This is a genomic window from Paenibacillus etheri, assembly GCF_001012825.1.
Lineage (GTDB): Bacteria > Bacillota > Bacilli > Paenibacillales > Paenibacillaceae > Paenibacillus_AQ > Paenibacillus_AQ etheri.
On the sequence record NZ_LCZJ02000018.1, the window covers coordinates 811545 to 869215 of the forward strand.

The 57671-nt window shown below is 42.6% G+C and carries 48 protein-coding genes and 1 other annotated feature (2 of these 49 cut by a window edge); of the genes, 35 read left to right on the top strand and 13 right to left on the bottom strand.

Annotated features, from left to right (window positions below):
* The 6 genes from rny to UQ64_RS09275 form a co-directional block, all read left to right on the top strand.
* On the top strand, positions 1-680 hold the end of the coding sequence (rny, locus tag UQ64_RS09250) for a ribonuclease Y (RefSeq protein WP_060623120.1). Its footprint begins 862 nt before the window's first position; the window shows 680 of its 1542 coding nt (coding positions 863-1542); its start codon lies off the left edge, out of view; its stop codon occupies positions 678-680.
* A 142-nt stretch (positions 681-822) separates the two neighbouring features.
* Positions 823-1617 (top strand): TIGR00282 family metallophosphoesterase, encoded by a 795-nt coding sequence (locus UQ64_RS09255; RefSeq protein WP_042128805.1) that lies wholly within the window; start codon positions 823-825, stop codon positions 1615-1617.
* Positions 1618-1818: 201 nt separating this feature from the next.
* The gene (locus UQ64_RS09260) at positions 1819-2079 is read left to right on the top strand and encodes a stage V sporulation protein S (protein ID WP_019910496.1); all 261 of its coding nucleotides are present in this window, start codon (positions 1819-1821) and stop codon (positions 2077-2079) included.
* Positions 2080-2227: 148 nt separating this feature from the next.
* Entirely contained in the window at positions 2228-3193 is a 966-nt protein-coding gene (locus UQ64_RS09265) for a dipeptidase (RefSeq protein ID WP_060623121.1), read from the top strand.
* Positions 3194-3331: 138 nt separating this feature from the next.
* Positions 3332-3904: a phosphate propanoyltransferase gene (pduL, locus tag UQ64_RS09270; protein ID WP_042128797.1), complete on the top strand. Its 573-nt coding sequence runs from the start codon at positions 3332-3334 to the stop codon at positions 3902-3904.
* 452 nt (positions 3905-4356) lie between these two features.
* A complete protein-coding gene (locus UQ64_RS09275; protein ID WP_060623123.1) occupies positions 4357-5712 on the top strand; it encodes a DEAD/DEAH box helicase in 1356 nt (451 codons plus the stop codon).
* A gap of 143 nt (positions 5713-5855) precedes the next feature.
* Here UQ64_RS09275 and dapA read toward each other — a convergent pair whose 3' ends face one another.
* A complete protein-coding gene (gene dapA, locus UQ64_RS09280; RefSeq protein WP_060623125.1) occupies positions 5856-6752 on the bottom strand; it encodes a 4-hydroxy-tetrahydrodipicolinate synthase in 897 nt (298 codons plus the stop codon).
* Between the two features lie 121 nt (positions 6753-6873).
* On the opposite strand from dapA, the gene UQ64_RS09285 reads away from it, so the two are divergent.
* Positions 6874-7749, top strand: coding sequence for a LysR family transcriptional regulator (locus tag UQ64_RS09285; RefSeq protein ID WP_060623126.1), 876 nt, complete (start codon positions 6874-6876; stop codon positions 7747-7749).
* Here UQ64_RS09285 and UQ64_RS09290 read toward each other — a convergent pair.
* Positions 7732-8142 carry a VOC family protein gene (locus UQ64_RS09290; RefSeq protein ID WP_060623128.1) on the bottom strand — a complete coding sequence of 137 codons (411 nt, stop codon included), beginning with the start codon at positions 8140-8142 and terminating at the stop codon, positions 7732-7734. The two genes, UQ64_RS09285 and UQ64_RS09290, sit on opposite strands and share 18 nt — an antisense overlap.
* A gap of 284 nt (positions 8143-8426) precedes the next feature.
* On the opposite strand from UQ64_RS09290, the gene htpG reads away from it, so the two are divergent.
* Complete coding sequence (gene htpG, locus UQ64_RS09295) at positions 8427-10307, top strand: molecular chaperone HtpG (protein WP_060623129.1); 1881 nt, start codon at positions 8427-8429, stop codon at positions 10305-10307.
* Between the two features lie 61 nt (positions 10308-10368).
* On the opposite strand, the gene UQ64_RS09300 is transcribed toward htpG, so the two are convergent.
* Positions 10369-10833: a DUF4362 domain-containing protein gene (locus tag UQ64_RS09300; protein ID WP_060623131.1), complete on the bottom strand. Its 465-nt coding sequence runs from the start codon at positions 10831-10833 to the stop codon at positions 10369-10371.
* 126 nt (positions 10834-10959) lie between these two features.
* Positions 10960-11223: a binding site (T-box leader), on the top strand.
* 43 nt (positions 11224-11266) lie between these two features.
* On the opposite strand from UQ64_RS09300, the gene metG reads away from it, so the two are divergent.
* Positions 11267-12913, top strand: coding sequence for a methionine--tRNA ligase (gene metG, locus UQ64_RS09305; RefSeq protein WP_060623132.1), 1647 nt, complete (start codon positions 11267-11269; stop codon positions 12911-12913).
* Positions 12914-12922: 9 nt separating this feature from the next.
* Here metG and UQ64_RS09310 read toward each other — a convergent pair whose 3' ends face one another.
* Complete coding sequence (locus tag UQ64_RS09310) at positions 12923-13792, bottom strand: LysR family transcriptional regulator (RefSeq protein ID WP_060623134.1); 870 nt, start codon at positions 13790-13792, stop codon at positions 12923-12925.
* 150 nt (positions 13793-13942) lie between these two features.
* On the opposite strand from UQ64_RS09310, the gene UQ64_RS09315 reads away from it, so the two are divergent.
* The 9 genes from UQ64_RS09315 (at position 13943) to UQ64_RS09355 (ending at position 27542) form a co-directional block, all read left to right on the top strand.
* On the top strand, positions 13943-15679 hold the full coding sequence (locus UQ64_RS09315; protein ID WP_060623136.1) for an ABC transporter ATP-binding protein: 1737 nt from the start codon (positions 13943-13945) through the stop codon (positions 15677-15679).
* Positions 15676-17415, top strand: coding sequence for an ABC transporter ATP-binding protein (locus UQ64_RS09320; protein WP_060623137.1), 1740 nt, complete (start codon positions 15676-15678; stop codon positions 17413-17415). Before UQ64_RS09315 ends, UQ64_RS09320 begins: the two co-directional genes overlap by 4 nt.
* A gap of 157 nt (positions 17416-17572) precedes the next feature.
* The gene (locus tag UQ64_RS09325; RefSeq protein ID WP_060623139.1) at positions 17573-18352 is read left to right on the top strand and encodes a sporulation protein; all 780 of its coding nucleotides are present in this window, start codon (positions 17573-17575) and stop codon (positions 18350-18352) included.
* Between the two features lie 198 nt (positions 18353-18550).
* Complete coding sequence (locus UQ64_RS09330) at positions 18551-19264, top strand: ABC transporter ATP-binding protein (protein WP_060623141.1); 714 nt, start codon at positions 18551-18553, stop codon at positions 19262-19264.
* On the top strand, positions 19257-20858 hold the full coding sequence (locus tag UQ64_RS09335; protein WP_060623143.1) for an ABC transporter permease: 1602 nt from the start codon (positions 19257-19259) through the stop codon (positions 20856-20858). The genes UQ64_RS09330 and UQ64_RS09335 overlap by 8 nt, the downstream gene beginning before the upstream one ends.
* A gap of 216 nt (positions 20859-21074) precedes the next feature.
* Complete coding sequence (locus tag UQ64_RS09340; protein WP_060623145.1) at positions 21075-21596, top strand: YfiT family bacillithiol transferase; 522 nt, start codon at positions 21075-21077, stop codon at positions 21594-21596.
* A gap of 81 nt (positions 21597-21677) precedes the next feature.
* Positions 21678-24245 carry a diadenylate cyclase gene (locus tag UQ64_RS09345; protein WP_060623147.1) on the top strand — a complete coding sequence of 856 codons (2568 nt, stop codon included), beginning with the start codon at positions 21678-21680 and terminating at the stop codon, positions 24243-24245.
* 152 nt (positions 24246-24397) lie between these two features.
* Positions 24398-26005: an S-layer homology domain-containing protein gene (locus UQ64_RS09350; RefSeq protein WP_060623149.1), complete on the top strand. Its 1608-nt coding sequence runs from the start codon at positions 24398-24400 to the stop codon at positions 26003-26005.
* A gap of 244 nt (positions 26006-26249) precedes the next feature.
* Positions 26250-27542, top strand: coding sequence for a galactokinase (locus UQ64_RS09355; RefSeq protein WP_060623150.1), 1293 nt, complete (start codon positions 26250-26252; stop codon positions 27540-27542).
* A gap of 118 nt (positions 27543-27660) precedes the next feature.
* Here the strand turns inward: UQ64_RS09355 and UQ64_RS09360 are convergent, their stop codons facing one another.
* From UQ64_RS09360 to UQ64_RS09370, 3 genes are all read right to left on the bottom strand, one after another.
* Positions 27661-28083: a MarR family winged helix-turn-helix transcriptional regulator gene (locus UQ64_RS09360; RefSeq protein WP_156417498.1), complete on the bottom strand. Its 423-nt coding sequence runs from the start codon at positions 28081-28083 to the stop codon at positions 27661-27663.
* A 233-nt stretch (positions 28084-28316) separates the two neighbouring features.
* Positions 28317-29033 carry a glycosyltransferase family 2 protein gene (locus UQ64_RS09365; protein WP_060623152.1) on the bottom strand — a complete coding sequence of 239 codons (717 nt, stop codon included), beginning with the start codon at positions 29031-29033 and terminating at the stop codon, positions 28317-28319.
* Complete coding sequence (locus UQ64_RS09370) at positions 29030-29737, bottom strand: glycosyltransferase family 2 protein (RefSeq protein ID WP_060623154.1); 708 nt, start codon at positions 29735-29737, stop codon at positions 29030-29032. Before UQ64_RS09370 ends, UQ64_RS09365 begins: the two co-directional genes overlap by 4 nt.
* Before the next feature lie 338 nt (positions 29738-30075).
* On the opposite strand from UQ64_RS09370, the gene UQ64_RS09375 reads away from it, so the two are divergent.
* The 7 genes from UQ64_RS09375 (at position 30076) to UQ64_RS09405 (ending at position 35047) form a co-directional block, all read left to right on the top strand.
* Entirely contained in the window at positions 30076-30648 is a 573-nt protein-coding gene (locus tag UQ64_RS09375; protein ID WP_060623156.1) for a hypothetical protein, read from the top strand.
* Between the two features lie 68 nt (positions 30649-30716).
* A complete protein-coding gene (locus UQ64_RS09380) occupies positions 30717-31385 on the top strand; it encodes a hypothetical protein (protein WP_060623158.1) in 669 nt (222 codons plus the stop codon).
* The gene (locus tag UQ64_RS09385; protein WP_060623160.1) at positions 31348-32358 is read left to right on the top strand and encodes a leucine-rich repeat domain-containing protein; all 1011 of its coding nucleotides are present in this window, start codon (positions 31348-31350) and stop codon (positions 32356-32358) included. Before UQ64_RS09380 ends, UQ64_RS09385 begins: the two co-directional genes overlap by 38 nt.
* A 337-nt stretch (positions 32359-32695) precedes the next feature.
* Positions 32696-33328 carry a hypothetical protein gene (locus tag UQ64_RS09390; RefSeq protein WP_245237899.1) on the top strand — a complete coding sequence of 211 codons (633 nt, stop codon included), beginning with the start codon at positions 32696-32698 and terminating at the stop codon, positions 33326-33328.
* Between the two features lie 52 nt (positions 33329-33380).
* Positions 33381-33938: a hypothetical protein gene (locus UQ64_RS09395; protein ID WP_060623163.1), complete on the top strand. Its 558-nt coding sequence runs from the start codon at positions 33381-33383 to the stop codon at positions 33936-33938.
* Between the two features lie 47 nt (positions 33939-33985).
* Positions 33986-34444, top strand: a complete 459-nt coding sequence (locus UQ64_RS09400) for an SMI1/KNR4 family protein (RefSeq protein WP_060623165.1) — start codon at positions 33986-33988, stop codon at positions 34442-34444.
* 42 nt (positions 34445-34486) lie between these two features.
* A complete protein-coding gene (locus UQ64_RS09405) occupies positions 34487-35047 on the top strand; it encodes a DUF4303 domain-containing protein (protein WP_060623166.1) in 561 nt (186 codons plus the stop codon).
* Between the two features lie 151 nt (positions 35048-35198).
* Here UQ64_RS09405 and UQ64_RS09410 read toward each other — a convergent pair whose 3' ends face one another.
* Positions 35199-35774: a hypothetical protein gene (locus tag UQ64_RS09410; protein ID WP_060623168.1), complete on the bottom strand. Its 576-nt coding sequence runs from the start codon at positions 35772-35774 to the stop codon at positions 35199-35201.
* A 508-nt stretch (positions 35775-36282) separates the two neighbouring features.
* On the opposite strand from UQ64_RS09410, the gene UQ64_RS09415 reads away from it, so the two are divergent.
* Positions 36283-36789 carry a DL-endopeptidase inhibitor IseA family protein gene (locus UQ64_RS09415; RefSeq protein ID WP_060623169.1) on the top strand — a complete coding sequence of 169 codons (507 nt, stop codon included), beginning with the start codon at positions 36283-36285 and terminating at the stop codon, positions 36787-36789.
* A 271-nt stretch (positions 36790-37060) separates the two neighbouring features.
* Here the strand turns inward: UQ64_RS09415 and UQ64_RS09420 are convergent, their stop codons facing one another.
* The 3 genes from UQ64_RS09420 to UQ64_RS09430 form a co-directional block, all read right to left on the bottom strand.
* A complete protein-coding gene (locus UQ64_RS09420; protein ID WP_060623171.1) occupies positions 37061-37891 on the bottom strand; it encodes a carbohydrate ABC transporter permease in 831 nt (276 codons plus the stop codon).
* Between the two features lie 2 nt (positions 37892-37893).
* Positions 37894-38781, bottom strand: coding sequence for a carbohydrate ABC transporter permease (locus UQ64_RS09425; protein ID WP_060623172.1), 888 nt, complete (start codon positions 38779-38781; stop codon positions 37894-37896).
* 67 nt (positions 38782-38848) lie between these two features.
* Positions 38849-40168: an ABC transporter substrate-binding protein gene (locus UQ64_RS09430; RefSeq protein WP_060623174.1), complete on the bottom strand. Its 1320-nt coding sequence runs from the start codon at positions 40166-40168 to the stop codon at positions 38849-38851.
* Positions 40169-40412: 244 nt separating this feature from the next.
* Here UQ64_RS09430 and UQ64_RS09435 point away from each other — a divergent pair, with 244 nt between their 5' ends.
* From UQ64_RS09435 to UQ64_RS09470, 8 genes are all read left to right on the top strand, one after another.
* A complete protein-coding gene (locus UQ64_RS09435; protein WP_060623176.1) occupies positions 40413-41984 on the top strand; it encodes a response regulator transcription factor in 1572 nt (523 codons plus the stop codon).
* The gene (locus tag UQ64_RS09440; protein ID WP_060623177.1) at positions 41981-43696 is read left to right on the top strand and encodes a cache domain-containing sensor histidine kinase; all 1716 of its coding nucleotides are present in this window, start codon (positions 41981-41983) and stop codon (positions 43694-43696) included. Before UQ64_RS09435 ends, UQ64_RS09440 begins: the two co-directional genes overlap by 4 nt.
* 175 nt (positions 43697-43871) lie before the next feature.
* Positions 43872-49316 (top strand): glycoside hydrolase domain-containing protein, encoded by a 5445-nt coding sequence (locus UQ64_RS09445; protein ID WP_060623179.1) that lies wholly within the window; start codon positions 43872-43874, stop codon positions 49314-49316.
* 87 nt (positions 49317-49403) lie between these two features.
* Positions 49404-50819 carry an alpha-L-fucosidase gene (locus UQ64_RS09450; RefSeq protein WP_060623181.1) on the top strand — a complete coding sequence of 472 codons (1416 nt, stop codon included), beginning with the start codon at positions 49404-49406 and terminating at the stop codon, positions 50817-50819.
* A 397-nt stretch (positions 50820-51216) separates the two neighbouring features.
* Positions 51217-51894: a nicotinamide riboside transporter PnuC gene (pnuC, locus tag UQ64_RS09455; RefSeq protein WP_245237900.1), complete on the top strand. Its 678-nt coding sequence runs from the start codon at positions 51217-51219 to the stop codon at positions 51892-51894.
* Entirely contained in the window at positions 51891-52901 is a 1011-nt protein-coding gene (locus UQ64_RS09460) for an AAA family ATPase (protein WP_060623185.1), read from the top strand. The genes pnuC and UQ64_RS09460 overlap by 4 nt, the downstream gene beginning before the upstream one ends.
* 27 nt (positions 52902-52928) lie before the next feature.
* A complete protein-coding gene (locus UQ64_RS09465) occupies positions 52929-53822 on the top strand; it encodes an NUDIX hydrolase (RefSeq protein WP_060623186.1) in 894 nt (297 codons plus the stop codon).
* Positions 53819-54370 (top strand): riboflavin biosynthesis intermediates N-glycosidase, encoded by a 552-nt coding sequence (locus UQ64_RS09470; RefSeq protein ID WP_060623188.1) that lies wholly within the window; start codon positions 53819-53821, stop codon positions 54368-54370. The genes UQ64_RS09465 and UQ64_RS09470 overlap by 4 nt, the downstream gene beginning before the upstream one ends.
* A 119-nt stretch (positions 54371-54489) precedes the next feature.
* On the opposite strand, the gene UQ64_RS09475 is transcribed toward UQ64_RS09470, so the two are convergent.
* Positions 54490-55269, bottom strand: a complete 780-nt coding sequence (locus tag UQ64_RS09475) for an AraC family transcriptional regulator (protein WP_245237901.1) — start codon at positions 55267-55269, stop codon at positions 54490-54492.
* 282 nt (positions 55270-55551) lie between these two features.
* Here UQ64_RS09475 and UQ64_RS09480 point away from each other — a divergent pair, with 282 nt between their 5' ends.
* Positions 55552-57624, top strand: coding sequence for a beta-galactosidase (locus tag UQ64_RS09480; protein ID WP_060623192.1), 2073 nt, complete (start codon positions 55552-55554; stop codon positions 57622-57624).
* A 43-nt stretch (positions 57625-57667) separates the two neighbouring features.
* Here the strand turns inward: UQ64_RS09480 and UQ64_RS30750 are convergent, their stop codons facing one another.
* A protein-coding gene (locus UQ64_RS30750; protein ID WP_060623194.1) for a GNAT family N-acetyltransferase crosses the window boundary here: on the bottom strand, positions 57668-57671 show its 3' portion. It continues 515 nt past the right edge of the window; the window shows 4 of its 519 coding nt (coding positions 516-519); its start codon lies beyond the right edge, outside the window — the gene reads right to left on this strand; the stop codon is at positions 57668-57670.

The following is a 57671-nucleotide window of genomic DNA, read 5'->3' on the forward strand; positions in this document are numbered from 1 at the left end:
TGGACGAACGAATTCGCGAATATGGTGAACAAGCTACTTTCGAAGTGGGTGTTCACGGATTGCATCCAGATTTGATCAAGATTCTGGGTCGTCTGAAATTCCGTACAAGCTATGGTCAAAATGTATTGAAGCACTCCATGGAGGTTGCTTATTTAACTGGACTGATGGCCGGTGAGCTTGGGGAAGACATCGTGCTTGCAAAACGTGCAGGATTGCTCCATGATATCGGCAAAGCGCTGGATCATGAAGTAGAAGGATCGCATGTTGAGATCGGCGTTGAACTAGCGAAGAAATATAAGGAACATCCGGTTGTTATCAACAGTATCGCGTCTCATCATGGAGATTGCGAAGCTACCTCGGTTATTGCGATGTTGGTTGGTGCAGCTGATGCATTGTCCGCAGCAAGACCTGGCGCTCGCCGTGAAACACTGGAAACGTATATTAAACGTCTAGAAAAACTGGAAGAAATCTCAGAGTCCTTCGAAGGCGTTGAGAAATCATTTGCTATTCAGGCGGGCCGTGAGGTACGCGTGATGGTACAGCCAGAGAAGATTGACGATGCAGAGGCATTCCGTCTTGCTCGCGATATTACGAAGATGATTGAAAGTGAACTGGATTATCCAGGACACATCAAAGTTACCGTTATTCGTGAGACACGGGCTGTTGAATACGCTAAATAGGTGGAATATAAGGTTAAGGAATAAGATGTAACTTATACTTTCTTATATTTGTTGAGAATTGGCCCCTAAGCGGGGCCTTTTTTCTTTTAAATATGAGGACTTATCCATTAGATATAGCGGTTAAGATTAGGGGGAGAGAATCATTAAAGTACTATTTATTGGAGATATCGTTGGAAATGTTGGCAGAAAGGCTCTTCGTGAGATGTTACCCTCTTTAAAAAGTAAATATCAGCCACATATCATTATTGTTAATGGTGAAAATTCTGCTGCCGGTAGAGGGATCACCAAGGCGATCGCTAATGAATTTTTTAACTGGGGCGTTCACGGTATAACTATGGGAAATCACACATGGGACAACAAAGATATTTTTGAGTTCATCGATGACGAGGCTCGGATTATTCGCCCTGCTAATTTTCCGCCAGGAACACCAGGAAGAGGTTATACAGTTGTTAAAGGTAACGGTAAAGAACTGGCCATAGTAAATTTGCAAGGCCGGACATTTTTACCTGCTATTGATTGTCCTTTCCGTGTTGGGGAAGAAATTGTGGAAGAGCTTCGTAGAGATCATAAATGTATTCTTGTCGATTTCCATGCAGAGGTAACCTCTGAGAAAATCGCTATGGGGTATTTCATGGATGGTCGTGCATCGATTGTTGTGGGGACACATACTCATGTCCAGACGAATGATGATGTGATTTTACCAGGAGGAACTGCGTATTTGACCGATGCGGGCATGGTTGGTTCAAGCGAAGGAATTCTGGGTATGGAAAGAGATGCAGTACTTTATAAGTTCACAACTCAGCTTCCAGCACGATTTGTTGTCGATGAAGGCAAGTGGCAGCTTCACGGTTTATTTGCAGAATTAGATGAAACTACTGGTGCGGCGACTCGTCTAGAGAAGATACGACTGCGTGAAGATGAATGGGTTATGAGCTAAGCGAAGAGCAAAGTGATAGTTTAATCCGGGTAATTTCGCCGAGTTAGGGTAAAGTGTGATATTTTTCATATCGTAAAAGAGTATCTTTTAATCCGTTTTTGGAAGACGTGGTCCGTAAAAAGAAGGAATTATTTCTTCTCTCGCGAATAACATCTAAAGTAGTGGAAGAACACCATTATTTTCCCAGGGGAGGTACTTACTATGGATGTATTAAAAGTATCAGCTAAATCCAATCCAAATTCCGTCGCCGGCGCTTTAGCAGGTGTTCTTCGTGAACGTGGATCGGCTGAATTACAAGCTATTGGAGCTGGAGCACTGAATCAAGCAGTCAAAGCAGTTGCCATTGCCCGGGGATTTGTTGCACCAAGCGGAGTAGATTTGATCTGCATTCCTGCGTTCACTGATATAGTGATTGATGGAGAAGATCGGACCGCGATTAAACTGATTGTTGAACCCAGATAATAGACCTATAGAATGAATGAACCTGTTTACTTATGTAAACAGGTTTTTTGCTTTTGATTTATAGTCTGGCGTTTTTTTGCATAGTATCAGAAATAGGCATTTGGAAATGAAATGTACGGCTGGAACTGCGAGAAAGTGAGGTTGTGGAATGAGGATTGATAAGCTTAAGGTAGCGGATTTCCACTGTGATGTGCTAAGCAAAATGCAAGCTTCTCCGGATATAAATTTTCACAATGATCCTCGATTAGATGTTACTGCAGAGCGGCTGGCTTCTGGTGGAGTGGAGCTGCAATGTTTTGCAATATATCTTTCAGCAACCAGAGGTAAACCTAGCTTTGAACATGTTCTAGGGCAAATTGATCTCTTTAGGCAAAAGATAGTGAACACAGATGGGCTTCAGTGGTTACGGTGGAAGGAGCAAGTGGGGAATCGATTAGTAGGCGCACCTCCACAAGCAATGCTCTCTCTGGAGGGCGTAGACGGCTTAGAAGGGAACTTGTTTTATGCTCAGCTCTGTTTCGAACTTGGAGTACGGTTTCTTGGTGTGACTTGGAATTATGCGAACTGGGCAGCAGATGGTGTGCTAGAGAAGCGTAATGGTGGATTTACGGAGAAAGGGAGAAAGCTGGTAGAATGGTGCAACCACAGTGGAATGCTGCTGGATGTGTCGCATTTGTCACAAGCGGGGTTCTGGGAGTTGGCTGATTTAAGCAATCGTCCGTTTATTGCCTCCCATTCGAACGCTGCAGCTATATGTGGGCATGTTAGAAATTTAAATGATGAACAGATTAAAGCTTTAATTGCAATGGATGGAAGAATGGGCCTGACCTTTTATCCGTGGTTTGTATGTGATGAAGGGAAGGCTCGCATAGATGATTTGTTAAAGCACATTGAACATGTATGTAGTCTCGGCGGAGAGAAATATATGATGTTTGGCTCTGATTTTGACGGCATTGATACTTGGGTAGAGCAGTTGGAGCATCCGGGAAAATACCCTGATCTTATAGAGCAGCTGCTTCGTTATTATCCAGAGGATACTGTGAAAGGTTGGATGTATGACAATGCAACCACTTTTTTAAGCGCAAACTTGCCCTCTCAGGTGTCTAAACCATGACAATCTTGTGCAAAAAACATAAATTGTCGAAAAAAGGGGCTTCGTTATGATGAAGCCCTTTTTATTTTTGGGTAAGAAGATGTATAATGGTTAATGGCTTGTACAGATACTAGAGAAAATACAAGGAGTGACTTTACAATGAGTAAGACTGTACCCGTAGGTGTGTCGGCTAGACATATTCACCTTACGCAAGAGCACGTGGAGGCTCTGTTTGGCCCAGGATATCAATTAACTGAGTTCAAACCACTCTCCCAACCAGGACAATTTGCAGCAAATGAACAAGTAGCAGTTATCGGTAGCAAAGGTAAATTTGATAAGGTAAGAATTTTGGGACCTGCTCGTCCGGCTTCCCAATTAGAAATTTCCCGTACTGACTCCTTCGCACTTGGCGTGAAAGCTCCAGTTCGCGAATCTGGAAATATTGAAGGAACACCTGGTATTACACTTAAGGGACCTGCTGGTGAAGTTGAATTAGAACAAGGCGTTATCATCGCAGCTCGTCACATTCACTTTCACACTTCCGAAGCTGAAGCTTGGGGCATTGCAGATAAGCAATTGCTTAAAGTTCGTCTTGGTGGCGACCGCGGTCTTGTATTGGAGAACGTAATTGCTCGTGTATCCGACAGCTTCAAACTTGATATGCATATTGATACAGACGAAGCTAATGCTGCTGGTGCCAACAATGGCGACACTGCAGAAATCGTAGACTAGTCTTCATAATTACCAATGATAAGAAGCGGGGGAGAAATCCTCCGTTTTTTTGTTTGTTTTCTGTGCAAAAGAAACGTTATATGGCTGATACGCCTACTTAAACATTTTTCGGATTGTAATGTAGCTATTTCAGTTTTTGATGTGTTTTTCTAAGGTATCGGACTGTATAGCTCTTATTAACTATTATTTGTACTGATTTGGGTTTCATTTTCATGAATAGCTGCAACTGAGTCAGATTGCTCATCAAAAAGTACGCTCAGTAAAATTGCAGAAGTTAATTGTACATGCAAGAGTAAAATGGATCGTATCCTGAAATGGATTTTTAATGAAAATTGGTGTGATGATAAAGAATATCTATTATTATGTGACTAATTGTGTTATGATTATTGTTTATGACGTGAGAAAAGGATTTAATGTTAAGAATATATGTATTAGAAATTAAGGAGACTAGAATGACATTTAACGAACTGAATATTATGCCTGCGATTTTAAAGGCTTTAACCAAAGAAAACTATACATCACCTACACCTATACAGGAGCAATCGATCCCAGCTGTATTAGCAGGTAGAGATTTACTTGGATGTGCTCAAACGGGAACAGGAAAGACAGCTGCATTTTCTGTACCTATTATTCAATTATTAAGCGAACAAATAAGTCCAAGCAAATCAAACAATGTGCGACGCATTCGCTCATTAATCTTAACACCGACAAGAGAACTAGCGATTCAAATTGCTGACAACATAAAAGCGTATAGCCAATACACAGATATCCGTTCAGCTGCCATCGTTGGTGGTGTATCACAGAAAGTGCAAGAACGTGCCCTGAATCAAGGTGCTGATATTCTTATTGCTACACCAGGTAGACTTATCGACCTGATCAATCAAAAACGTGTGGATTTGCAGTATGTCCAAATTCTTGTCTTGGATGAAGCTGACCGTATGCTAGATATGGGCTTTATCCATGATGTGAAACGAATTATCGCCAAAATGCCTACGAAGAAACAAACACTGTTCTTCTCGGCAACGATGCCTACTGAGATCTCTAAATTGATTAAAACCTTGCTTGTGAATCCAGTGAAAGTAGAAATCACACCCGTGTCATCTACTGCGGATAGAATTGATCAATCGATCTATTTATTGGAGAACGGAAATAAGCAAAATCAATTAAATCTTCTGTTACAGGATAAATCGATTATTTCTGCTCTGGTGTTTACGCGTACAAAACGTGGTGCAGACCGTGTTACACGTGACCTAGCAAAAGTGAATATTTCTGCTCAAGCCATTCATGGCAATAAATCGCAAAATGATCGTCAGAATGCATTGCGGAATTTTAAAAGTGGTGCAACCCGCGTTCTTGTAGCTACGGATATCGCCGCGCGAGGAATTGATATTGATGAGCTGTCTCATGTAATCAACTTCAACTTGCCAAATATTCCAGAAACCTATGTGCACCGGATCGGTCGTACGGGTAGAGCTGGGTTAAGTGGAACGGCAATATCTTTTTGCGAATCTGAAGAGCTTCCGTTCCTTAAAGATATCGAGAAATTGATCGGAAAATCGATTCCAGAAGTGAAGGATCACCCGTATCCGATGTCTCGTAAAACGCAAATGAAGACAGAAAGATCTTCGAAACCATCTGCTTCTAGGTCTGCTTCTTCTAAACCATCGACTTCCAGACCAGCAGCAGCTAAACCATCAGCATCAAAATCAGTGGCAACTAAACCAGCCAAAGCAAAGTCTAAGTCTAATCCTCCACTAAAGCCAAAGTCCGAGTGGTTCACAAAAGGAAGACAAACGAGCAGCAGATAAGTTAGTTTGAACGCTGAACGTTTTTTATAGTAAGATCTCAAAACCGTCAGAGAAATCTGATGGTTTTTTTGTTTTCTGATGATTAACAATAAAAAACAACCGCTAAACAGTTCCTCACTGTATAACGGCTGTTGTATTTTCTCTTATGCGGTCGCTTCAATGGAACTGTCCTGAACATAAGAACTAAGCTCTTGCTGAAGCGCTGTGCTGATGGAAGTCATAGGAAGGCGAAGCGTATCCGAATGGATTAGGCCATTCTGGCTAAGCATCCATTTGATTGGAGCGGGATTCGATTCCTTGAACAAGAGACGGATGATCGGCAGTAGTTGTTCAAAGTTTTCTTTTGCCAAGTCTAATTGACCCGATTTGAAGGCTTCGTATATACGGATACATTCTGCTGGATAAACGTTCGCAGTAGCAAGCATACCTCCAGATGCTCCGCAGCTAAGCATTTCATAAAAGAGTGAATCGTCGCCGCCAAGCACAGGTTTAGTACCTGTACGAACTAGCTCAGTAACCATTTTGGTGCTGCCCGAGCAGTCTTTTAATCCGACAACATTATTCATTTCTAGGATTGTACGTGCAGTATCTAAGGTCATAGCAGTACCAGTACGACTTGGAATGTCATAAGCCATGATCGGAATGCCTACTTCTGCTGCTTTGCGGAAATGGGCAATGATGCCCTCTTGCGAAGGACGACTATAATAAGGGACGACTACTAGCGCGCAATCAGCACCAAGGTTAGCTGCGATCTCTGTGCGTGCTACCGTAGAAGCTGTGTCATTGGTTCCTGTACCGACTACTAAGGGGATAGATGTTGATTGTAAAAGCTCACGAGAAGTGTTTACTAGAAGCTGCATTTCATTTACGGTTACAGTTGGCGATTCACCGGTGGTTCCATTAACGACCAGACCTTGTATGCTGTTGTTAATAATGTTCTTTACGTAACGCTGATACGAATCCAAATCGACTTCACCAGCAGCATTGAACGGGGTGACCACGGGGACATAAATTCCATAAATCTGTTGTTCTGTAAGCATAAATTATCGGCCTCCAAAATATTTTAATTCCTCTACATATACTTTACCATGGAATATTGCATCGACGTTAGCTATAATAAATGATGTGTATCATCAAATATATTGATGTTAGGGTGAGGTTATGGATTTAACCTATTTACGAACATTCCGCGAGGTGGCTAAACGTCAGAGCTTTACGCGGGCTGCTGAAGAGCTAGGTTACGCGCAGTCGAGTGTTACGATGCAAATACAGAAGATAGAGAAGGAATACGGAGTGCCTTTAATAGAAAGGCATGGTCGACAGCTGCGTCTTACCCCGCCTGGAGAAGAGCTGTTGAAGCTTTTCGTGGAGATTTTGGATCTTTATGATCGTTCTAAAGAAACCATCGCCCAGCAAATAGGAGGCACGCTAACGATTGGGACGATTGATTCATTAGCTGCATTCTACTTACCACCTTACTTACAGCAGTTGAGGACGAAATTCCCGAAACTTGATATTCATCTGCAAACGATGCAGGAAGCTAACCTTGTGGCCAAAATAAAAGATGGGGAAGTAGACATCGGTTTGATGCTCGATCGTACCACTACGGATTCTTTGCTTGATCGTACGATCATTAGAGATGAACCGCTCGTGTTGATAGCCCCCATTAATCATCCCCTTGCCCAGATGGATACAGTAACACTACAGGATCTAAATAACTGCGAATTAATTGTTTCTGAAGAGAGCTGTATATACCGGAGTCTGTTCGAGAATTTGTTAAAAGAGCACGGGATTATATTCCGCATAGGTTTTGAGCTATCGAATCTAGAGGCAATTAAACGTTGTGTCATGAATGGTCTTGGGATTGCATTATTACCGAAAATTGTTGCAGAGGAAGAAATTGAACGGGGGAACTTGGCCGAGCTTCCCTTTGCGCATTCAGAAATTCACTTTGATCTGCAGCTTCTGATGCACCCTAAAAAATGGAAGTCCCAGCCGTTACAATATCTAACGCAAATGTTACTTGCAAATCATTAGTTTATTTCCATCAGGGTCTTTGACCACAAACCATTGTTGATCTTGAATTTCGGTTACTATCTCTACGCCGAGATCCTTCATATAATGAAAAGAGGCTAGCAATTCATCGGTTATAAACATAAAAGCAGGTGTTGTAATTGGTGGAGCTCCTTCAGGTTCTAAACCTCCCCACATGGGCATGGTGTCCAGAATGATCCCAGTACTTCCTTGCATAGTTAGCGGGCATAAATGATCGTTCATAATCGGATGATCTGCTTCCTGGAGTCCTAGGACATGGCAATACCAGCTACGGGCTTTTTCAATATCATGTACGGGAATGAATACACTGCTAATAAGGTTCTTTACGGGGCTTTTTTCTATGGAATTTACAATGGACTGCGCTTGTTCATTCATTCGAATTCCTCCTAGGGCTGATAATGATAATCCTTTATTTGGAATTTATGCATCTAGTCTATTTAAAACATAGAATCAGCCTACGCGCAAGTGGGTCATTAATGATCAATAAAATCTTAAGTTTGTATGCAAAAGATAGCATTCTTTAATGAAAATCGCTGTAAATATTGACATTCAAAATCACTTTATGTTATATAAAAAGAAGAATTAGCACTCATCTAACAAGAGTGCTAATCACGGAGTGTTGAACAAGATGTTTATTTTGAAAGGAGATCTACTTATTCATGGCCAAGAAAGAGTTTAAAGCAGAATCGAAAAGATTGCTGGAAATGATGATTAACTCCATTTATACACAACGGGAAATTTTCCTGCGTGAGCTGATTTCCAATGCAAGTGATGCAATTGATAAGATCTATTACAAAGCATTAGCTGATGAAGGCCTGGTCTTCAATAAAGAGGATTATTATATTAAAGTGACCGCCGATAAGGCGAACAGAACCTTGACGATTTCCGATACAGGTATCGGAATGACACAAGAGGAGCTGGAGAATAACTTAGGAACAATTGCGAAGAGTGGATCCCTTGCTTTTAAGAAAGAGAACGAAGCCAAAGATGGCCATAACATCATCGGGCAGTTCGGGGTTGGCTTCTACGCTTCGTTTATGGTGGCTGATGACGTTATAGTGATCAGTAAGGCATTAGGCAGCGACGAGGCCTTTAAATGGGAGTCTAAGGGCGCTGACGGCTATACCATCGAGACTGTCGAGAAGGATTCTGTCGGTACTGATGTGATTTTGAAGATTAAAGAGAATACTGAAGAAGATCAATATGATGAATATTTGGAAGAATACCGCCTGAAATCCATCATTAAAAAATACTCCGACTTCATCCGTTTCCCAATCAAAATGGACGTGAAGGAGCAAAAGCCAAAAGAAGGCACGGAGAATGAGTTCGAAGAAGTTGTTCAAGAACAAACGGTGAACAGTATGGTGCCAATCTGGCGCAAGAACAAAAGCGAGCTGACTACAGAAGATTACGATAACTTCTATGCAGAGAAACGTTATGGCTTCGACAAGCCGCTTAAACATATTCATATCAGTGCTGATGGTGCTGTAGTGTACAATGCGATTTTGTTTATCCCTGAAAATACACCGTTTGATTATTACACAAAGGAATATGAAAAAGGTCTTGAGCTCTATTCCAACGGTGTGTTGATCATGAACAAATGTGCGGATCTGCTGCCTGACTATTTCAGTTTTGTAAAAGGTATGGTAGATTCAGAGGATCTTTCCCTGAACATCTCCAGAGAGATGCTGCAGCATGACCGTCAGTTGACTCTGATCGCTAAGAACATTAAGAATAAAGTGAAGAGCCAACTGCAAAGCTTGCTGAAGGATGAAAGAGAGAAATATGAGCAGTTCTACAATGCTTTTGGCAGACAGCTTAAGTTCGGTGTGTATAATGATTATGGTATGCACAAAGATACCCTTCAAGATTTGCTAATGTTCTACTCCTCCAAGGAGAAGAAGCTGGTAACGCTGGACGAATACGTGTCTAGAATGCCAGAAGATCAGAAGTACATCTACTATGCTTCTGGAGAGTCGATCGACAGAATTGAAAAACTCCCTCAAACCGAGCTTGTATCGGATAAAGGGTATGAGATTCTTTACTTCACTGATGATATTGATGAATTTGCGATCAAGATGATTCAGTCTTATAAGGAAAAAGAATTTAAATCCGTATCCAGTGGTGATCTAGGAATCGAAGCCGACGAAGCGGACAAGCCTACGGAAGCTGAAGAGAACGAAAACAAGGAGCTTTTTGAAGCGATGAAGGACATCTTGTCCGGCAAAGTGAAAAATGTTAAAGCTTCCAAACGTTTGAAGACTCATCCGGTATGTCTATCCGCTGAAGGCGAACTGACAATCGAGATGGAAAAAATCCTGAAATCGATGCCGAATGGCCAAGAGGTGCAAGCAGACAAGGTACTTGAAATCAACATCCATCATGAAGTATTCCAGTCCTTGAAAGCAGCAGCTGAGAACGATAAAGAAAAGCTCGGTTTATACACGAACTTGCTGTACAATCAAGCTCTGCTGATCGAAGGATTACAAGTTAGTGATCCTGTCCAATTCACCAATGATATTTGCAAAATCATGAAATAATTTAAAGTTTTGAGACCATCCAATTGTATTACGATTGGGTGGTCTTTTTTATAAAACCCATTTATTTTATTGTACGCAGAAGGTAGTAATCTATTTCAGGATTTTTATTTGTACAACCACTGATCGAATAAACAATCTCACCTTGTGCATTTTTTTCACTCGTTATATCAGAGCAAGTATCGATTCTAACTCCTATGCTCCCCCCACCAAATTCATCATTAGAAGTATCGTAGCTATAGCTAATTACACTGCCATCAAACTTCAAATCCTTAAAAATGGGGTCGCCCTCATCTGTGTAACTTGTAACTCTTATACTGTCTGCTTTTTTGCTGGAGAGATTCGTTATGAATTGCTCGAATTTATCGAGGTTGTACACTTTTTCAATAGAAACAATATCCCCTCTACTGATGGCTTCTTCGGAAGTATAGGGCTTACTTTTGGGCACGGAATGGACCTCATTACCGGAGCAGCCCCATATCCCTGTTAGTATTAGGAACGATAGTATAAGAATGCTTATTTTTTTCATCGATGGCCTCCTTGTATCTTATCTATATAAAACAGACGGGAATTATTAAAAAATGTTACTAAGCGCTTGATGTTTCGCATTGACTTTACACGGCAAATTTAGTACTATTTCCAGTAACTTGAATATTGAAAAGCAAAGAAGAGAAAGAGTACCACGGCAATTCTTTCAACAGAGAGCTCCGGTCGCTGAAAAGGAGTAAAGAAAACCCTTGGGAATATGGTCTCAGAGCTGCGCATCGAAACCCCTTTTGGGTTGTAGGCTGCGCCGGAACCTGCATCCGTTACAGTGCTAGGGTATAAACGTTTATTAATGTCGTACCTGAAGAGGTAAATGTCATGAGGCATTTATAAAATTAGGTGGTAACACGTGAGTAGAACTCTCGTCCTTTGTGGATGGGAGTTTTTTTGTTGTCTAAAAAAGGAGGAGAAGGTTAATGAGTAATGTATTTATAGGTGGTGCTTGGCCGTATGCGAATGGATCTTTACATCTTGGTAGATTATCAAGTGTGTTGCCTGGGGATGTACTGGCACGCTATTTTCGCAGCAAGGGGGATAATGTTTTATATGTGTCAGGCAGCGATTGTCATGGCACTCCTGTAGCGGTTCAGGCTGCTAATGAAGGGATCACACCTGAAGCTTTTGCAAGCGGATATCATGAGGAGTTTCTAAAGTGTTTTAAACAGCTGGGATTTAGTTATGATCTGTATACTCGAACGGATCAACAGCAGCATCATAAGGTCGTGAAAGAGTTGTTTATCGAATGGCTAAAGAATGGACATTTATATAAAAAAACTATTGCGCAATGTTACTGCGAGGTAGATCAGCGGTTTTTGCCAGACAGATATGTGGAAGGGACTTGTCCGGTATGTGGCCAGCTGGCGCGGGGAGATCAATGCGATTATTGTTCTACGATCCTAGATCCATCTGATTTATTAAATAGAACATGCAAGCTATGTGGGAATACACCAACAGAACGGCTGACAGAACATTATTATCTTAGCTTATCTAAATTTCAATCTGTATTAACGGAGTATGTAGACGAAGCAGTACACTGGAGAGAAAATGCTATAAAACTGACCAAACGTTATTTAAAAGAAGAGCTGCAGGACCGCGCGGTAACTAGAGACTTGTCCTGGGGTGTAGACGTTCCTGTGGCTGGATTTGAAGATAAAAAGATTTATGTTTGGATTGAGGCGGTAAGTGGGTATTTATCAGCCAGCAAGCAGTGGGCTGTACAGTCGGGAGGAAGCTGGGAGGACTTTTGGTTAAAGGAGAAAGGGGAGATTACCGCTTATTATGTGCATGGTAAAGACAATATTCCTTTTCACACCTTAATATGGCCTGCTGTGTTATTAGGAGCTGGAGGTCTGCATTTACCGGACAGGATTATATCCAGCGAATATTTAACCCTTGAAGGTCAGAAGTTCTCCACTAGCCGAAATTGGGCGGTCTGGGTACCTTATATTCTAGCGCGGTATCATCCTGACTCTATACGTTATTTCTTAATTGCCAACGGTCCTGAGAAGCGGGATACGGATTTTTCCTGGAGGGAGTTTATTTATAGTCATAATGGTGAGCTGCTAGGAGCATTTGGTAACTTTGTGAATCGCTCATTGGCTTTTGTAGAGAAGTTTTATGAAGGGATCGTGCCAAGTGGAAAGTCAGATAAGGTGTGGAGCGATAACATTGACCTCTTGTATCTGGAGTCAGGACGCCTCATTGAGGTCGGAGATTTGAAGGATGCACTCGAGTATATTTTCTCTTATGTACGTAAGGCAAATCAGTATTTTGATCGGCAAAAGCCTTGGATTCAGGTAAAAGAGGATCGGGATGCCTGTGATAATACAATATTTACTTGCGTGCAGATTATCGCTAATTTGGCGAATTTGCTGCATCCGTTTCTACCGTTTTCTTGTGAGAAGATCAGAGGGTTCCTATCGCTTGAACTACCGAAGTGGCAGCCCTGCTCAGTTCCCCCTTATCAACAAGTTACTGAGTTACAATTGTTGTTTGAACGGATTGATATTAGTCGTATTAAAGAAGAAGAGGATAGGCTCGTTCAACAACAAGTGAATAAATAGCGATGGTTCTTAACCATTCTTAAAGTTTTCAATAAACTTGGAAGCTAATGATGACAAGTATTTATCCTTGATCCAGACGGCGGCGACCCGCGTGCGAAGCGATTCACTGCTGATTTCTTTATAGATCAAATTACGATTACTCGTTAATTCGAAAGCGGATTTGGGGATGATTCCAATGCCAAGACCAGCGTTTGCCCAGAGCAGTGTTGTTCTAGCATCGTCATTCATGCAGAAAATCAGCGGATCAAAGCCGTTCTCAAGACAAGTTTCCCGGATAAGCTGCTCAAAACGTCGGTAGATAATGAGCGGCTTATCTTTTAACTCACCAATCTCAACGAAGTTTTTATCTGTTTTCCAGTCATGCTCTGGAGTCATTACGGCAATCATAGGCTCAGCTTGTGTGTAAAGACATTCTAAATTTGTAGCATTAAAGGGTGTCCGAACAATGCCAACCTCGACAATGCCCTTGTTCAATAGGTCAATGATTCTAAAGGTATTTCCTTCATGAATCTCAAATTTCACACCTTTATACGTTTTGTGGAACTCACATAGCCGATCTTGAAGCAACGTAGCTCCAGAGGAAGAAACCGTACCAATGGCTAGGGTTCCTTTTAAACCTTTGACAAAATCATTGAGCTCACGGGCAGTGGAATCTGCCAGCTCCAGAATTTGTTGGGCACGGTCCCGTAAAATTGCTCCAGCTTCAGTGAGCTGCACGCTGCGTGGACCTCGATCCACTAGCTTTACACCGAGTTCTTCCTCCAGGAGCTTAAGCTGCTGGCTCAGTGGAGGCTGGGCCATTTGCAGCTTTCGGGCTGCGGAAGTAATCTGTCCTTCCTCAGCGATAGCCATAAAATATTTAAGTTGTCTAATATCCATATATTAATCCTCCGAACTTGAGATATGTTAATCGTATGGGAGCGATACGAATCCAATATTATTAATATGTGAGTAGATATGCCATAATCATAACTGTTATTATACATATTTCAAGTGCTTAAATACTTCTTATGTTGGGTGTGGATGACGTTGTTCAAAATCGCAGTATATTTAAAACCGTACAAAAAAGAAGCCATCATCGGTCCAATCTTTAAACTGATGGAAGCGATTCTGGAGCTGATTTTGCCTACCATTGTCGCATTAATCATCAATAATGGGGTTGGAAATCATGACAGTGCTTATGTATACCGAATGGGTGGCCTAATGGTGCTGATGTCTCTGCTTGGATTCGGCTGCTCCATGGTATGCCAATACTATGCGGCACGAGCATCACAGGGGTTCGGAACGACGCTTCGTAATAAAATGTTCAAACATATTACATCCTTATCGTACGCCGAGCTGGATACGTTCGGTACGCCTACGCTGATTAACCGGATCACTAATGACGTAAATCAGCTGCAGATTGCTGTTGCCATGCTGATTCGCCTGGTTATTAGGGCGCCGTTTATCTGCATCGGGGCTATCATAATGTCCATGATTTTGGATTTTAGATTATCGTTGATTCTAATAGCGGCAACGCCGATTTTTGGCATTATTTTATATTTTATTATCACTCGAAGTGCGCCTTTGTATCGAAAATATCAGCAGAAGCTGGATGCCCTTGCGCTCGTTCTTAGTGAGAATTTGTCGGGGATTCGAGTCATTCGTGCTTTTGCCAAAAGACGTACGGAAAAAGAACGTTTTGATGCCTCTTCTGAGGATTTAACCTCTACAGCGATCCGGGTCTCACGGATTTCTGCTTTACTTGGTCCGATGACTACACTTGTAGTAAACGCAGCGATCATAGCAATTTTATGGGGAGGTGGAATTCATATCGATGGGGGTCGATTGTCTCAGGGTGAGATTATTGCCTTCATTAATTACGTCACTCAAATCTTGTTGGCGCTTGTAGTGGTTTCTAACTTGGTCATTATTTTTACAAAAGCCTCATCCTCTGCCAATCGTGTGAATGAAGTGCTGAGTGTCAAAGCATCCGTGTCTGAGGAAGCGAATGTTGTGATGGCTGAACCTGATCATACCGCTTCTGCTATATCATTCGATCATGTATCGTTTGGTTATAATACAACAGGTGAATCGGCATTAGAGGATATTTCGGTAGTCATTAACCGCGGAGAGACTGTGGGTCTGATTGGCAGTACGGGTTCTGGTAAATCTACTTTTGTGAACCTGATTCCACGTTTATATGATGCAGTGCAAGGTGAAGTTAAAGTGGATGGAGTGAATGTTAGCGATTATAAGCTACATCAGCTTCGTGAGAAAATAGGGATTGTGCCACAAAAAGCAGTGTTGTTTACAGGAACAATCGCTGAGAATATTCGTTGGGGCAAGGAAGACGCAACCGAGGAAGAAATCATGCAAGCAGCCTCAGTTGCTCAAGCGGAGGAGTTTATTCGTAAATTGCCTGAAGGATTGAATACGCAGGTATCACGTGGTGGACTTAATTTATCCGGGGGGCAAAAGCAGCGCTTGACCATAGCTCGTGCAGTGGTAGGTAAGCCGTCGATTCTTATTCTGGATGACTCCTCCAGTGCGCTGGATTTCGCTACTGATGCGGCTCTACGTAAAGCGCTCAAAGAGAGCAGCCAGCAAATGACCGTACTCGTTGTCTCGCAGAGGGTAAGCACTGTAAGGCAAGCGGATAAAATTATGGTATTTGAGGAAGGGCGGATTGCCGGTGTCGGTACCCATGAGGAGCTGATGCGTGGTTGTGAAGAGTATAAAGAAATCTGCCTGTCCCAGTTATCGAGTGAGGAGTCGGGCCAATGAACAAAAATAACATTTGGAAAAGACTAATTGTGTACACAGGGCAGTATAAAAAAATAGCTATAGGCGCGGTAATATGCGCATTACTTAGTGTGATTGCCAGTCTAATCGGGCCGCTGCTCATCGGTAAAGCCATCGACTTTATGATCGGACCGGGAGAGGTTGATTTTGACACCGTACTAAGACTGCTTATGATTCTGGCAGTTGTGTATATTGTCGGCAGCTTTTTTGGATGGCTTCTTACTTATTTAACGAACCGAATTGCATACCGAACGGTATATGACTTACGGCGGGAGCTTTTTGATAAGTTAAATGTTTTGCCGTTAAAGTTTCATGACAACCACCCGCAAGGGGACAGTATCAGCCGGTTTGTGAACGATATGGATGCGGTCTCTGATGGATTGCTGCAAGGCTTCTCTACATTGCTTACAGGGATCATCACCATTGTGGGGGCAATTGTACTTATGCTGTACATAAGTCCTCTGATGACCATAGTAGTTCTTCTGTCGGCACCCGCTACCTTTTTTGTGGCAAGGTTTATTACGACGCGCTCGCAAAAGATGTTTAAAGAGCAAGCCAAGATTCTGGGTGGTCTTAATGGGTATGTGGAGGAAATGATCGGCGGGCAAAAAGTAGTCACTGCTTATCATTATGAAGAACGTGCAATGTCTCAGTTTGAAGAACAAAACGAGACGTTATATCAGACCGGTGTAAAGTCACAATTTTATGGTTCTTTGTCGAATCCGACAACGCGTCTGGTAAATAACATTACGTTCTCAGTCATAGCTATGATCGGTAGTGTTATGGTAATTCGGGGTCATTTTACGGTAGGGGACCTGTCCAGTTTCTTGATCTTCTCCAACTTGTTCGCTAAGCCTTTTAATGAAATAACAGGTGTGATTACACAGCTTCAATCGGCAACTGCTTCTGCGCAGCGGATCTTCGCCATTCTCGACCTAACGCCAGAACAACCCGATAATACAGATGCGAAGGTTATGCAAACGAGCCAAGGTACCATTACCTTCGAAAAAGTATCCTTTGCTTATACTCCAGAACGTCCTTTGATTAACGATTTCAGTCTAGAAGTGAAGCCGGGGACCCGAGTTGCAATTGTAGGGCAGACCGGTGCCGGTAAGACAACGCTGGTAAATCTGCTTATGCGTTTCTACGATCTGGACCGTGGGTCCATTAAAATAGATGGTGTGGATATCAAGACGATTACGCGTGACAGTTTGCGACGGAATTTTGGGATGGTGCTGCAGGATACTTGGCTCTTTGGGGGCACCATCAGAGATAATATTGCTTACGGAAAAGCAGGTGCGACAGAGGAAGAGACCATCGCCGCTGCTAAGGCTGCTAATGCTCATGGATTTATTAAACGCCTGCCTGAGGGGTATGACACGAAGATCAGCGGTTCAGGGGATAATCTCTCCCAAGGACAGAAACAACTGCTTACCATAGCAAGAGTTATGCTCGTAGATCCGCCAATGCTCATTTTGGATGAAGCCACCAGTAGTATTGATACGCTGACTGAGGTACGGATTCAGAAGGCTTTTCTAAAAATGATCGCGGGTCGGACCAGCTTTGTGATTGCCCACCGATTGTCGACAATTCGAGAGTCGGATCTCATTCTTTTTATGAAGGATGGCGACATTGTGGAGAGCGGTACACATGATCAGCTCCTAGCCAGCGGTGGATATTATGCCAGATTATATAACAGTCAGTTCGCGACAGCGTAGACTTTGTGATTCTTAAATAAGAAGTATTCAAACCGAGTTTTAGGGGCGAATACTTTTTTGTTGTCAGTAGCAAGGCATTTCTGTCCTGAAAATGAAACCTCAGGTAGTTCTCTTCGTATCCTTAAATATGCAAATATTAGGGAGGGAATTCATTACAATGTCAATGTTTAAACGAATGCTCGCGAGTGCCGGAATTGGAGCGGCCAAGGTAGATCTCATGCTCCATCAAGATTTCGTGAACGCAGGTGATACAATCAGTGGTACCGTCCAAATTCAAGGTGGCCGAGTGGATCAGGAGGTCGATGACGTCTATGCATTCGTTAAGACGCGTTACTTGAAAGAGCTGAACGATAAGAAGATGGAAGTGGAAGCGACGGTATCCAAATTCCTGTTAGCAAGTAAATTTAAAGTAGTGGCGGAGCAGGTTTATGAATTTCCCGTCTCATTCCAGCTTCCGGCGATAACGCCAGTGACGTTAGGTAGATCGCCGGTTTGGATTCAAACCGGACTTGATATTAAAGAGGCAATTGATCCGAAGGATCAGGATTATCTTCAAGTAGGCCCTCATCCATATTGTGCTGTAATTTTGGATGCGATGAATCAGCTCGGGTTCCGTATTCGTGAAGTGACTTGTGAATATTCACCACGTTATGGCAGGATCAATGGCTTAGATTTCGTTCAAGAATTTGAATTCGTTCCCCCCTCACAGTTCCGAAATCAACTAGACGAATTAGAAATCGTTTTTTTTCCAAATGAGGATGGCATTGAATTGCTCCTACAGATTGATCGCAAGGCACGTGGTTTAGCAGGTTTGTTCGCCGATGCGCTTGATACAGATGAGAGTTTTGTGAAAATACGCTTCGATCACAATCAACTTGCTTACGGAGTTGACTATGTAGCTGATCAACTGCTCGCAACGATTCGGAAGTACGTATAAATGAATGGAATAGGATTATATAAGAGAGGGGGAGAACCCCTCTTTTTTCGTTTTTTTATAAAGGAAAATTTATTTATATAAAGGAATGAACTAAATAGACAGGATAAACGTACTATAGTAAAACTATCTTAACAACGTATGGAACGGTAGGCATGGCATGATGAAAGTTACGAATACGAACGGAGAGGGAGTGCCAAGATGTTGATAATAAAGCATTTTACCAAGAGTTATAAGGGTGGTAAGAAGGCAGTGAGTGACTTGAATCTAGTGGTCGAGAAAGGTGATATTTATGGTTTTATTGGTCATAACGGTGCGGGGAAAACAACGACGATTCGGGCAGTAGTAGGTGTTCTTGATTTTGAGGAGGGGGACATCGAGATTGGTGGGTATTCCATTAAAAAAGATCCATTAGCCTGCAAAGCGATTACGGCGTATATCCCGGATAATCCGGATCTATATGATCATCTCACTGGCATTCAGTACTTGAATTTTATTGGTGATCTTTTTAGCGTATCGAAAGCCGATCGGGAGTTATTGGTTAAGAAATATGGCGATGAATTTGAGATTACATCTCATTTGGGGGATTTAATCTCCTCGTATTCTCATGGAATGAAGCAGAAACTGGCTATCATATCTGCGCTAATACATAAACCGAAGCTGTTAGTGCTGGATGAGCCCTTTGTGGGACTTGATCCAAAAGCGGCACACACGCTTAAAAGAATCATGACGGAGATTTGCAGTCAAGGCAGTGCGATCTTTTTTTCAACGCATGTACTGGATGTGGCCGAGAAGCTCTGCAATAAGATTGCGATTATCAAAGCGGGGGAATTAATTACTCATGGGAAAACAGAAGAGGTGAAAGGTGACAGTAGCCTTGAAGATGTATTTTTGGAGTTGATTAAGCATGATTAATATCTGGAGATTGACGAAGATTCAGCTGATCTCTTCCTTTGGGTTAAATAAAGCTTTGCATACACGTGATGTGAAAGAAAGACGCAAAATGCTTTGGCTGAGCATCGGTATCTTAATAGGCATTGTCATGATGGCAGTTGTTTCATTTGGATATAGCTTTATGATAGCAGAGACCCTTGAACAGATAGGTCGGCCAGAACTGCTGCTTGCAATAATGATGGCTGTTACATGCTTAATTGGTTTTTTTACAACGATCTATAAGGCAAGTGGTGTATTATTTGGTTCCAAAGACTACGATCTCGTAATGTCCTTGCCAATCAAAACGAGTCATATTGTTGCAAGTCGAGTGGTTCAACTCTATGTGTTAAACCTGTTCTTTTCTTTGATGGTGATGGTACCTGCAGGCATTGTTTATGCTATAAAGGTGAATCCCGGAGCTTTATATTATTTGTATTTCATGATCACATTGTTATTTATTCCGTTAGTGCCGATTATTGCTGCAACGATTATTGGTGCCCTGATCAGTTGGATTTCCTCAAGATTTAAAGGAAGCCGTATAATAACGCTCATCCTAACTTTTGTAGTAATTATTGCTATAATTGTTGGTTCAGGCCAAATAAATGGTAACAATCCACAATTACTTGCGGATATGAGCGCTCAAATCGCAGATCAAATATACAACTTGTATCCTATGACGCTTATGTATGTAAATGCGGTTTGCTCGTTTCAAATGGATGCTTTAGTATTGTTTATTGGGCTTTCGCTGATTTCTTTTATGCTCTTTACCATGGTGCTTGGTAGTAAATATAAAGCGATCCACACAGGCCTTACGACTTCTTTTTCAACAAATAAATATCAAATGAAATCACTTGCAGTATCCTCACCGCTTTATACATTGTACAAAAAAGAGCTGCGCCGCTATTTTAGTTCTTCTATATATGTACTTAACACGAGTATAGGCATGGTTATGTTACTTGTGATGGCGGTCGCCTTGCTGTTCATTAACGCAGAGCAACTAGGACAGCTTGTTGAGATACCAGAGCTTTCAAATTATCTAAATCGACTGGCTCCACTGTTTGTTTCGGTTTTTGTAACTTTAAGCTGTACGACATCCAGTTCCATATCGCTCGAAGGTAATAATATTTGGATTTTAAAAAGCGCACCTGTGCCGACATTAACGATATTGTTAAGTAAAATTGCAGTGAATCTTACGATTACCGTACCGATTGTAGTTGTAAGTAGTGTGCTCCTCATGATATCCCTAGGTACGGGATGGATGGAAAGCTTTCTATTACTAGTTATTCCAGTTTTATATGCTTGTCTTACAGCAATGATAGGTGTGCTCGTCAACTTGAAGCTGCCTAAACTGGAGTGGACAAATGAAGTCTCGGTGGTCAAACAAAGTGCATCTGTTTTAGTAGCGATGTTGATAGGCTTTATAAGCTTACTGATTCCAGTTGGTTCGAGTCTTCTTCTAGCCGATCTGAACGGTAATCTCGTATTGTTAGGTATTGGATTGTTGATATTAGTGGTGTGTGGTGCGATGTATCGATACATTCAGTCCAAAGGGGAGCTTTTATTTCGGGCGCTTTAAATAGTTAGAGTACTATATTGTGATTGAATTGGAACGTAATTCATTAATATGAATATTGAATCTCATAACTATTATCGGACACTCCTTTTGGGGTGTCTTTCGTTATAAATTGGGACTTATACTTTGAAGAACTTTAATATTTCAACACCGATGGAAGGATATAAACCGATTGTTAACGAATTCAAGTTGATAAAAATACGCTTGGAGTGTGAGGAAATGGAACAAATTCGATATCCTATAGGGCAATTTCAACTCATAGAGCATCCAACTCCAGAAGATCGAAACAGATGGATAGCGGAAATCCGAGATTTGCCACTAATTCTACGTCAGACAGTGCATAACCTAACGGAGGAGCAATTACATAAACCTTATCGTCCTGGTGGTTGGACTGTATGTCAGGTAGTTCACCATATGGCAGATAACGATATGAATGCATATATTCGATTTAAGAGAGCACTAACTGAGGATAATCCAATAGCAAGTTCCTATCGAGAAGATTTGTGGGCAGAACTAAGTGATTATAGAACACCTATAGAAACTTCTTTGGTTCTCATAGATTCGATTCACAATCGGTTTGTTGGCTTACTACGGTCACTACATCTATCAGATTTTGAGAAAAAATTCACGAGTCTCACTCACGGTGAAATGAATCTTGATGCTGCAATTCAAAGATACGCTTGGCATGATCGTCATCATACCGCACAAATTGCTTCACTAAAGGAACGTGAGCGTTGGTAGTAATGTCACCATGATCTTATGAAATATATGATATGCTAAGAATATTATGGAAAATAATTCGAGTGGGAGATGTACTTCTAAATGTCTTTGAAACTTATCGAGAATATCCACAAAGTCGTTTATCCTCAACTAGAGGAAATGGTGCGGAAGCTGGATGAACGGCTGGAACTCAAGCTGTATGCTATCGTACTGCATGAAGACCGTAGCCCTCTAACGACAACAAGGATCAAGCGGGTCTTAACTGGGAAGCGAGGAGAAGATACCAAAGTTATACTAGAGAATCTGAAAGGACCAGAGGATGCGCTGACCAAGCTCGGATTGTCTGGTTGGCAGTGGGGCGGCACTGTGGAACAATTGAACGAATATATTCGAAAGACGGTGCACGACAGGAAGACATCAGCTGAAGTTGCATCTGAGAAATTACTAGTGGATTCTGTAGGGGAAGGCTCACCGGTAAAAGCTGATTCACCGGTTACTCTTGTACATACGACAACCAGCATTTTATATCCGAACCGGATGAACTTGACGCTGAAGGGGAAAAAGTTTGAACTGATCTATATTTTGGCGATCGATTACGCCGGTCTGCAAGTTTGCCGGATGTTCTATGAGTTGCCACAAATATCCTTTTTACGGATGACACTTGATTACTATTTTGACGACTATTACAAAGAGGATAAGAATAATAGGATCGGTGAGGAACTGGAATCTAAGTATAAAGAGAGTGTATCTGGTTTCTTGCAGCGCATGTCACGCATGTTCTTGGGGAAGATCCAGCAGTATATTAATGATGGTGGTGGAGAGGAAGCTCAGGTCTTTTCTGGAGTAGAGCGTGAGTCGAACCAGCAATATTATATCAACATGTTGATGGAGAAAATTGAAGGCATCGCCACCAGAACGTATGAAGGAGAAAGCCCCTTTGGTTGCATACTGCTTATGAGCCCTAAGCTGTTGAACGAGCGGACCGGACTAGTAAAGTATGCCATTCAATTCGAAGGTGAGAACGGGATTTCTCTGGATGACGGCCGACGGATTCGCAAATTACTTGAGATGACTAATAACGAACATGATTTGTTCCTGATTGCCGACGAGCATATCATCTATGGTATCGGAGAAGTCGATTGGAGCTTGTTGGGGACGGATAGCGTATTTAAGCTTGAATTCAAAGGCTTGTCCCGATACGATCTAATGCTGATCAGAATGAAAGAAGAGGAACCCACTGACAAGCGAGTAGAGTCGGATGAAGACAAGAAGATTTTCAAAATGACCACCAATCTTCGTATCGTCTCGGATAAACTACTTGGAGTCTCTTTTAAGAACCCTGAAATTGGACAGGATAGGTTCGATCTTGATCTATTTAAGCGAATTACATTAGCAACGTTCAAAGATACAACCACTCTGGATCAGAAGAATATAGACAAGCTTGGGAAAATGATTAAGGAGGCAACTCAGCAGCAGAGCGGAACCATGGTTGTTATTACAGAACCGGATACGGCTAGGGATGAAGTGAGACGATTGAAGAAGCAATCCACCCCTATCCTCAAAACCCAGCTTAACCCTATATTCATAAAGCATTTGACGGCCATTGATGGTGCCTTATATTGTGATACAGACGCCAACTGCCATGCGATCGGTGTAATTCTGGATGGACTTTCCCAAGAGCATTTGGGCGATGCTAGTCGTGGAGCTAGATTCAATTCTGCTTACAAATATTTAGAGAAACTGAGAATAGATAAAGCACCCTGTGTGATTGCCATTATCTCCGAAGATGGAATGGTAAACCTGATTCCTGAGCCTATTACCGAAAGAACGGTGCGGCAGATTGTCCAGCAATATGTGGATTACATTAAGGAGACTGAGAAAGGTAAAACAACAGAAGACAAAGTGAAGACTTATGAAGAACGTTTACAGCAGGCACGCGGAGCTGTTGAAATAGATGATGATTATTTTTTTCAGTTAGGTGATGCGTGGTTTGAGCATGAAGATTATTTGAAATCGGCGGAATATTATCAAGGTGGGATTCAGCAGAACAGTCAGTTACATATTGCTTATCGTAGAAAGTTGATTATGGCTAACTATAAATGCTTCTCCGGGTTAGCAAGAGAAGAAAGAATCCCGGTTTTAGAAAATATGCTGGACACTTCGAACTCCATTATTGACGACAATGGCACGGTGTTGACGGATGAAGATTATAATTTGCGCGGAATTGTCCAGTATAGTTTAGGAGTATATTGCGAGGATCCCAAACAGAAGGATGGATATTTTAAAAGAGCGTTGGAGGACTATACCCAATCAATAAACCAGAAAAAATCCAAGAAACAGGTTCTGTACTCTAATCGTGGCGGTCTAAATTTAAAAATGGGTAGGTATGAAGACGCATTAGATGACTTTATCAGTGCCGAGCTGGAAAAATCTTCAGACGATTATCTGAATAATATTATTAAATTGGCGGGTAAGAGCTCTGGGCTCTTGATCCATGCGATAACCCGGTATTCAGAGGGTAAAGGGGATGATTGGGGAGACAGTGAACTAGGCAAGCAGTTAATGGAACTAGGTGAGCAATGGGCTACAGCGCACCCAGAGGTGGCCGCAGCTATGGAAGAATTGAAAGGGGATAATAGCCCTCCAAAAGACCCCAATAGTGAAGTTTAGCAACAGGCTACTAAGATGTAACGTAACAAATAATTTCGAAAATGGATGTGCTTCACAAAGTACATCTTTTCGCACTCTACCAATATTTTAGCAATGTTTATTGATTCCATCCTTGGTATAATTCGAAGATTATATCCGAGGAGGATCATCTCGTGAACAATAGATTTGGTAGGTTTGCAGTCATAACAATCGTTATAGTGCTTATATCTGGAATATTTATCCAACATATATCAGCTGATAATGGGGCGCCTTTTAAGGATATAAATAATAGTTATGCTAAAAATGAAATTATAGATTTATATCACCGTAACATATTAACTGGTACATCGGCGACAAGCTTTTCACCTACTAAATCGATTACTAGGGCAGAATTCATTACGGTTCTTGACCGTCTGCTAAAGCTTGATAAGGCAGTCAGTCCAGTATCTCCTTATACAGATGTAGCCCAAAAAGCTTGGTATTACGGCTGGATACAGGCAGCTGTTCAGCTTGAACTGGCAAACGGCACTTCGGCAACTACTTTTGCCCCAGTAAAAGCAGTTACTAGGCAAGAAGCGGCTATATGGGTGACCAAAGCTTTAATGCAAACGAACCATACTTCTGCTCTAACCTCGTTCGATGATCGAAAGGAAATTGCTAGTTGGGCAAGGTCAGCTGTTGCTACTGTAAATGATCTTGGTTTAATGAAGGGGGATAATCGCAAGAATTTCCGACCCGCTGATCCTATAACTAGGCAGGAGACAGCGGTCCTCATTGACCGGGTGCTGCAAAATGAGAGCTGGGCAGCAGAGCTTGAAGATGAGCCGGAGGATCATATCGTTATTGGCTGGCAATATGCTCAAACGACGGCACAATACGAGAATACTGTTCTGAAGTCGAACGTCAACACGTTATCTCCACGCTGGTACTATGTAGCGAAATCTGGTGCGGTAACGGATTCAACGGATGCTTCGCTAATTACATGGGCAAAGAAGAATAACAAGAAAATATGGGCGATGGTTGGCAATCGATCAGATCAAGAAGCGACCCATCAAATTTTGTCGAGTGCAACCACAAGGAATACGGCAGTAAATCAATTAGGAGCTTTAGTGAGCAAATATAGATTAGATGGACTAAACATTGATTTTGAAAATGTTGCGGCAGATGATCGTGCGTATTTGACCTCGTTCATTACATTATTAGCTGAGAAAATGCATGCTCTTAACGCGACGCTGTCGATAGACGTATCTCCCGATCTTGGGACAGATTGGACAGATGCTTTTGACTACGCTGCATTAGGTAAGCAAGTGAACTATATGGTGATGATGGGTTATGACGAACATTATGATGGGAGTAAACTTCCAGGGCCCAATGCTTCTATTCCTTTTGATCAACATGCAGTGGATACAGTACTAAAGGTCGTACCTAGCCATAAGGTTATATTGGCACTGCCTTTATATAATCGGGACTGGACGTTGAACCAGAATGGCACGGTTTCATCTTCAAAGTACATCTCGCTTTCGGAGCAAAATCAGATTATTAGTAATAATGGAATGAAGCCCGTATGGAATGAGTCTTTAGGACAATATGTTGCAAACTATTCGAAGCAGTCCATAAAGCACACGATCTGGATTGAGGATGGCCGATCATTAATAGCCAAATACCATTTAAGCATTAAGACCAATCTAGCTGGGATTGCTTATTGGTATATAGGTGGGGAAAGCGCAGATATATGGCCTAGCTTAAGTAATGCAGAGAAATTTTACGATTATACGTTTTAAAAAGAAAGACTGGATGCTCATAGCTATATTGCTATGTTGCTATCTAGTTTTTTTATTACCCAACACATACACATAAATATATATATTCAAGGAATTATAAGTCATAATCATCCATATAAAAGTTACATTATCCCCTAGTATGTAATAATTAATAAATGTTATATTTTTCTTGTGTAACACCATTTGATGAATATGAAATCAGGACAGAAACAAAAATTAATTATACATATGGAGGATTCAAAGGATGCCATCAATTACCGAAACATTTCAACTAATAGAATCGAAAGAATTTCAAAGAGCATTAGAAAGCCTGTATGGAGATGTTCCGTCTATCATTAACAATCAAAAGCAAAGATATAAAGACTTGGTTCAGGAATATATAAATAAATATTCAGAGGGGGATGTATTTCTCTTTAGCTCACCAGGGCGCAGTGAAATTAGTGGCAACCATACAGATCATAATCTGGGTAAAGTTATTGCTGCCAGTATAAACATGGATTGCATTGGAGCGGCTGCGAAAAATGATCAAAATATTATTCGTATAAAAAGCATTACCTATAACGAAGACTTCATTATTGATTTAAATTCGAGTGGGAATAGCCTTAACCTTTCAGGTACATATACCTTAGTTAAAGGGATTTTGGACGGTTTTGAACGGTATGGTTACAAATTAGGTGGTTTCGACGTCTGCATCACAAGTGATGTCATAAGTGCAGCAGGTGTAAGCTCATCAGCTTCTTTTGAGATGTTGATATGCTCGATTATTAATTTCTTTTACAACAATAACGAGATGGATGTCGTTACCTGTGCCAAGATAGGTCAATATGCAGAGAATTCAGAATGGAACAAACAATCGGGTTTGCTCGACCAAATTGCTTGCGGTTATGGGGGGCTAATTTCGATTGATTTTAAAAACATCGAAGCTCCGCTGATCACTACATTAAATTTTTCATCTATTGACAAAGATTATGAGTTATTTATTGTTCCCACAGGTGCAAACCATGCAGATTTAAGTGAAGAATACTCCTCAATTCCAACAGAAATGAAGGCTGTTGCCCGAGAGCTTGGGAAAAATGTGCTTCGCGAATTAGAAAAGCAAGATATATTGGACAACCTGGACAAACTCAGAGAGAGTGTCGGGGACAGAGCTGTATTGAGAGCACTGCATTTCTATGAGGAAAACATTCGAGTTGATCAACAAGTAGAAGCTTTGACAGGGGATAATGCAAACAGCTTCATAAAACTCGTAAATGAATCTGGGAACTCATCCTGGAAATGGCTGCAAAATTGCTATTCTAACACTACTCCTTCTACACAGGGGGTGACACTATATTTGGCATTAACTGAGCTGTTTATCAAGGAGAAGGGGGCAGGAGCTTGCAGGGTACATGGAGGCGGTTTTGCAGGAGTTATAATGGCTTTATTGCCAAAAGAGTATACGGATTCCTATAAAGCATATATGCTCTCATTTGGTGTTGAGCAGATTTATCCTGTACGTATTCGTAAGCATGGTGCTATTAATATAAATTTATTATAGGCATTTATTAGCCGGTTACCAAGTTAGCGTGAATTTAAATAACTTGGTGCCGACTTTTTTCTGATTTTTGGTAGGGGTATATTGGAATTGTTAATAAACATGTCCTCCGCTTACTAAGTCAATAAGCTCTCTTGTTTCCTTTTTTGACTAACTCCCAATTTTTTTCTACATTTTTTCTGACTCTCTGCAGCAAGGTAAACATAGTTTCCACTTCATTTTCAGAGAATCCAGATAATGCTACCTTATTGGAATAATCGTTTTCTCTTCTTATGAAAGGGAACACAGTATCGCCTTTCTCTGTAGGAAATAGTTTTTTTGTTTTTTTGTTTTGATTGTCTTTTATACTTTCAATAAATCCATTTAATTCTAATTTTTTAATTGCTCTTGAAGCTGTTGTTCGATCTACTTTTATCATTTCAGCTAACTTTTCTTGAATTATTCCGGGGTTTTCACATATTCGCACTAGGTACAAATATTGCCCTTTTGTAAGATCATGCTCTATAAATTCAATATTGCTTATAGAATCTAATGCCCTTGCTATCCAGTCTTTTTATTTGATTATATCGCGCGGTAGTCCCCTCGTTATTGAACGGTATTCCAGGTCCATCAACAAACAACTCAATCTGGCCAAAGTCTGCATTTTGTATACCCTTAATTAAGGTTAGTCATAAAACAATACTCCCATAAATGTTATAACATTGGGAGGAGTACAATAAGTTATCCATTAGGTTTCAGCGCTCTATAAATCTTGTCTAATAACTTCGTTGAATTAAATCAGTTTCGAGTGACGTATTTTTTGAAGTTTTTTACTTTTACAACTTTAACACTTTGGGATAAAAGCTTCTTGTCGCTGACGATCCAGGTGTGATCTTTGGAGTTTTTTCTACGAATTGCAGCGAAGTTATACTTATTTCCTGCGTAAATTTTAAAGCCATGAGCTGCGCAATCAGCACAAAATTTAACGCATTCACCTCTGTTCCGATTTGGAAAAGAAATCTGATCGAACACCTTGCGTTTAATGAGTAGGGTCGCACCCTGAACATTGGTTACATATTTATTCTCCATTCGGAGGTAACGAAGCAAAAGTAACTTCTTATCATTCAAATACATATAGTGAGCCCGTTTTCCAACGATATCTGCTTTAGTCTTATGGAGTATTTGCATGCTATCAGTTAAATAGTTGGAAGCGTAGTAATCGTCATCGTCAAATTTAGCAATATAACTATAATTCGCTAATTGCACACCAAAATTCAAACAATAACCGAGGGAATGATGTTCCGGTACTTTAAAGACCCACACATTCTTATGTTTTTTTGCAGCAGCTGTATAGTCATCTATCTTCAAACTATCATTATTTATGATTACGATAAGCTCTTTAAGCTTAAAATTTTGTCGTCGATAGTTATCAAACAGTGTATTTATACAGTCAGCTCGTTTCGTACAGGTCAGAATAGATACAGCGGACAAAGTGGAATCTGTAGCCCATTTCATAACTTGATCTTTGGACTGCGTCCAACAAATGCCTTGTAATTTTTAATATTACGGATGATCTTATGGTTTGCTATTAAAGTGCTATCACTGATGATCCATGTGTGCTTTGAAGAGTTCTTTCTACGGATGGCTATGAAGTTATTCTTACTCGCAGAATAAACCTTATAACCTCTCTTTCTACTTCTGCTGCAAAAAAGATCATCTTCACCCACGTTTTTATTAGGGAATTTCACATGATCGAATACTTTACGTTTGAAGACGAGTGTAGCGCCTGGGAGATGGGAAACTGTTCGATGTTCGTCATGTGCAAAACGAAGGATCAAAGTCTTTGAACCACTTAAATACATATAATGAGCTCGTTTTCCAAGAATATCAGCATTTGTTCTATTTAATGTCTGAATACTTTCTGTCAAATAATGAGGGGCATAATAATCGTCGTCATCAAATTTGGCGATGGTATGATATTTGCATTTCGTTACGGCATAGTTTAAGCATGAACCCAGAGTTTGATGTTCTGGCTTACGAAATATCTTTATGTTTTTGTGATTTTTAGCTAACTGTTGGTAGGGAGATAACGGAATTGTATTGTTATTGATAATAATGATGAGTTCCTTTTGGGCATATCGTTGTCTGTTGTAATTTTGGAGTAGGTTGTTTAAATAATTTTGACGATTTGTACAGGTAATAATAGAAACACCTTTCATTTAACCAACCCCTCATATGCTTATTTTTAGGAAAAGTCTCATAATACGATATGTCCAAGTTAGGATAGAGTAACGGCATATCAACCTCATGGATGCAAAAATGGATTTTTATAGAGAACACAAAACCACAGGCATGACTGTGCTACCGAGATCTAGCTCATCTTGAAGCAAGGTTATATCTCTCCCTAGTAAAGGTCATTTTCAAAATTCAGGTGAAAAGTAGGAAGACTCAGCACAAATGATCACTATTATTGAAATAAGAGACATACTTAGATACAATCTATAGGATATAAACAAGAATCAGTCTGAATAAGAAAGCGATTAGAGGAGGCCATCTCGTGGGTAGATCATTCGCAAATTTGCATATCAAGTCGAACAACCTTGAGAAGACTGTCGAAGCATTAAGAGAGCTAAGCGAAGGGCATGCAACAGTATTAGGCAAGCCAAATAATGAGGCTCAAGAGTTCAATGTTGTCATGTACGTAAGCAAAAGCAACGAGTACTGGATCAGCGTGCTCCACGATTATTTTGTATGGGGTACGGTGAAGGAAATCGGCAAAACGCTGTCCCGGCTTATCGAGGAGCCAGTGATGACCACCGGATATATAAATGAGGAAATATTCGAGTTGTCGTTGTTCGAGAATGGAGATATTGAGGCCGAAAGAATCTTTTGTGAACAGTGGACGAGGGATGAATATGAACAACTCCGGGAAGAGCGTCTTAACGATGACTACTTGCAGAAAGCGTTGGATATCCGCAATGAGGATTTTGACGGCTTCATTGGCATTACGAGTCCGGGACAAGCCGTAGATAAGCTGTCAGAACTCATAGGAATGTCTTTATGGTGTGATTGGGAGTGGGTCCCGTACGAAGAAACTCTCAGAACACGATTTGCGAAATATGAATTTTGAAAATATTTGAGCAAATGGCTAAGGTCATCTGAGATGACACTTTAGAACATGGCGGTGAGAGAAAAGAAATGGATAGATTAAAGAACAGCGGATTTTATAAACTTAGATTCTTCATAAGGCCGGAAGAGTTTGAAAGCGTTTTGAAGCTTTTTGAACATAAACAAGCGCAATTTTATCTAACCAATTATGCCCAGACAGAGCATGACCATAATCAGGTGTATGAGGCGTATCGGTCATTTTATCATTATTTTACGGCAGAGGAAAAAAGGAATGATGGTCACCCTTTCTTTGTTTATTCCATTTCTGTTGCGTCTGATAATGAAAGCTCCGGATTTTTTGCGAGAAATGAAGGTGTCCATTTTCCTTATTACGGACGATGGGCAGAAGATGAATTGCCGTGTATCTTGCTTTCATTTCCTAAAGGCTTTCAAATGGATTTGGAAGATGAAAACGGGAAGTATTATATCTATGAGGATATCAGGGATCATAAGCCGTTAACATATAAGTTTTTCGATGAAATAAAAGACTCTATTAATAAAATGACAAAGCCGCTTCGCTTCTCAGCGCATGACGCAGATGCTATGAAGGTGCAAAAGCCTTCTGTGCGTATAAGCCATGATGCGATTCACGATTTGAGCAAATCGTGGATTTTCAGTAAGTACGGGCTTGTGATCAATGGCAAAAAAGGAGGATTAATGGATGCGGAAAATATGGAAAAAAAGAATTCTGATCAATAATCCTACCCTGCTGGACCGGAATCTGATCGAGCGGGATTTGCACGACGGTAACCAAGTGATTATTCAATTCTCTCACCCGGATTTTTATGGCTCCATATTGGAAGAAGTGGATGAGCTTTGCGCGCGCTGGGATGAGGATTTCGGAGTACGCTTCTATGCCCACTATTCGCTGTCTTTTGATTGTCATACTCTCTTGCGGATTCCTCATGTGAAAATGCTGCACCTCGATAGTCTCACCCAGGCACATAACACTGAAGCATTGGCGAAGCTGGATCACCTGCGCAGTTTGAGCATAGGCATATACGAGCTGGAGAATTCGGAAATTCTGGGGATTGATACGTTACACTCTCTTAATAAATTAAACATTATCTCGGATAAAAAGACCCTCAACCTGCAATATTTTAAAGAGTTCTCTGATCTGGAGGAATTGCATGTAGGGGGTAAGGTGAAAAACCTTGATGCTATAGGTTATCTGGAGAACTTGAATTATCTCGCGCTGCATTCGATCAGCAAACTGCCGTTACATTGTATTAACCGGCTGAGGAAGCTGGAGCACCTTCGCATTTTGCTTGGAGGCAGGGAGCACATTCATGAAATTGAAGAGAATACAATCGAAAACCTGGAGATTACTAGAGTCCGCGGCTTCCATGACCTGACCAATATTACAGCCTTTCAAGCGCTGAAGAGACTTGTTATTGAGGATCAAATCCAGCTGAAGGAAATCAGCTTTAACCAGGAAATGAAGGCACTGGAGGAACTTTCTATCAGGAATTGTAAAGGCTTAACCCGTTTGACGGGGATGGAGCAACTACCTTTGCTGCACACGCTTCGTATTCTCAAAACGGCAATCGATTTTGATTCCTTTATCCATCAGAAACTTCCGAATTCTTTATCTACAGTGGAGTTTGCAACTTTCAAAAGTAAAGCAGACCGGGAAATACAACAATCTTTAGCGGCATTGGGTTTTCAATAAAAGGGAGTGAAGTCAACCCTTAAGGAAAATGGAGGAATCCCGGGATAATGTTTCTGTTAAAGTTTATCTGTACATGGGTATTGCTCGTTGCATCGTGTTCGGCTGCATAAATCTTGTGTTCACCGCCCTTGTGGGTGTAGCTGTCTGGTATCTGGTGCAATTGGCTAATGGATATAAAAGCGGCAAATGACCGAAGCGAGCTATGCCATTGATTATTCTGTAAACAGGAGGAGTATTTATGTACATCGTATCTCAGCCAAAACCGCTATCTGACGGCCAAAACCAAGCACTTGCGAAGGAAGACGTTACTGTTTATCCACAGGGCTACCTCCGGTTTTTGCGGCGATTCGGTGAAGGGACTTACAGAGGGTGGTTGAATGTTCAGTTTCCCGATGCAGAGGTGCTTAAACCTTTTGCCGAGTACGGATTATGGGAGCATGACGAAAACAGCCCCATTAGTGAGCAACAGATCGGCGAGTGTATCGTTATAGGTACAACGGTGGACGGTGATTTTCTGGCAGTACATCCCCAAGCTGGGCTGCTCTGGCTACCTCGGCATGCGGAGCACGTAAAGGCGATTTCCCTGCAGGCACGGGAGCAGGAAGACGAAGGGATGTACGCCTTGGTGCTGGATGAAATATATTGTCAGGTGTATGGAATCAGCCAAGGGGAGTGTATCTATTATGAACCGTGGACGGGCACTCGGAGCCATCGCTTTTTGCGTTTGCCACAAGGACAGGATCAGCTTACGCTGTCCGAACTGGCCGAATTATGCCAAAATGAATTTCCGTCGGATTTGACCATTGAGAATGCCTATGCTTGTTTCCTGTTCTACCGGCAGCTGGGCGGCTATGTACGATTGAATTATGCCTACCAGCAAGAGGTGGCTGTCTTCTATGAACAGGATGCGGGGCAGGCATTTGCCGTTATGGAGCAGTGGCTCTTGTCGAAAGGCTGCGAAGCGATCTGAGAAAATAACAGATGATCCGGATGCTCCTTAAGTGTGGGAGAGGGAGGTATGTATGAAACTAGTTTTTACTTTGGATACACATGGAACGTGTGTGGGTCAATTGAGAGATGAGCTGCTGCCCTTAGAGGAATTAGCAAATACATGGGAGTTTCCCTATGATATCTTTTTTGTATTGCGTGTTTTACCTGAAAGTTATGGTCGAACAACATCCAGACGTTTTGATAGCAGGGATCATACCCTCGAATTAGATATCAGCATAAGTTATGAGCAGTACCAACGGATGTCCAAGCATGAGCAACGTGAAGGATTAGGTATTCACCTTTTTAACTATTTGTCAGAGTCAGTTACTAAATATAATAAGCATGCAGATAAGGAAACCCAAAATCAACTACTGGACCTAGTGAAAAAATGGATGATCGAAAACAATTGGTTAAATGGAAAGTTAAATCAAGCACGGAAACTACTTTCGCAAGACATGGGTCTTTATGAAGTCAGCCAAAAATTGCAGATGCCATTAGAAGAGATTGAGTATATTCTTCTCCGTATGAATGACTATGAGCCAACTGACGTTCATCCTGACAACATTGTAGTAGGAAAAGCGCCGCTATAACATTTGTAGAAAGCTGGAGAGAGATATAGGGAGAGGGGATCGAACTTATGTATGAGCGTTTGGCAGAAAAACTGAAAACGACCTCCGCTTTAAAATGGTTTCCTGGCCATGGTGCGGAAGAAAGCTGGATAGGAGAAGCTGAAGAGGAATTAGGATTCTGCCTGCCGCCATCTTATCGCTGGTGGCTGGTTCATTACGGTAATGCCCGGTTGGGAGGCGGCAATATTCTAGCGATCGCAGCTCCGGAACATAGAGAGTATTACGACGGCGACCTTCTTTACATACATAGACTGAATAAAGCGGAGGAATGGTGGGTAGATCGGTTTCCCCACAGACTGGACTTGTTCGTGCCGGATAGCGACGAGCTTTATTTTTTTGATACGTCTACTAGAGATAAACAGGGAGAATTTCCGATCATGTGTTATGATCTCATGAATGATTTGATCGACAAGTATGCTTCAACGTTTGCGGAATTTCTAGAACGGCTGATTGACGAGCGTTCTTAAATAACCTGAGCTGATCGACTAACGGAAAGGAGGACCATTATCATGAAGCCGATGCAAGAAATAGAGACGGCCGCGATAGAAATCGCCGCTGCTGCCAGAACGTCTTTTGGTGCTCTTTTTGAAAATGGTGAACATTATTATTACTGTACGCTATATACTACTGGCGAGGGATATGCGCCAAGCATCTCCGCCTGGTCGTGGGAAGCTTTGGAGATGGAATCGACCAGGCAAGGAGACGAAAGTGACACACCGGGATCGACGATTGCGGAACTCATCAAATGGTCCTATGCCGATTCACCCTATTGTTGTTTCGGGGATGAGAACTTTGATCACGTTAAACAACGATTTGCTGAGCGTCCTTTCATTGCGGATCTTGAGAATGACGAATGGAATCGCGAGTTTGATTTGAGGCTGAAGGCCATGGAGCTGGCAATGAAAATGCTCGATGATGAAGGCATGTTTGCCATGAATCAGTTGCGAGAGTCAGTATGTGTCCTTGTCGAAGTCATGCCGCCGGATGAGGTTAATACCGAAATTGCCCTACGTTTAAATCGGGCGGAATCACCGGTTATGCAAGCATGGTTGGCGGAAGCGGCGGAGTAGAAGCTCATCTTTAAGGGAAGTGTCAAACCCATAAAGGAAGATGTTGAAAGACATTATGTTAAAAAAATTCGGATTAATGGCTTGCTACTTTAGTCGCGAGTAGTTCAATCAGTTGCTGCCACCAGTGAAAGCCGGCAGTCTTCATAACTAACTAGCCCACTCCTAGTAAGGCGTAATTAGTATATATTTTGCGACTGATCGGAAATCTAAAGCTGATTCTGAAGCCTGAATCTTGTGCTCTGATAGTTAGTAAAAAACGGGAGCGTATTAATCCACGAATTAAACTGTTCAGTCTTGTCGTATTACCTGAATTAATTGCGGCAGTGACACGTGTTGCAAATGGAATATCAGTCGCCAACCTGAGGTATAAGGGAAGAATAGCTTGTACTACTACGAGATGTTCTCCCACTTTATACTTACTTTGAGCGGGGTCAAGAAAAAAACCGTTGACGTATAGTCGATCCCGCATAGGTGTACGAAATCCGAAACTGTACCCTGATCCCAATTCTGCAATTGGGGCATGGCTTACCTTTTGAAACAGTCTTTCCATCTGCACAAAATCAATCTTATTCACCGCTTGCACCCATGCAGCTGAGTATGCTGGATTGCGCACGATTTCGCGATAGAAGGGCAGCATATTTCGTATCGTTCGTCTTAAAATTGCAGGTGTTATAAATTCGTTTTGCTGTTTGCGAACGGGGACTTGATGTTTTCTTTTCTTATTCAATATGCTTCCCTCCTTGAAAATTCAGTTATCTGCAACATATGTTTTACCGGAAAGGTGCGTTTGGACATTTCATCGAAAAAGCACTCAAGGCTTTCGGAATTTAGATTCACTGCTAGAGCGATAAGGAAATTACTTAGCAAGAAATGACGTGGCTGCCGGTAGGAACGGTTTAGTCGCGTTTTGTTTGTGTGCTGCAGCTTGCATGGAAATGATCCATATTCTCTCCCGAAATGTAGGTATACAAGGATGAAATCTGGTTTATTTTTCAATGCTCGGATATCCGCTATCATCTTCATTTGCTACTTGATAACGAAGATTGTAATGCGTGAAGTGCGAGCAGTAATCGTTCCTTGCTACAAGTCGCTGTCTCAAAAATAAGGTTTTTACTTATGAGCTGGCAAACATCATGAAATGAAAAATCATGAAACACGAGGTTCCATTCTTGCCGTGCCTTCCATCAGGTAACATACATAGAATGCAATGGAAGAGCGATAAGGAGGGTGACGGCATGGTTTCGAGAAAACGACTTATGGCATTTATTCAGAATGCGGAAATAGCATGGGAAAAAGTAGTTTTTTCGTATAATCTAAACAGTCCACCGATTCGAATCGGTGATTTTGATTACTACAGACTTCCCTTGCGATTCTCGACCCGAATCAAAATTTTTCGGTATTACCGCCAATTTTGGAACATTGTATATGCAAATCGCATGATCTGCTCCGCAGGTTTCAAAAACATTCGGGGACGTCTTTACTCTCCTGATGCAGATACGGGGGGATTGCCTAGCAGAGTGTTGGGTTTAAAAATTATAAACCAGACAAGCACAAATATAATAGTTGACGCTATTCTAGGTATTCAAGGCGACTCAATCGCTGATGGGGAAACTATTCGTTATTTCATCTTGCGCAACCCATCCACCGAAGTACTTACGATCAATTTACGCAGAAGCCGATATGCCGATTACCGTTACGATCCATGCAAAAAAAAGAGTAGGATACTAAGAAGGAAAAAATGAAATAGTACCTGTTATATAGGGAGATAAATTATTCATTGAAAAAACTGATTGCAGAAAGAAGAGCTAGAGCTTTTATATTGAGATGGATAGTAGCCAAATCGGTAAAATGAATTATTAAATTAACAGAAAACATTACTTCAATAAAACAGCGACAGCCTAGGACTTTTTTCTCGTCCTGTGCTATCGCTGTTTTAATTTCTAGGTTCAGTGTAATATTTTACTTTCTGCTGACAACTGTATGATTCAGTATGAACCCCTTGTCATTAACTCCCTACCCCTTTAGCGAGCCGGACGTGATGCCGTTAATGATATATTTTTGCATGAAAATGTAGAACAGAATGAGTGGCGCGACCGCTAGGAGCATCATCGGGAAGAAATTCGTCCAGTCGGTCGAGAATTGCCCAATATTGCGGAATACTTCTAAGAGTAATACACCCTTTGAACGGGATTGCAAGAACAACAACGGCGTCATGAAATCATTCCACACACCAAGCGTATTCAAAATCGCTACAGTGGCAATCACCGGCATAAGCAGCGGGAACACAATCTGCAAGAATGTTCTCCAAACCCCACAGCCGTCTACCCTTGCCGCTTCTTCCAGTTCAAATGGAACGGCAGAGCCGATAAAGCTTTTAATTAAAAAGATAGAGAACGGGAGGTTGTAACAAATTTCTATAAGAATAACGCCCGTGTGGGAATTCATAAGCCCAAGCTGGGCTACCTGTTTATAAAGTGCCAAGATCCCCATTTGATACGGTACCATCATCCCAACCATGAATAAAAGGAACACGATCCGATTGAAATGGCTCGTGCGTCGTACCAAGCTGTAAGCAGCCATCGCGGAAAACATAACAATACCAGCAACGGAGGAAATCGTAATGATAAGATTGTTTCCCAACACATGAATGTAGTTCATTGCCTTAAAAGCGCGAACGTAGTTGACGAACGTGATGTTAACTGGAAGGCCCATCGGATGAGAGACAGCATCAGCAGGGGTCTTAAAAGTCGTGATGATCAAATAGTAAATAGGGATTAAAAAAATCGCGCCTAAGACGAGCAAGAGAATTTCCGTGACGGCAGTTCCTTTTGTATATCGATTCATGATTACCGCCGCTCCCACATTTTGATTAGTGTAAAGTGAATAAAGGTGATGAAGCCAACGAGGATAACGAAGACGATACCGAATGCGGCTCCGTAACTATAGAAACCTTCACTGAGCCCTTTCTTGATCATGAGTGATACGATCGTTTCCGTAGAATACCCCGGGCCACCGCCAGTCAAGGCATAAACAATATCAAATACCTTCATGCCGTTTATCATCCCCATAACCGTATTGAAAGTGATCGCTGGAAGCAGTAGAGGAAGCGTGATATAGCGGAACATTTGCAACCCGCTCGCTCTGTCGATCTTCGCCGCTTCATAATAATCTGTTGAGATGCTCTGCAAGTTGGCCAAATAAATAACCATTGTATAACCAACCCACTGCCATACGGAGGCGATGATGACCGAATAGAGCGCAAGATGCGGATCTCCGAGAAAATTGATGCGTTCAAAGCCAAGAGCAACTACAAGTTGATTAATCAAGCCGAAGTCGGAGGGTGAGTACATAAAATTCCAGAGAAAACCGATAACTAATACGCTGAACACCGCAGGAAGGAAGAAAGCAGCCCGCAGCAGATTTTTTGTTTTTAATCTTTTATTGAGAAAGACCGCTAATGGAATGGCTAGCAAATTCTGTCCAAGCATGGCGAGTACTGCATAGATTAAAGTATTTTTAATTCCTGTCAAATAGATTGAATCTTTAAAAAGAGCGATGTAATTGTCTATACCAACAAATTTGACAACAACAGGATGCACGTCCGACCAGTTTGTAAAGCTGTATAAAGCGGTCTTTATCGTCGGAAATATGAAAAAGGTACAATAAATAAGTAAGGCAGGAAGCAGAAGCAGAACATAATTGATTTCTCGTTTGAAAATGTTTGGTTTGTTCATGCACAACAACCTTTAGCTTATAGGATGTACAAGGAGCAAAGCGCTTTGCCCCTTGTAATTTATAGACCTATTTAGATTTCTCCAGTAGTTCAACTGCTTTCTTGTCTACCGCTTCTAACACTTGTCGAGGCGTTTTAGTACCTGCTATGATTTCTTGAATACCTTTTCCTAAATCTGAGAAAGCAGGACCAGCAACGCCCCAATTATTAACAGGGTACATGACATTGCCCGCCTTGAAAGCTTCTTGAGCACCGTTGTACTCTGCCGGCATTTCAAAAGTAACCCCTTTCAAAAAAGAGGAACCTCCTTTATTATCGACCCAGTAAGCATTCTGACCTTCTGGTGTGGACAACAGATCAAGCACCTTGTACGCTGCATCCTTGACTTTGGACTTCGCATTCAAACCAAACGATACCCCTGGACCACCGACCATCCAACCCGGGCCGCCTTTTGTACCCAGGTTCGGGAACATATCAATCTTCATGTCAGGTGCCTTTTGCTTAAAGGTTTCCATATACCAAGGTCCTGCTTGGAACATCGCTGCCTTGCCACTTGTAAATTCGTCAATCGCTTGTTCTTCTTCAAGCCCAAGCATATCCTTGGTGAAGACACCGTGTTTCAAGTATTCGGTCCATGTCGTCAAAGAAGGCTCCAGCGCATCGACCATTTTTGAGTTTCCTTTGCCAAAATCATCGTTCCACTTTTTTCCTTCTGTTGTGCCGATAAAATCATTGAGTGCCAAACCAAGGAAGGACTGGCCTGCTACGTTAGGATTCTTTAGACCGATTGCTTGAGGTTTAATTCCATTTTTCTTCAGCACGTCTGCTACTTGGAAGTACTCATCAAGCGTTGTTGGTATTTTCAGGTCATATTTGGCAAATAGATCAACATTATAGTAAACCCCGTTAAACCAACTAGCTTGCGGCAACCCGTACAGTTTATTATCAAATGTTGCGGTGGACGTGCCGGTTTCATAATACTTACTAGCATAACGTTCTGTTAAATCTTCGAAATACCCTGTCTTGACGGTATTTGCGTCGATTACTCCACCAATAATGTCAGGACCTTCGCCTGCTGCAAGCTGTGTTTTGATGACATCTACGTAAGTCTTGTTATCGATGAACTGATACTCCACATCTATATCGGGAAGTTTATCTTTGAATAATTGCAGAAGTGCCTTTACACTGTCTTCTTTGTTCCAATATGATAATCTAACCTTCACTTTTTTTACCGGTTCGGGAGCCTTTGATTCTTTCGGCGTCGCCGTATCATTTGGTGTTGCACTTTCCTTTGTGCTGCTGTTGTTCGTACTGTTGGAACTGCAGCCTGTTATGAGGATTGACAAGGCGAGTAAAGCAGTAGTGGGAATTAACCACGTTCTCTTCATACAAAGACCTCCCAAATTTAAAATTTGTTTTGCGGTATAGATTTCATTGTAATGTAAATACCATTTCCATCGAAATAACAGATTTTTGCGAAATCTAACAGAATCCATCTGACAATAGAAACCAAATCATGTGGTTAATGTAACATGGTATGAATTGGAATGCCTAGTGTGCTATGCTTTGGTTTGTAGTGAGTATCCTCTGGAAGCGAGTAAATACCGCCCGATGAACGGTTAGGAGGAAAATATGTATCATATTCTAGTAGTCGATGATCAACAAGCCGAAATCGATGCTATTGAATGGCTTATTCAGAAGCATGCTCTACCCTTTTCTGTTGCTCAGGCCAATGATGGGGAAGTAGCGCTGGAATATATAAGGGGCCATCATGTAGATCTGTTATTCACGGATATTCGCATGCCATTCATGGACGGTCTAGAGTTAATCAAGCAGGCAAAGATAGTCATACCGGACCTTAAGGTGCTTATTTACAGTGCTTATGGGGAATTTGAATATGCACAAAAAGCGATTCAACTTGGAACGGTTAGTTATATGTTGAAGCCAATCGATGTGAAGGAATTCCTCAAAGTATTCCAATCCATAATCGCTATACTAAATGACGAACGACTTCAGAGAGAGAAGGACGAGTTGCTGATCAAAGGTTTTCATAAAGGAGTGGCGTATGAGAAACAAAAGCTCCTGTTTGATCTCATTCAAGGTCGTGAGAGTGACATCCATTATGAGGAACGGGCAGCTTTTGCTGGACTAAATCATCTGGAAAATAAGCGGATGTATATGATTATGATTGGATTGCAAAATCACTTTTTTGATCAACATCATACAGAAGCGTTTGAATTTCTTCAATCGACTAGTAAACATGAGATGCTTTTATTACATATCAATGAATACCAAAGCATCATGCTCGTCGTAATTGATCCCGCTTCAAAGAACAGCGATAACGGGCAAGAGCTTATGACTTATGGAGAAAAGGTTAAAGAATGGCTGGAGACTCGCTTCGACCGGCGATGTTTAATTATTGTCGGTAGTCCAGTAGATAAGCTAGAGGGACTTCATGACGAGTTCACCCAAATGGAAGAGTTAATGAATTTTCGGTTTTTTATGGATAGAAGTGTCGTTTGTTCCAAAGATGCCGAAAGCATTCATGACCATATAGACGACGAATCGTTAGAGCTTATGCTTAAGGAGATTTATACTTCCATTGCACGAAATGAATATCGTACACTCGAGCATCAAATAGAGTATCTCATTGCGAGTATGCGAAATAGTAAGCGCTTTAGTTCTATGTATGCCAAACTTTTATTTACAGAAATATTGAAAAAAGTAGTAGAGCTTCAAGGCAAAAAAAGCAGCAGTTTACTAAAGGAAGGTTTGGAGCGAATCGCACTTTGCAATTCAATTGCTGAGTTGAGGCAAGTCATTTTATCCGTTTTTCAGGAACATTTGCTGCAAATTAAAACGAATACAGATGATCAATGCCGCAAAGTAATTGAAGATGTACAGATACTCATCCAGATGGAGTACGGAAATGATATTGGGGTTGACTATTTAGCTAATCGTGTCTTTTTATCGCCAAGTTATTTAAGTTTCCTCTTTAAAAAAAGTACAGGTCAAAGCCTAATCAAATATATTACAGCTATACGTATGGAGCGAGCGAAGGAGCTACTGCGAGATTCAACGATTAAAGTTGTTGATATTGCCAGTACAGTTGGATTTGCGAATACTTCCTATTTTAATTTAATGTTTAAGCAGCATAACGGCCTGACTCCTATTCAATATCGGGAGGGTGGCGGAAGAAGATGAGTCTGCTCAAATTTATTCGTAATATCCGCCTGCGTCAGAAATTATTGCTTTCATATGTGATTGTTATCTTCCTGCCAACGATTGTACTGGGCTTGTATGCCTATCAAAGTTCCAAAGCTTCATTGAAAAGCCAGGTTCAGCAAAGCGCGGATAACGAGGCGAGGAAGCTGGCGTTAGAAATTAGTTACCGTCTTCAGAGACAGGATGTATCCATGAAATCGATTGTATTTCATCCTGCGCTTCTTGATTTGATGAGTAATCCAGATCAGGATTTGTACGCTCAATTTAAGACGTTGAATGATAAAATTGAACCTATTTTTTTTAATTTAATGTATATGGTTGGGGATATGACTGAGATTATGTTGTATTCTGAGAATCGGCAATCCGAATTAGGAAACTTCATTACGCCTTCTTCAGCAGTTAAGGATAAGGATTGGTATGAAGCGACAAAGAGCAGCGAGTCAACGAAGTGGTGGTTCGAGGATGGAGAATTGTTTGCCACTCGAGTGATTCGCGATATCGATCTTCAAATCGTGAGCGCTGAACTTTACGTCCGGTTTGATTACAATAAAATCTTCGGTGATTTCATTGGCAAGATGAATGAAGGTAGGGGCATCATTATTACCGATCAAAAGAATCAGCCGGTGTTAACAGAGCATGCCCCGCAGATGGATGATGTTCAGCTTCAATCCCTTTCAAGGAGTGGTACTTCAAAAGCAAGCTTAGGTGGCGAATCCTACCTAGTTATAAACAAAGATATTCCGCAAACCGATTGGGTCCTGCATTATTTGGTTTCCGATGATCAATACAATACAGGCATTCGCAATATTTTAAGCGCCACGGGTATCATTGTACTCATCTGTATGGTTTTCCTCAGTATTATTATCTTCTTGTTCTCTGAGACGCTGTTAAGAGGAATCGAGAAATTAAACACCAAAATGAAGATGGTGGAAGATGGTGATCTTACAGTTGTTGTTTCCACGAATTCCAAAGATGAAATCGGGCAGCTTACCGATCGATTCGGTTCTATGCTTAAACAAATAAATCAACTCATTTCGGAAGTATATCAAACAAAGGTCACGCAAAAGTCGGCCGAACTCAAAGCGTTGCAAGCTCAGATCAATCCCCACTTTCTATACAATTCATTATCTTTAATTAATTCCAAAGCGCTACGTATCGATGCCCAAGAAATTAGTGACTTGGTGAATCACCTTTCTAGTTATTACAGAACGACTTTAAATAAAGGAAAGCAGATTATAGCGATTCAAGATGAATGGAATAACGTGCAAGCATACATACATATTCAATTAGCGATGCACAATTCAAGATTTGACGTAGAATTCGATGCCGACGACAAGGTATTTCAATTTGAAATGATTCATTTGATTTTACAACCGATAGTTGAAAATGCGATTATGCATGGCATCGATCTGAAGCGGGAGGGGCGAGGTAAACTCATCCTGCGGGCAAGTCTTGACGGTGAGGATATTGTTTTTGTCGTGGAGGATAATGGCGTCGGTATGGAACCGTATATGATCGCACGTATTCTTGAACATGAAAGTTCCGGCTATGGGATTAAAAATGTGCAAGAAAGATTACAGCTCTTATTTGGATCTGAGTACGGGATCAATATTCATAGTCAACCTGGGATTGGCACTTCCGTTATCGTACGCATACCGCAGTATCGTCACATCAGAGAAGAAGATTCATGATCACATAAGGGCCAATGCTCATAAAAGCATGGCCCTTTTTTTGTTTACAATCGAAATCTGTTAGATTTCAAAAAATACTCTTATTTAGCAGGATTTCAATTGAGATTATAATGCATAATGAGAGCACTTTAATTGTGTTCTGGTATTCAATAAAGAATGAGAGGATGGCTGATCTATGTTCAAACGGGCAATGTATACAATGATCTGTTTCATGATTCTAGTAAGTACATTTTTCCAGGGCAATGCGCCTAGTGTACTTGCTGACAGCAACAACCTGGACGTGTGGGTAGTAAATGCATTGAAAGCCGTATATAGGACCAGCACGATTCCCGCAAATCATGACAACAGCATTGATCTTGTTTCAGCCAAAAACGAATACGAAAGTGAGCAAATTGCTGTAAGAGGCACAAGCGATTTTAAGATTACAGGAATTGAATTTTCCGATCTTGTATCTCCTGGAAATACGATCTCAACCAGCCACTTAAGCTATCATTTTGAAGAATACATGCTTGAGGATACCGTGCAGCCCAATCAATATCGACCGGATTTGGTAGGCACGCAAATCTACCCCTTATCCGAAATTCCCGACCCGCTTTCGAACGAACCCTCTATAGATGTGGCAGCAAATTCAACCCAGCCCATCTTAATAACGAATTATGTCCCTGCCGATGCTGTACCTGGCCTTTATCACGGTATAGTTACGGTAAAATCGACTTTGGGCGATTATCAAGTACCTATTAACGTTGAAGTAGCAAACGCTGAAATTCCTCAAACCTCTGAGGCTAACTTCGTTAATTATCAATGGTCGATGACGAATGGTTTTATGATTGGAGGTAATCCACCTGAGATTGTAGATGATCCTTTAACTCAGTCTAGTTATGACGTTGGCGAGAACTATTATGGAGTGGAGACGTATAGCGATGAGTGGTTTGAGCTTATGGATAATTTCGCCAAGACCATGACCGACTATCGCCAGAACATGATTTGGGTTCGTACAGACTTATTATTAAATGAAAAGGGTACAAAAATGGTGTCTTTTAAAGACGGGATACCGGAGAATATCGACTGGTCTTTGTTCGATCGATATGTTCAAACCTTTATGGATAGAGGAATTACTCATTTTGCGAACATACACTTGATCCATGCGTTAGAACAAATGCCACAAAGTGAGAGACCAAACAATAATAATCCACAAGATCCGTGGAAAACGTCAGTACCTGAATTCGATTCACTACCTGTTACAGACGCTTATCTTACGAACTACTTGACAGCATTGCACGATCATTTAGAGGAAAAAGGTTGGCTTAATGGTATTACTTGGTATCAGCATACTAAGGACGAACCGAATGGTGCTAGCATTACAAACTATATGACGTATATTGCTAGAAAAATAAAAGAAATCGTTCCGGATTTCAAGACTTTGGATGCTGATGCGGCCGGTACTCTAATGAACGAAACCATCAAACCCTATGTGGATGTGTGGGTCCCGTTAACACCGGTTTTCCAGGACAAGAAAAATCTCTATAAAGCGGAGCAGGCGGCAGGCAAAGACATGTGGGTGTATACTTGCGATGCCAATCCTGCTCCGTGGTTGAACAGATTCTGGACGCAGCCCATATTGACTGGCAGACTGTTATTCTGGAATCTTAGTCAAGAAGGTGTACAAGGACACTTACATTGGGGATGGAACGTATGGTACGTCCCACATTATGGCGATTCCACGATCGTATATCCGGATAAGAAACAGATGACGGTTAAGAGCTCACTTCGTTACGAGGCCCAAAGAGACGGACTTGAGGAGTACGAACTGATGCACCAACTCAAGCAAACCAATCCAGGACTTGCTAAACGTATAGCCGACAGCGCAGTTAACCCGTCTGATCCGAGAAAATATACCCTTGATCCTGAATATATCAGCAAGCTTCATAATTATCTGGTTAAAGCAGCAGCCGGAGAAACTGAGGGTGATATTCCTGTACCAAGTAGTCCCTACGATGGGCAGGATGTACCCATGAGCTACATGACCGATAACGCGACGGGGGAGATCATCTTTGGCGGTGAGTGGTTTGCAAAAAGCCGGAAATACGCTTATATGGGCGGTGTTCAAGGCACGTTAAAAGCGGATGATGAATTGACCTATACCTTTACAGGATCCGGTATCGATCTTATTGCGGAGAAAAATGAAGGTTCCGGTAAAATTGCTGTATCCATCGACGATTCCGCTCCGGTGATTATAGACCTATATGAGAAAGTTCAACTCGATTCGATATCGGTATACAGCAATCATAATCTGTCAGCAGGCAAGCATACGATCAAGGTAGTGAACCTGGAGAACAAAAACTTATTCGTTGACGGCTTCAGAGTAAGTATGTATGAAGGACAGGAGCTCTATGACGGAACGCTGCAAAGTTTGGAACTGACTAACGTGCCTTCGGTTGTTTTTAATAAACACAATATCAATTACCAGGCCATTATTCCGAGCGATGTAGATGTGATTACGATTACGCCAACACTTACGGATGCAAATGGCACCCTGGATATCAACGGGCAACATTATCGCAGCGGTGAGAGGCTTACATTCAACATCCCTACAGGCAAAAGTAAGATCCTTATTCGCTCTACCGCAAGTGATGGGGAAACAACGAGACTCTATACGTTGAACTTTCTCAAAGGGAATGTAAATCAACCGACCACTAATATTGCGAGAAGTTATTCAGCTATTACAGCAACAGCTGCCAGGGCAGATAGTAGCGGCTATGGTGTTTCAAATATGGTTGACGGCAGTTACGGTTCCATGTTTGCTAGTATCAGTGGGTATACGAGCACCGTGCCGTTCCCACATGAGATCAATCTTACTTGGACTCAACAGAAGACCTTTAATACGATGGTCATGGCCACGCCATCAGGGTTATTACAGGGGATAACGGATATTGATGTTGAGGCTACATCAGATGGAACGAATTGGACCACCTTTGCAAAGAGGGTACCGATTCAATGGTTTAGCAGCACAGACGACAACAAGATGGAATACGCATATGCGAATATCCCTACAGTTAATGACGCACTGAAGCTGAGAATACGGGTCAATGACGCTAACAATACGTATTGGGGCATATACGCGCTATATGAGCTTGAGCTTTATAACCTTCCAGACAACGGAGAGATTCACCCTACAGCAGACGGAACGCTTAGTAATTTAACAATCCCTAATGTTCCTACTTTTACATTTGACAATAGTACGTTGACCTACTCAGTAATGATCCCGAATGATCTAAACTCCATCGAGATTACGCCAACACTTTCGGACGGAGCGGGTACCTTGCAGGTCAACGGAAAGACTGTCGCCAATAACACAGCGCAGACTTTTGACATTCCATTCGGAAAAAGCGTAATTCATATCAGGTCAACTGCAAGCGACGGGACAACTACAAAGCTCTACACGTTGAATTTTCTCAAAGGAAATGAGGATGGGCTAGGCACCAATATTGCCAGAAGCTATTCTGAGATTACAGCATCGGCAGAACGTGAAGGCGAGGACTATAGTGCCAAGAAAATGGTTGACGGTATTATTTATACCATGTTCGCGAGTTCGCGAGGCTACAATACCGAACATCCGTTTCCGCATGAGATTAATCTTACTTGGGAACAACCGCAAACCTTTAACACCATCGTCATGGCTACGACATCTGGATTAATTCAGGGTATTTCCAATATCGATGTTCAGGCTTCTACAGACGGAATAAACTTTGAAACCATAGCAAGTGAGGTTCCGATCCAATGGAATAGCAACGAAGACGACGGCGTTATGGAGCATACCTTTGCCAATATTCCTGAAATACGAGATGCGCTAAAGCTCAGAATAAAGATCAACGATGCGAACTATACGACATGGGGCATGTACGCTTTGTATGAGCTTGAGCTCTATAATCTCGCGGAGAACGGAGAAATTGGTGAGAACAGTAATACGATTACGGCGAGCGCGGGGGACAACGGAACGATCAGTCCGAACGGCGCCGTTGTAGTCAATGAGGGTGACGATCAAACCTTTACCTTCAATCCGAATAATGGATACGAAGTCGACGAGGTATTGTTAGACGGTACCGCCGTGTCGGTGACCGGAAGCGTGTATACGGTTACTAACATAACCGCCAACCATACGATCAATGTTACGTTTAAGCAAAAGGTGACAGGTGGCGAGAACAGTAACACGATTACGGCGAGTGCGGGGGAAAATGGAACGATCAGTCCGAACGGCGCCGTTGTAGTCAATGAGGGTAACGATCAAACCTTTACATTTAATCCGAATAATGGATACGAAGTCGACGAGGTACTGTTAGACGGTACCGCCGTGTCGGTGACCGGAAGCGTGTATACGGTTGCAAACATAACCGCCGACCATACGATCAATGTTACGTTTAAGCAAAAGGAGACAGGTGGCGAGAGCAGTAACCCTCCGATGAGTGGTGGAAACAGTAGTGTCCCATCTACCGGTAGTACAGTTAATGGAAATACCGATGCTCATATACTTGTAGTGAAAACGGAAGATCTTACTTCTCCAGCCTCCAACGGTGTCGTGACGATCGTAAGCAAGGATAAAGAAAAAATTGTACTTCCTGCCAATGCAGCCGAACTGCTCGGACATCATCAATTGGTCATTCAAACGGGTCCATTCACGTTGGAAGTACCCGCTGAATTACTTAAACAGTTGACGGATAAATTGTCCGCAGAAGATAAACGAAACAGTACGATAGAGCTAATCATGACTCTCTTATCCGAATCCGATGCTAACAACCTTCTAGCGATAAGGCAGTCTTCCACGCATGCTAAAATTAAAATTTCCGGCAATGTGATCAACTTTAGCTTATCGATTATCGGAAAAGATGGTAAAGTGACAAGCTTGAACAGCTTCGATAAACCGATGACGATTCGTTTCAAAGCGGATCCTTCCTTAAATCCGAATCTGACTGGCATTTACTATTTGGCAGACAACGGTACGCTGGAATATGTGCGAGGCACGATTATTAACGGAGAATGGGTGGCCGATATTCACCATTTCAGTAAATATGCGGTGCTCGAATTCAAGAAATTATTTACCGATGTTAAGTCCACTCACTGGGCGGCCGATGACATCGAACAGCTAGCGGCAAAACAATTTATTGAAGGCACTAGTGCGGCAATGTTCGAGCCAGAGCGTTCTATAACACGGGCTGAATTTACGGCGATGCTTGTCAAAGCGTTGAACCTGACATCGGAAGGCGAATCGGAATTTACGGATATAACGAAGGGTGCCTGGTACGAGGGAGCTGTTTCCATGGCGGTAAAAGCAGGCATTATTAAAGGAATTAGCACAACGTCTTTCAATCCCGATGCTAGGATCAAACGTGAAGAAATGGTCACTATGATGATGCGGGCGTATGTTATCTTGAAAGACGTCAAGTTGAACGGAAAAACGGCTTCTTCCTTTACCGACGAATCCGCTGTGGCAGCCTGGGCGCTTGAGTCAGTAAGAGCGGCGGCGGCACTTCATTTAATTAAAGGCCGGGAAGCGAACAAATTCGTTCCGAGCGGGGTCACTTCCCGCGCAGAAGCAGCAGCTTTGCTCAATGGAGTTATACAGTAGCCGGGTAAACCCTCAATGTTTATATTGGGGGTTTACAAGTAATAATTTTACTTTGATGTGACGCGGAGAACCGAAGGAGGCAACCCGATGAACGATATGGAAATCAAGGAGCTTCAGCAAGCATATGCGCCGGAACTGAAAGAAGGCGTCCACGGTTACAGCAGTGAGACGAATTGGGTGAAGCCGGAAAATCCAATTACGCTGGAAAGGTTGGAATGGTTCAAAGATCAGAAATTGGCCCTAATGATGCATTGGGGGCCTTATTCGCAGATCGAGGTCGAGTCCTGGATTCTCAGCGACGAAGACGGTGATTGGGCGCGTAAAGATGTCGACTGGACGAGCGACTACGAAGAGATGAAGCGCGAATATTTCGGACTCAACCGCACGTTCAATCCGTTCCGCTTCCAGCCGGAGCTATGGGCGGAAATCGCTGCCGAAGGCGGGTTCAAATATTTGATTTTTACGACAAAACATCACGACGGATATTGCATGTGGGACACACATACGACGAATTACCGAATTACTAGCTCCGAAACGCCATTTCATGCACATCGCTATGCCGACGTTTGCAAGCATGTGTTTGACGCTTTCCGCAGCAAGGGGCTTGCGATCGCCGCATATTTCTCGAAGGCGGATTGGCAATCGCCGTATTACTGGGCGCCAGGAATGGAACGGGGCAGCAATACGTGGAGAGGGCCTTCGTACTCCCCCGAGGAATATCCGTGGCTGTGGGAGCAATTCGTCGATTTCACCCATGAGCAAATCATGGAGCTGATGAGCCGTTACGGCCGGATCGATATTTTGTGGCTGGATGCGGGCTGGGTAAAAGATAGTGACCAGGTAAAGCAGGACATTCGGTTGGGCGAGGTTGTCGAGCGCGCCCGTCAAACGCAGCCGTGGCTGCTATCCGCGGATCGTACAGTCGGAGGGCCTTACGAAAATTACGTGACGCCGGAACAAACGATTCCAGAGCGTCCGCTGAACGTACCGTGGGAAAGCTGCATTACGATCGGCACACAGTGGGCTTTCAAATACGATGACCAGTATAAATCAGGGAGAGAGCTCGTTCGCATTCTGATGGAAGTCGTATCAAAAGGCGGCAATTTGGCGCTTAACGTAGGTCCTCAGCCCGACGGACGATTGCCGGCTGGGGCGGTTAAGAGTATCAATGAGCTGGGCGGATGGATGAAGGTTTACGGTGAAGCGATATACGGCACACGCGTGTGCGGACCGTATTTTGCCGGTTCCTGCGCGTTCACCTCGAAAGGAAATACCGTATACTGTACGTATTTGTATGAAAGCGCAGATCAAGCCGTAGCTAAGCACGTTCATATTCCTTATAAGGAGCCCGTTTCAGGCATCGAGCTTGTCGGAAGCGACGCTTTGCTGCAGGTTGAGCTTACGCCGGAAGGAATCTCGATCACGCTTCCGGATTGCGAATTGAACGGGCAGGCTCCGATCGCCCATGTTTTCCGCATGCAGAAGGGTGAGGCGGCAAAGTGAACGATAAGATTCTTAGCATTAAGCTATTATACGGTGGCTTCTGTGGACAATAATACGAGCGCAGCTGCAGAGAAGAAGTAGCCCGATGATAAGTCCATGTTCGAACGTCTACCCGCGTAAATCGCGGGTTTTTTCCTTTGTCAGCGTATTTTCTTGTCAGAAATCATTGTCAAGAATATGTACCGATTGCTGATTCTCGAAATAGGCTTATGCTAAGGAAGAGGATATCGACCATGGACTGGGGCCAGACTTAAGTTGGAATTTATTTTCACTTTTTAATTGCATCTCCCTCGCCTTTTTGCTATATTTGATATTAACAAAGTGTTAATATCAAAATGTTACTAACAACTACCTGAATGGTGAAGGTTAGAGATTTAATGAAAGCGAGGGGATGAAAGTGGATAAAACATGGGGTGGCTGGAATCTGTTTGAAATCGTCTGGCTAGTTTTGTTTACCTCTATTGCTGTTGCGTTTACGGTTATTTCTAAAGATTCCTTATTCGGTTTTACGGTCTTTATCACCGGAGTACTGTGTGTGGTGCTCGCGGCGAAAGGAAACCTGATGAGTTATGTTTTCGGAATGTACAATACCGTCGGTTACGCATACTTGGCTTACATCAACGGTTTGTTTGGGGAGGTCATGTTGAATTTGTTATTCTTTGTTCCTATGAATGTCGTTGGCTTCTATATGTGGAAAAACAACCGCCAAGACGGCAAACTATCCATGCGACATATGGATCTTAAGCGGCTGTTCCTTGTCGGAGCGGTCTGCGTAATAGGCTGCCTGCTACTGGGAATCGGGCTATCGTTCATCCCAGGGCAGAACTCGCCTTATATCGATGCTATTACGACGGTATTATCCATCGTGGCTACCTTTTTAATGGTCAGTAGATTTAAGGAACAATGGCTGGTCTATATTGTTTTGAATATGTTTACGGTGCTGTTGTGGGTCATTCGGATGCTGGAAGGCAGTGGCGAGGGGATGCTGATGATCGTCATGTGGAGTGCGTATCTGGTTAACGCAGCTTACGGCTATTACAATTGGAATAAAGGGGCTAAGGAGGTGTCGGCATGAAGACGCTTGGATTAACGCTGGGGAAGTTTGCTCCTTTGCATAAAGGACATCAATTCATGATCGAGACGGCGTTGCAAGAGGTCGACGAATTGATTGTGGTAATCTACGAAACAACGGTGACCCCGATTCCGCTTCATATCCGGGCGAACTGGATCCGCAAGCTCTATCCGACGGTCCGGGTAATCGAAGCTTGGGATGGCCCGGACGGGTATTCTAACGATCGGGAGTATGAGATTCTAGAGGAACAGTATATTCTGGGGCTGCTGAAGGGGAAGCAAGTGACGCATTTCTACTCCAGTGAGTTTTACGGCGGGCATATGAGTGTTGCTTTAGGCGCGGCGGATCGGCGGGTAGATGAAGCCCGTGAGCGGGTACCAATTTCGGCCACGATGGTACGTGCCGACCCCTATAAATACCGCGAATTTGTAAGTGATGTCGTGTATAGGGATTTAATCACGAAAGTGGTTTTTGTGGGAGCGATGTCGACTGGCAAATCTACAATCACCGAAGCGCTGGCGCGGCGGTATCACACAACCTTTGCGAGCGAATATGGGCGTGATTACTGGACCGAGCATCAAGTAGATCGCAGAATCAGCCTAGAAGCGTTCGATGAGATCGCTTTGGGCCATATCGAACGTGAGGAGCAGGCGCTGCTGGAAGCTAACCATTATCTCTTTGTCGATACCAATGCAATTACCACATATATGTTTGCCTTGGATTACCACGGCCGGGCTCCTGAGTGCTTAGCCCGGATCGCATTAGAAAACGCGCAGCGCTACGATCTGTTTTTCCTGTGTGACGATGATATTTCTTACGAGGATACATGGGACCGTAGCGGGGATCAGAAGCGGCATGTTTTTCATAAGCAAATCATTGCGGATTTGAAAGAGCGGCGGATTCCCTACATCACGTTGCGAGGAAACCTAGAGGAACGAATGCACATAGTAAGCGAGGTCTTGGCAAAGTTCGAGCCCTACCGGAACTATTTCGGAGAGTTGCATGGTTAGAATAATGAACAAAGGAGGCAAGGACATATGAATTTATTGGATCGCGATGGACTTACGGAAGGTCAATTTTTCGAGCAGTACCGTGCCGGGGATTTCGAGCGTCCATCGGTGGCGGCGGACATGGTCATTTTCACCGTTACGAACACGGAGGCGGACAGTTACCGCAAGCTTCCGGAAAAAGAGCTGCGAATTCTGCTCATTCGGCGGGGAGGTCACCCTTTCCTGGGCAATTGGGCGCTTCCGGGCGGCTTCGTCCGGCCAGACGAGACGACGGAGCAGGCGGCGGTGAGGGAGCTGCGTGAGGAAACCGGCGTGGATGACGTATATTTAGAGCAGTTGTACACCTTCAGCGATGTTGGAAGGGACCCTCGTACCTGGGTGATGAGCTGCAGCTACATGGCCTTAATCAACAGTGATCAGGTACAGCTGAAAGCAGGAGATGACGCTGACCTAGCTGCCTGGTTCAAGGTAACCTATCGGCTTCTGCGCGAGCGGAAAGAGCTTATTGAGGATGGGGATGTGAAAACGAAAGAATACGAGCTCAAGCTAAGCAGCGAGGAAGAAGAGTTAACGGCAGTTGTGGGTCGGACGATGACGTCAAAGTCGGCATCTACGTCAACCACATATTCCATCGTATCAAATGACGGACTGGCTTTTGATCATGCGAAGATTATCGCTTACGCTATTGAGAGACTGCGGGGAAAAGTGAATTACACCGATATTGTGCTGCACTTGATGCCGCCTCTCTTCACTTTGACGGATCTGCAGCAGGTTTACGAGGTGATCTTGGACAAAGAGCTGCTGAAAGCCGCATTCCGCCGTAAAGTAGCAGATCTCGTAGCGGAGACCGATCATTATACTGAAAATGCCGGACACCGTCCTTCCCGATTGTATCGGAGAAATATGGAGGAATATCAATGATATACAATATCGAACAGTTAAGAAAAGCTTATAACGCGGGCAAAACGTTCAAGTTTGTGTTCTTCTGGGGCCATACACCGCCAAAGCACGACGGCGTCGACAAAAGCTGCTTCAGCCAATGGTGGATGAGTCCTTTCGTGGTAGAGGGGATCGAGTATTCCTGTGTCGAGCAGTTTATGATGGCCGAGAAAGCCAGACTGTTTGGAGATGACGAAATGTTGGACGCGATCCTTAAAGCTAAGCATCCCAAGGAGATGAAAGCCTACGGGCGTGCAGTAAGAAACTTTGAAAATGACACTTGGGATAAAAAATGCTATGACATTGTCAAAAAAGGAAATATAGCCAAATTTTCACAGAATCCGCAGCTTGGCGAATATCTCAAGTCAACGAAAAACCGTATTCTCGTCGAAGCTAGCCCGCAGGATCGCATTTGGGGAATAGGCATGAGCCAGTCCAATCCGGATGCGGAGAATCCCGTAAAATGGCGGGGTAGAAACCTGCTTGGATTCGTGCTGACCGAAGTAAGGGACGAATTGCTGCGGGATTAACTTCTACCGGAATGGTTATTGATGAAAGAAGGGTCCCATTAACATTATTCAATAGTGTGAAGCAACAAGATGTAGTCCCATATTTAAATAAAAAGATAACGATATCCCTATGGATTTCGTTATCTTTTTTGTTCACCCTCTAATAGCCGCATCTTCATCACCCCAGGTGTACAGCCATAAGTATTTCGGAAGATCCGTATAAAATAATTCGTCTCCATGCCAAGCTGAAGCGCAATATCCTGAACGAGAATATCATCATTCTCCGTCATTAACTGTATCGCTCGTTCTAGTCGCAGATTCTGCAGATACTTATGCGGAGTTACACCGTATTCATGTACGAATAAGCGCTGGAAATGCTGAACGGAATAACCCACAGCAGCAGCGAGATTGGAGATAAGGAGTGGCTCAGTATAATGCTCGTTAATAAGTTTAACGGCTTTAGTCAATGCTTCATTTCGTACAGACTCAAGTTCCAAGCGACTCCCAGAGGTATGTGTAGACTCTGAACGTCGTAGCATTAGAAGTAATCGATATAGGGTTATGGATAAATCCTCTATCCCATTCTCGTCTTGTCGATTAGCCGTCTGAGTGTTCACCGTATGCCAGATCTTTCCGATTTCCTCCCAACATTGTTCAAAACGATCAGGGTGATAGGGGGATGAAGGGAGAAGGCCAATCCCCTCCAGCATTCCTTGCGACTGACTACCTTCGATTCCTATGAAGCCCACATGCCATGGTTCATGAGAGGTAGGGAAATACTCATGCCCTCGATCCGGTGGAAAGGCGAAAGCCATTCCAGGTTCTAGTATGAGTTCAGTACCGCTCTCCAGATCACGAAACAAACCAGTTCCGGTACGAATCAGAAAAATTTGATGAACAGGAAACCCTGTAGGGCGCACATGATGAAATTGTATATGACGACCTACAGAGTAGGGATATAAGGGAAGCGTCTCAGCGTCGCGCGGAAGTTCTATCAGTGAAAAAGGAAGCAGGATGATTCACCTCATATTCATTTTGTGCTATTACTTCGAGACTATATTCCTACTGATTATAATGCCTTTTCTTTTATTATAGATAGTATAAATGATGATTCGTAATTTTGATAGCATAAGCATCTAGCGTCTCATCAGAGAATAGTCCCATTCAAGAAATGGGCAGAATTGAGAGGATGATCTTACACAATGAGTAAAAAACATTCCCCGATTAGCAGCAAAGCTCCAGTGATGCTGCACGGTGCCGATTATAATCCTGAGCAATGGCTGAAGTACCCAGAAATTTTACGTGAGGATATTCGTCTGATGAAGCTTGCGAATTGCAATGTGATGTCTGTCGGGATTTTTTCTTGGGTATCACTAGAGCCTGAAGAGGGTGTGTTCACTTTCGATTGGCTCGATGGTGTACTGGATTCTTTTGCAGAGAATGGGATTTATGCTTTCCTGGCAACACCTAGTGGAGCACGACCTGCTTGGATGTCTGAGAAGTACCCTGAAGTTCTAAGAGTGGAACGTAATCGTGTTCACAATTTACATGGCTTCCGTCATAATCATTGCTTCACCTCGCCTGTGTATCGGAAGAAGACTGCGATTTTAAATGCAAAGCTAGCAGAACGTTATAGCCAGCATCCTGCGGTTATCGGTTGGCATATTTCGAATGAGTTCGGTGGCGAATGTCACTGTGATCTTTGTCAGAATGCTTTTAGAGATTGGTTAAAGGTCAAATACAAAAACAGTTTGGATGAGGTGAATCATGCTTGGTGGGCTACTTTTTGGAGTCATACCTATACTTCATGGTCACAGATTGAATCCCCGGCTCCACATGGAGAGACGCAAGTACACGGCTTGAATCTCGATTGGCGGCGGTTTGTCAGCGAACGGTCGATTGACTTCTGTCAGCATGAGATCAATACTGTTCGCGCATACAATCCAGCGTTGCCAATTACAACGAATATGCATATGATCGACGGCATTGATTACCGTGAACTGGCCAAAATTCTGGATGTTGTCTCATGGGATGCTTATCCGGAATGGCATTATACCGAAGACGGCGACGATGCTAGACTAGCGGCATGGACAGCAATGCACTACGATTTAATGCGTTCTTTTAAAAAGAAACCATTCCTGCTCATGGAAAGCACGCCATCTCTTACGAACTGGCAATCGGTTAGTAAACTGAAGCGTCCTGGCATGCACAAGCTGTCTTCGCTTCAAGCGGTAGCGCATGGTTCCGATTCCGTTCAGTATTTCCAATGGCGTAAAAGCCGGGGCTCCAGCGAGAAGTTCCACGGTGCAGTTGTTGACCATAGCGGCCACTCCGAGACTCGTGTGTTTAAAGATGTAACAGAGGTAGGTAAGACACTGGCGGGAATGACAGAAGTAGTAGGTACATCAACTCCAGTGAGAACGGCGATTATTTTCGATTGGGACAACCGCTGGGCAATAAAGGATGCACAAGGCATTCGTAATTCCGGATTGCGTTATGAGGAGACTGTACTACAGCATTATCGTGCACTTTGGGAGCTGGGCATTCCAGTTGATATGATTGGATCCGGAGATGATCTGTCTGCTTACAAGCTGGTAATTGCACCTATGTTATATCTGATCAGCGAAGAGAATGGAAAGCGTATCGAGAAGTATGTTGAGCAGGGCGGAACATTCCTGGCAACCTATTGGTCTGGTGTCGTTAACGAAACGGATTTATGTCATTTAGGCGGATTCCCTGGACCACTCCGTAGAACGCTCGGGATTTGGGCAGAAGAGACCGAAGGGCTGCATAGCCGTGATTTGAATGGTGTTGTAATGCAGGCGAGCAATGCACTTAATCTTAGCGGAGATTATGATGCGCATGAAATTGCTGAGCTGATACACTTGGAAGGTGCGGAAACATTAGGCACTTATCGCAGCGATTTCTATGCTGGCCGTCCAGCGCTTACGGTAAATCGTTTCGGCGAAGGAAATGCGTATCATCTTGCTACTCGTGTAAAAGACGCCTCTTTCTACGTTGAACTGTATGCTTCAATCACTGCAAAAGCGGGAATTACCCGTGCGCTTGATAGTGACCTTCCAACTGGCGTGACGGCGCAGCTTCGGACGGATGGAGAGAGCGATTATATTTTTGTGCAAAACTTCAGCGGCAGTCCACAAACGGTCAAATTAGATGGAGCGGATTATACAGATTTGAGCTCAGGTACTACTGCTCAAGTATTGAATCTAGAGGTAAATGATCTCGCAATGTTGAAACGCAAATCGTTAGTATAAAAAGAAGGCAGGACCTGAGTGATTCAGGTTCTGCCTTTTTAAATCAA

Excerpts from the sequence above, each read along its gene's own strand:
- UQ64_RS09285 (WP_060623126.1), top strand. The coding sequence starts at position 6,874 with ATGGATTTAACCTATTTACGAACATTCCGCGAGGTGGCTAAACGTCAG.
- UQ64_RS09430 (WP_060623174.1), bottom strand. The coding sequence starts at position 40,168 with ATGAAGAGAACGTGGTTAATTCCCACTACTGCTTTACTCGCCTTGTCA.
- UQ64_RS09265 (WP_060623121.1), top strand. The coding sequence starts at position 2,228 with ATGAGGATTGATAAGCTTAAGGTAGCGGATTTCCACTGTGATGTGCTA.
- UQ64_RS09340 (WP_060623145.1), top strand. The coding sequence starts at position 21,075 with ATGGAACAAATTCGATATCCTATAGGGCAATTTCAACTCATAGAGCAT.
- UQ64_RS09400 (WP_060623165.1), top strand. The coding sequence starts at position 33,986 with ATGTATGAGCGTTTGGCAGAAAAACTGAAAACGACCTCCGCTTTAAAA.
- UQ64_RS09320 (WP_060623137.1), top strand. The coding sequence starts at position 15,676 with ATGAACAAAAATAACATTTGGAAAAGACTAATTGTGTACACAGGGCAG.
- UQ64_RS09345 (WP_060623147.1), top strand. The coding sequence starts at position 21,678 with ATGTCTTTGAAACTTATCGAGAATATCCACAAAGTCGTTTATCCTCAA.
- UQ64_RS09415 (WP_060623169.1), top strand. The coding sequence starts at position 36,283 with ATGGTTTCGAGAAAACGACTTATGGCATTTATTCAGAATGCGGAAATA.
- UQ64_RS09460 (WP_060623185.1), top strand. The coding sequence starts at position 51,891 with ATGAAGACGCTTGGATTAACGCTGGGGAAGTTTGCTCCTTTGCATAAA.
- UQ64_RS09380 (WP_060623158.1), top strand. The coding sequence starts at position 30,717 with ATGGATAGATTAAAGAACAGCGGATTTTATAAACTTAGATTCTTCATA.
- UQ64_RS09450 (WP_060623181.1), top strand. The coding sequence starts at position 49,404 with ATGAACGATATGGAAATCAAGGAGCTTCAGCAAGCATATGCGCCGGAA.
- UQ64_RS09465 (WP_060623186.1), top strand. The coding sequence starts at position 52,929 with ATGAATTTATTGGATCGCGATGGACTTACGGAAGGTCAATTTTTCGAG.
- htpG (WP_060623129.1), top strand. The coding sequence starts at position 8,427 with ATGGCCAAGAAAGAGTTTAAAGCAGAATCGAAAAGATTGCTGGAAATG.
- UQ64_RS09405 (WP_060623166.1), top strand. The coding sequence starts at position 34,487 with ATGAAGCCGATGCAAGAAATAGAGACGGCCGCGATAGAAATCGCCGCT.
- UQ64_RS09470 (WP_060623188.1), top strand. The coding sequence starts at position 53,819 with ATGATATACAATATCGAACAGTTAAGAAAAGCTTATAACGCGGGCAAA.
- UQ64_RS09395 (WP_060623163.1), top strand. The coding sequence starts at position 33,381 with ATGAAACTAGTTTTTACTTTGGATACACATGGAACGTGTGTGGGTCAA.
- UQ64_RS09325 (WP_060623139.1), top strand. The coding sequence starts at position 17,573 with ATGTCAATGTTTAAACGAATGCTCGCGAGTGCCGGAATTGGAGCGGCC.
- UQ64_RS09290 (WP_060623128.1), bottom strand. The coding sequence starts at position 8,142 with ATGAATGAACAAGCGCAGTCCATTGTAAATTCCATAGAAAAAAGCCCC.
- UQ64_RS09260 (WP_019910496.1), top strand. The coding sequence starts at position 1,819 with ATGGATGTATTAAAAGTATCAGCTAAATCCAATCCAAATTCCGTCGCC.
- UQ64_RS09300 (WP_060623131.1), bottom strand. The coding sequence starts at position 10,833 with ATGAAAAAAATAAGCATTCTTATACTATCGTTCCTAATACTAACAGGG.
- UQ64_RS09335 (WP_060623143.1), top strand. The coding sequence starts at position 19,257 with ATGATTAATATCTGGAGATTGACGAAGATTCAGCTGATCTCTTCCTTT.
- metG (WP_060623132.1), top strand. The coding sequence starts at position 11,267 with ATGAGTAATGTATTTATAGGTGGTGCTTGGCCGTATGCGAATGGATCT.
- UQ64_RS09365 (WP_060623152.1), bottom strand. The coding sequence starts at position 29,033 with ATGAAATGGGCTACAGATTCCACTTTGTCCGCTGTATCTATTCTGACC.
- UQ64_RS09480 (WP_060623192.1), top strand. The coding sequence starts at position 55,552 with ATGAGTAAAAAACATTCCCCGATTAGCAGCAAAGCTCCAGTGATGCTG.
- UQ64_RS09385 (WP_060623160.1), top strand. The coding sequence starts at position 31,348 with ATGCGGAAAATATGGAAAAAAAGAATTCTGATCAATAATCCTACCCTG.
- UQ64_RS09425 (WP_060623172.1), bottom strand. The coding sequence starts at position 38,781 with ATGAACAAACCAAACATTTTCAAACGAGAAATCAATTATGTTCTGCTT.
- UQ64_RS09420 (WP_060623171.1), bottom strand. The coding sequence starts at position 37,891 with ATGAATCGATATACAAAAGGAACTGCCGTCACGGAAATTCTCTTGCTC.
- pduL (WP_042128797.1), top strand. The coding sequence starts at position 3,332 with ATGAGTAAGACTGTACCCGTAGGTGTGTCGGCTAGACATATTCACCTT.
- UQ64_RS09275 (WP_060623123.1), top strand. The coding sequence starts at position 4,357 with ATGACATTTAACGAACTGAATATTATGCCTGCGATTTTAAAGGCTTTA.
- UQ64_RS09355 (WP_060623150.1), top strand. The coding sequence starts at position 26,250 with ATGCCATCAATTACCGAAACATTTCAACTAATAGAATCGAAAGAATTT.
- UQ64_RS09310 (WP_060623134.1), bottom strand. The coding sequence starts at position 13,792 with ATGGATATTAGACAACTTAAATATTTTATGGCTATCGCTGAGGAAGGA.
- UQ64_RS09330 (WP_060623141.1), top strand. The coding sequence starts at position 18,551 with ATGTTGATAATAAAGCATTTTACCAAGAGTTATAAGGGTGGTAAGAAG.
- UQ64_RS09370 (WP_060623154.1), bottom strand. The coding sequence starts at position 29,737 with ATGAAAGGTGTTTCTATTATTACCTGTACAAATCGTCAAAATTATTTA.
- UQ64_RS09445 (WP_060623179.1), top strand. The coding sequence starts at position 43,872 with ATGTTCAAACGGGCAATGTATACAATGATCTGTTTCATGATTCTAGTA.
- dapA (WP_060623125.1), bottom strand. The coding sequence starts at position 6,752 with ATGCTTACAGAACAACAGATTTATGGAATTTATGTCCCCGTGGTCACC.
- UQ64_RS09435 (WP_060623176.1), top strand. The coding sequence starts at position 40,413 with ATGTATCATATTCTAGTAGTCGATGATCAACAAGCCGAAATCGATGCT.
- UQ64_RS09440 (WP_060623177.1), top strand. The coding sequence starts at position 41,981 with ATGAGTCTGCTCAAATTTATTCGTAATATCCGCCTGCGTCAGAAATTA.